The 57000-nt window shown below is 63.3% G+C and carries 52 protein-coding genes (1 of these 52 only partly in view); 24 read left to right on the top strand and 28 right to left on the bottom strand.

Annotation, left to right across the window (positions count from 1 at the left end; all coding sequences use genetic code 11):
- Positions 1-901, top strand: partial view of a M20 aminoacylase family protein gene (locus tag NKH90_RS26210; protein WP_352821868.1) — the 3' portion only. Its footprint begins 281 nt before the window's first position; the window shows 901 of its 1182 coding nt (coding positions 282-1182); its start codon lies off the left edge, out of view; it ends in the stop codon at positions 899-901.
- Between the two features lie 123 nt (positions 902-1024).
- Here the strand turns inward: NKH90_RS26210 and NKH90_RS26205 are convergent, their stop codons facing one another.
- From NKH90_RS26205 to NKH90_RS26185, 5 genes are all read right to left on the bottom strand, one after another.
- A complete protein-coding gene (locus tag NKH90_RS26205; RefSeq protein WP_352821865.1) occupies positions 1025-1933 on the bottom strand; it encodes a hypothetical protein in 909 nt (302 codons plus the stop codon).
- On the bottom strand, positions 1887-2573 hold the full coding sequence (locus tag NKH90_RS26200; RefSeq protein ID WP_352821863.1) for a hypothetical protein: 687 nt from the start codon (positions 2571-2573) through the stop codon (positions 1887-1889). Before NKH90_RS26200 ends, NKH90_RS26205 begins: the two co-directional genes overlap by 47 nt.
- Positions 2574-2731: 158 nt before the next feature.
- On the bottom strand, positions 2732-4714 hold the full coding sequence (locus NKH90_RS26195) for an ABC transporter permease (protein WP_352821861.1): 1983 nt from the start codon (positions 4712-4714) through the stop codon (positions 2732-2734).
- Positions 4711-5790, bottom strand: a complete 1080-nt coding sequence (locus tag NKH90_RS26190) for a quaternary amine ABC transporter ATP-binding protein (protein ID WP_352821858.1) — start codon at positions 5788-5790, stop codon at positions 4711-4713. Before NKH90_RS26190 ends, NKH90_RS26195 begins: the two co-directional genes overlap by 4 nt.
- A 74-nt stretch (positions 5791-5864) precedes the next feature.
- Positions 5865-6836, bottom strand: coding sequence for an ABC transporter substrate-binding protein (locus tag NKH90_RS26185; RefSeq protein ID WP_352821855.1), 972 nt, complete (start codon positions 6834-6836; stop codon positions 5865-5867).
- A gap of 471 nt (positions 6837-7307) precedes the next feature.
- On the opposite strand from NKH90_RS26185, the gene NKH90_RS26180 reads away from it, so the two are divergent.
- Positions 7308-8390, top strand: a complete 1083-nt coding sequence (locus tag NKH90_RS26180; RefSeq protein WP_352821853.1) for a D-alanine--D-alanine ligase family protein — start codon at positions 7308-7310, stop codon at positions 8388-8390.
- 52 nt (positions 8391-8442) lie between these two features.
- On the opposite strand, the gene NKH90_RS26175 is transcribed toward NKH90_RS26180, so the two are convergent.
- The 5 genes from NKH90_RS26175 to NKH90_RS26155 form a co-directional block, all read right to left on the bottom strand.
- On the bottom strand, positions 8443-9228 hold the full coding sequence (locus tag NKH90_RS26175) for an SDR family oxidoreductase (protein ID WP_352821851.1): 786 nt from the start codon (positions 9226-9228) through the stop codon (positions 8443-8445).
- Between the two features lie 8 nt (positions 9229-9236).
- On the bottom strand, positions 9237-10001 hold the full coding sequence (locus NKH90_RS26170; protein ID WP_352821849.1) for an SDR family oxidoreductase: 765 nt from the start codon (positions 9999-10001) through the stop codon (positions 9237-9239).
- Between the two features lie 124 nt (positions 10002-10125).
- Positions 10126-11634 (bottom strand): sugar ABC transporter ATP-binding protein, encoded by a 1509-nt coding sequence (locus tag NKH90_RS26165; protein WP_352821846.1) that lies wholly within the window; start codon positions 11632-11634, stop codon positions 10126-10128.
- Positions 11635-11667: 33 nt separating this feature from the next.
- Positions 11668-12606 carry a sugar ABC transporter substrate-binding protein gene (locus NKH90_RS26160; protein WP_023674026.1) on the bottom strand — a complete coding sequence of 313 codons (939 nt, stop codon included), beginning with the start codon at positions 12604-12606 and terminating at the stop codon, positions 11668-11670.
- Positions 12607-12756: 150 nt separating this feature from the next.
- Positions 12757-13740, bottom strand: coding sequence for an ABC transporter permease (locus tag NKH90_RS26155; RefSeq protein ID WP_502895673.1), 984 nt, complete (start codon positions 13738-13740; stop codon positions 12757-12759).
- A 308-nt stretch (positions 13741-14048) separates the two neighbouring features.
- Here NKH90_RS26155 and NKH90_RS26150 point away from each other — a divergent pair, with 308 nt between their 5' ends.
- Positions 14049-15011: a sugar-binding transcriptional regulator gene (locus NKH90_RS26150; RefSeq protein WP_352821844.1), complete on the top strand. Its 963-nt coding sequence runs from the start codon at positions 14049-14051 to the stop codon at positions 15009-15011.
- On the opposite strand, the gene NKH90_RS26145 is transcribed toward NKH90_RS26150, so the two are convergent.
- The 7 genes from NKH90_RS26145 to NKH90_RS26115 form a co-directional block, all read right to left on the bottom strand.
- Positions 15008-16501, bottom strand: coding sequence for a xylulokinase (locus NKH90_RS26145; RefSeq protein WP_352821841.1), 1494 nt, complete (start codon positions 16499-16501; stop codon positions 15008-15010). The genes NKH90_RS26150 and NKH90_RS26145 overlap by 4 nt on opposite strands.
- Positions 16502-16521: 20 nt before the next feature.
- On the bottom strand, positions 16522-17844 hold the full coding sequence (locus NKH90_RS26140; RefSeq protein WP_352569398.1) for an NAD(P)H-dependent oxidoreductase: 1323 nt from the start codon (positions 17842-17844) through the stop codon (positions 16522-16524).
- Positions 17845-18058: 214 nt separating this feature from the next.
- Complete coding sequence (locus NKH90_RS26135) at positions 18059-19165, bottom strand: mandelate racemase/muconate lactonizing enzyme family protein (RefSeq protein ID WP_352821837.1); 1107 nt, start codon at positions 19163-19165, stop codon at positions 18059-18061.
- 50 nt (positions 19166-19215) lie between these two features.
- The gene (locus NKH90_RS26130; RefSeq protein WP_352821834.1) at positions 19216-19941 is read right to left on the bottom strand and encodes a GntR family transcriptional regulator; all 726 of its coding nucleotides are present in this window, start codon (positions 19939-19941) and stop codon (positions 19216-19218) included.
- A 295-nt stretch (positions 19942-20236) separates the two neighbouring features.
- On the bottom strand, positions 20237-21391 hold the full coding sequence (locus NKH90_RS26125; protein WP_352821832.1) for an efflux RND transporter periplasmic adaptor subunit: 1155 nt from the start codon (positions 21389-21391) through the stop codon (positions 20237-20239).
- A gap of 16 nt (positions 21392-21407) precedes the next feature.
- Complete coding sequence (locus NKH90_RS26120) at positions 21408-24587, bottom strand: efflux RND transporter permease subunit (protein ID WP_352768855.1); 3180 nt, start codon at positions 24585-24587, stop codon at positions 21408-21410.
- Complete coding sequence (locus NKH90_RS26115) at positions 24581-24856, bottom strand: hypothetical protein (RefSeq protein WP_352489531.1); 276 nt, start codon at positions 24854-24856, stop codon at positions 24581-24583. The genes NKH90_RS26120 and NKH90_RS26115 overlap by 7 nt, the downstream gene beginning before the upstream one ends.
- A 253-nt stretch (positions 24857-25109) precedes the next feature.
- Between NKH90_RS26115 and NKH90_RS26110 the strand changes: the two genes are divergently transcribed.
- The gene (locus NKH90_RS26110) at positions 25110-25691 is read left to right on the top strand and encodes a TetR/AcrR family transcriptional regulator (RefSeq protein WP_031211029.1); all 582 of its coding nucleotides are present in this window, start codon (positions 25110-25112) and stop codon (positions 25689-25691) included.
- A 525-nt stretch (positions 25692-26216) separates the two neighbouring features.
- Here NKH90_RS26110 and NKH90_RS26105 read toward each other — a convergent pair.
- From NKH90_RS26105 to NKH90_RS26080, 6 genes are all read right to left on the bottom strand, one after another.
- The gene (locus NKH90_RS26105; protein WP_352821829.1) at positions 26217-27239 is read right to left on the bottom strand and encodes a LacI family DNA-binding transcriptional regulator; all 1023 of its coding nucleotides are present in this window, start codon (positions 27237-27239) and stop codon (positions 26217-26219) included.
- Positions 27240-27298: 59 nt separating this feature from the next.
- Complete coding sequence (locus NKH90_RS26100) at positions 27299-28093, bottom strand: ATP-binding cassette domain-containing protein (protein ID WP_023674040.1); 795 nt, start codon at positions 28091-28093, stop codon at positions 27299-27301.
- A gap of 3 nt (positions 28094-28096) precedes the next feature.
- Complete coding sequence (locus NKH90_RS26095) at positions 28097-29083, bottom strand: ABC transporter permease (protein ID WP_352821826.1); 987 nt, start codon at positions 29081-29083, stop codon at positions 28097-28099.
- Positions 29084-29190: 107 nt separating this feature from the next.
- Positions 29191-30123, bottom strand: a complete 933-nt coding sequence (locus NKH90_RS26090) for a substrate-binding domain-containing protein (RefSeq protein WP_352473388.1) — start codon at positions 30121-30123, stop codon at positions 29191-29193.
- A gap of 250 nt (positions 30124-30373) precedes the next feature.
- Positions 30374-31168, bottom strand: a complete 795-nt coding sequence (locus NKH90_RS26085; protein WP_352821824.1) for an SDR family oxidoreductase — start codon at positions 31166-31168, stop codon at positions 30374-30376.
- A 78-nt stretch (positions 31169-31246) separates the two neighbouring features.
- Positions 31247-32404 carry a fumarylacetoacetate hydrolase family protein gene (locus tag NKH90_RS26080; protein ID WP_352821822.1) on the bottom strand — a complete coding sequence of 386 codons (1158 nt, stop codon included), beginning with the start codon at positions 32402-32404 and terminating at the stop codon, positions 31247-31249.
- Between the two features lie 225 nt (positions 32405-32629).
- Between NKH90_RS26080 and NKH90_RS26075 the strand changes: the two genes are divergently transcribed.
- The 8 genes from NKH90_RS26075 (at position 32630) to NKH90_RS26040 (ending at position 40816) form a co-directional block, all read left to right on the top strand.
- Complete coding sequence (locus tag NKH90_RS26075) at positions 32630-33913, top strand: NAD(P)/FAD-dependent oxidoreductase (RefSeq protein WP_502898878.1); 1284 nt, start codon at positions 32630-32632, stop codon at positions 33911-33913.
- 84 nt (positions 33914-33997) lie between these two features.
- Positions 33998-34885 carry an ABC transporter permease gene (locus tag NKH90_RS26070; RefSeq protein WP_352821817.1) on the top strand — a complete coding sequence of 296 codons (888 nt, stop codon included), beginning with the start codon at positions 33998-34000 and terminating at the stop codon, positions 34883-34885.
- On the top strand, positions 34882-35760 hold the full coding sequence (locus NKH90_RS26065) for an ABC transporter permease (RefSeq protein WP_352821815.1): 879 nt from the start codon (positions 34882-34884) through the stop codon (positions 35758-35760). Before NKH90_RS26070 ends, NKH90_RS26065 begins: the two co-directional genes overlap by 4 nt.
- Positions 35745-36815: an ABC transporter substrate-binding protein gene (locus NKH90_RS26060; protein WP_352768837.1), complete on the top strand. Its 1071-nt coding sequence runs from the start codon at positions 35745-35747 to the stop codon at positions 36813-36815. Before NKH90_RS26065 ends, NKH90_RS26060 begins: the two co-directional genes overlap by 16 nt.
- Before the next feature lie 204 nt (positions 36816-37019).
- Entirely contained in the window at positions 37020-37628 is a 609-nt protein-coding gene (locus NKH90_RS26055) for a cupin domain-containing protein (protein ID WP_023674050.1), read from the top strand.
- Positions 37618-38703, top strand: a complete 1086-nt coding sequence (locus NKH90_RS26050) for an ABC transporter ATP-binding protein (RefSeq protein ID WP_352502010.1) — start codon at positions 37618-37620, stop codon at positions 38701-38703. Before NKH90_RS26055 ends, NKH90_RS26050 begins: the two co-directional genes overlap by 11 nt.
- Before the next feature lie 34 nt (positions 38704-38737).
- Positions 38738-40165 carry an aldehyde dehydrogenase family protein gene (locus tag NKH90_RS26045; protein WP_352821812.1) on the top strand — a complete coding sequence of 476 codons (1428 nt, stop codon included), beginning with the start codon at positions 38738-38740 and terminating at the stop codon, positions 40163-40165.
- Between the two features lie 297 nt (positions 40166-40462).
- The gene (locus NKH90_RS26040) at positions 40463-40816 is read left to right on the top strand and encodes an ArsC family reductase (protein WP_352821810.1); all 354 of its coding nucleotides are present in this window, start codon (positions 40463-40465) and stop codon (positions 40814-40816) included.
- 321 nt (positions 40817-41137) lie between these two features.
- On the opposite strand, the gene NKH90_RS26035 is transcribed toward NKH90_RS26040, so the two are convergent.
- The 3 genes from NKH90_RS26035 to NKH90_RS26025 form a co-directional block, all read right to left on the bottom strand.
- Positions 41138-41494 carry a DUF488 domain-containing protein gene (locus NKH90_RS26035; protein ID WP_352821807.1) on the bottom strand — a complete coding sequence of 119 codons (357 nt, stop codon included), beginning with the start codon at positions 41492-41494 and terminating at the stop codon, positions 41138-41140.
- A gap of 57 nt (positions 41495-41551) precedes the next feature.
- Positions 41552-42808: an aminopeptidase gene (locus tag NKH90_RS26030; protein WP_352821804.1), complete on the bottom strand. Its 1257-nt coding sequence runs from the start codon at positions 42806-42808 to the stop codon at positions 41552-41554.
- A 79-nt stretch (positions 42809-42887) separates the two neighbouring features.
- Positions 42888-43802: a LysR substrate-binding domain-containing protein gene (locus NKH90_RS26025; protein WP_352821802.1), complete on the bottom strand. Its 915-nt coding sequence runs from the start codon at positions 43800-43802 to the stop codon at positions 42888-42890.
- A 97-nt stretch (positions 43803-43899) separates the two neighbouring features.
- On the opposite strand from NKH90_RS26025, the gene NKH90_RS26020 reads away from it, so the two are divergent.
- From NKH90_RS26020 to sbmA, 3 genes are all read left to right on the top strand, one after another.
- Positions 43900-44109 (top strand): hypothetical protein, encoded by a 210-nt coding sequence (locus tag NKH90_RS26020; RefSeq protein ID WP_352473371.1) that lies wholly within the window; start codon positions 43900-43902, stop codon positions 44107-44109.
- Between the two features lie 113 nt (positions 44110-44222).
- On the top strand, positions 44223-45377 hold the full coding sequence (locus NKH90_RS26015; protein ID WP_352821801.1) for a YbfB/YjiJ family MFS transporter: 1155 nt from the start codon (positions 44223-44225) through the stop codon (positions 45375-45377).
- 116 nt (positions 45378-45493) lie between these two features.
- Positions 45494-46771, top strand: a complete 1278-nt coding sequence (sbmA, locus tag NKH90_RS26010) for a peptide antibiotic transporter SbmA (RefSeq protein ID WP_352473368.1) — start codon at positions 45494-45496, stop codon at positions 46769-46771.
- Positions 46772-46798: 27 nt separating this feature from the next.
- Here the strand turns inward: sbmA and NKH90_RS26005 are convergent, their stop codons facing one another.
- Positions 46799-47791 (bottom strand): polysaccharide deacetylase family protein, encoded by a 993-nt coding sequence (locus NKH90_RS26005; RefSeq protein WP_352821886.1) that lies wholly within the window; start codon positions 47789-47791, stop codon positions 46799-46801.
- 204 nt (positions 47792-47995) lie between these two features.
- On the opposite strand from NKH90_RS26005, the gene NKH90_RS26000 reads away from it, so the two are divergent.
- Together NKH90_RS26000 and der are read left to right on the top strand one after the other, a co-directional pair.
- Entirely contained in the window at positions 47996-48661 is a 666-nt protein-coding gene (locus NKH90_RS26000; protein WP_023674063.1) for a tetratricopeptide repeat protein, read from the top strand.
- A 6-nt stretch (positions 48662-48667) separates the two neighbouring features.
- On the top strand, positions 48668-50101 hold the full coding sequence (der, locus tag NKH90_RS25995; RefSeq protein ID WP_352682787.1) for a ribosome biogenesis GTPase Der: 1434 nt from the start codon (positions 48668-48670) through the stop codon (positions 50099-50101).
- Positions 50102-50111: 10 nt separating this feature from the next.
- Here der and NKH90_RS25990 read toward each other — a convergent pair whose 3' ends face one another.
- A complete protein-coding gene (locus tag NKH90_RS25990; protein ID WP_352821798.1) occupies positions 50112-51029 on the bottom strand; it encodes a LysR substrate-binding domain-containing protein in 918 nt (305 codons plus the stop codon).
- Between the two features lie 120 nt (positions 51030-51149).
- On the opposite strand from NKH90_RS25990, the gene NKH90_RS25985 reads away from it, so the two are divergent.
- The 7 genes from NKH90_RS25985 to NKH90_RS25955 all read left to right on the top strand — a co-directional run bounded on the left by NKH90_RS25985 (position 51150) and on the right by NKH90_RS25955 (position 56695).
- Positions 51150-52469 (top strand): MFS transporter, encoded by a 1320-nt coding sequence (locus tag NKH90_RS25985; protein WP_352821796.1) that lies wholly within the window; start codon positions 51150-51152, stop codon positions 52467-52469.
- 107 nt (positions 52470-52576) lie between these two features.
- Positions 52577-53761 (top strand): cell wall hydrolase, encoded by a 1185-nt coding sequence (locus NKH90_RS25980; protein ID WP_352821794.1) that lies wholly within the window; start codon positions 52577-52579, stop codon positions 53759-53761.
- A 255-nt stretch (positions 53762-54016) separates the two neighbouring features.
- Positions 54017-54415, top strand: a complete 399-nt coding sequence (locus tag NKH90_RS25975; protein WP_352473359.1) for an AtpZ/AtpI family protein — start codon at positions 54017-54019, stop codon at positions 54413-54415.
- A 70-nt stretch (positions 54416-54485) separates the two neighbouring features.
- On the top strand, positions 54486-55244 hold the full coding sequence (locus tag NKH90_RS25970; RefSeq protein WP_352501993.1) for a F0F1 ATP synthase subunit A: 759 nt from the start codon (positions 54486-54488) through the stop codon (positions 55242-55244).
- Between the two features lie 67 nt (positions 55245-55311).
- A complete protein-coding gene (locus NKH90_RS25965; RefSeq protein WP_006206606.1) occupies positions 55312-55536 on the top strand; it encodes a F0F1 ATP synthase subunit C in 225 nt (74 codons plus the stop codon).
- Between the two features lie 81 nt (positions 55537-55617).
- A complete protein-coding gene (locus NKH90_RS25960) occupies positions 55618-56193 on the top strand; it encodes a F0F1 ATP synthase subunit B (RefSeq protein ID WP_352821791.1) in 576 nt (191 codons plus the stop codon).
- A 10-nt stretch (positions 56194-56203) separates the two neighbouring features.
- Positions 56204-56695 (top strand): F0F1 ATP synthase subunit B, encoded by a 492-nt coding sequence (locus NKH90_RS25955; protein WP_023674071.1) that lies wholly within the window; start codon positions 56204-56206, stop codon positions 56693-56695.
- The last annotated feature ends 305 nt before the right edge of the window (positions 56696-57000 follow it).

Genomic DNA, 57000 nt, shown 5'->3' with positions numbered 1-57000 from the left:
CCCTTATGGCAGCCAGGCCAGCGGCAAGATGCACGCCTGCGGTCATGACGGCCACACCACGATGCTGCTCGGCGCCGCCGAATACCTGGCGCGCACACGGCATTTCAACGGCACGGTGAACCTCATCTTCCAGCCGGCCGAGGAAGCCGGCAAGGGAAGCGGGGCGCAGGCGATGATCGCCGACGGCCTGTTCGAGCGCTTTCCCTGCGATGCGATATTCGGGCTGCACAACCACCCGGGCGCGCCGACGGGTTCGTTCCTGATGCGCGCCGGGCCGCTGATGGCGGCGAGCGATACCGTCACCATCAGGATCGCCGGGCGTGGCGGCCACGCCTCGCGTCCGCACCTGACGGTCGACCCGATCGTCGCTGCCGCCAACATCGTCATGACCCTGCAGACGGTTGTGTCGCGCAACGTCAACCCGATCGAGACCGCTGTCGTCACCGTCGGCACGATTCACGGAGGCACGGCCTCCAACGTCATTCCGGAACACGCCGAAATCACGTTGAGCGTCCGCTCCTTCTCGGCCGAGATCCGCGACACGCTCGAGCAGCGTATTCGCAATATCGCAGCACTTGTGGCGCAGGCGCATGGCGCAACGGTCGAGATCGATTACGAGCGCGGCTACCCGGTGGTGGTCAATTCCGAGCGCGAGACGTCCTTTGCGACAGACATCGCTGTCGAACTCGTCGGTCAGGACAAGGTGTCCGTCTGCCCGTTGATCCCCGGCAGCGAAGACTTTTCTTATTTCCTCGAACACAAACCCGGTTGCTTTCTGCGCCTCGGAAACGGCGAGGATTCAGCCATCCTGCACAGCTCGAAATATGATTTCAACGACGGCAATCTGACCGTCGGCGCAGCGCTCTGGGCTCGTTTGACCGAGAGATTCCTGGCCGCCTGATCCATGACTGCGGCTTGGATTGTCGATCGGCCGGTCGAGCATTATTGGGGCGACCGGCCGCGCGACGATGCTCAACGAATTCTCACGCATTCCCCCTCTTCGAATGCGATAAGAGCTTCGCTTTCAGACAAACAAAAAGTCACCCGTCGTCAGCGGGCTTGTAAAGTTTGCGAGAGTAACTTGATCGAGTCCTGCGGTAATGATGGTGTCGGTTCCACTTTGCGCAATTGTGAGATCATCGAACGATTGCACGCCCTCCACGCCACTAAATACAATGGTGTCGTCTTGGGTCTGGCTGAAATCGTAGATGGTGTTTTGGGTTCCGACCGTCATTGAAACATCGTCCTTGAATATGAATTGATCTCTGCCGCCCTGAGCCAGTTCGCTCAGTTGCCCGTCACCCCACATGTCGTTGATGACGGTGCAGCCGGGTGCCGCGGTCCCGGCGTACAGGGTATCGTTTCCGCCCCTGGCCGAACCGGACATCTGCAGAGCGTCGCCGCACAGGAAATTACGGACCTGGCCGCTTCCGCTGTTGAGGCCACCGGTAAGAATATCGTTGCCGCCCGCGGCGGACCCGGACATAGCGAATGTGTCGCCATACAACTCGCTTTGAACATCAGGACCAGAGCTCTTATTGCCGCCGGTTAGGATATCATTGCCGCCCACAGCATTGCCGGCCATCGCGCCAGCGTCGCCATAGGCGAAATTATGGGTGCCTTGCAGCACGGCCACGTCATCGCCCCCGCTAGCAGAGTCGGACATGATGCCGGCCGCGTCACCATAGAAACTTATCACGAACCCACCCACGCTCGTGAAGGTGTCGTCGCCGCCCTTAGCAAAGTCGGACATATGTAGGCTCGCGTCGCCAAAGAAGGTTTTGGTCTGAATCGTGCCACCAAAGTCTGTGTAATGGTCGTCGCCACCCTGAGCATGGCCAGACATGCTGCGACCGGCATCACCGTAGAAAATAGTGTTGGCGTCACTAGCGCCATTGAAAGTGTCGTTGCCGCCCTTGCTGTAGTCCGACATATCGCCGCTGGTGTCCCCGTAGAAAGCGTTGCTGGAGTCGCTCCTGGCCGTGAAACGGTCGTCGCCACCTTGAGCATGGCCAGACATGTTGTTCCCGGCGTCGCCAAAGAAAATGTTGACGGCCACGCTGGTGCGGCTCGAAGGTGTCATTGCCACCCTTGCTGTGGTCGGACATATCGACGCCGGCGTCACCGTAGAAAGTGTTGAAGGAGTTGGGAAAGGCCGTGAAACGGTCGTCGCCGCCCTGAGCATGGCCGATCATGTTGCCGCCGGCGTCGCCGAAGAAAATGTTGCTGGCTTGCGCGGCGCCCGTGAAAGTGTCGTTGCCGCCCTTGCTGTGGTCCGACATATCGTCGCCCGCGTCACCGTAAGCAGTGGTGGTGGAGGAGCTCGACACCGTGAAGGTGTCGTCACCGCCCCGAGCAAAATTGAACAAGCTCCGAGCCGCGTCGCCGTAGAAGGTGTAAGTCGACGGTGCGGTTTCCGTAAAGGTGTCGTTGCCGCCTCTTGAGAAATCGAGCAGGCTGCCGCCAGCGTCGCCGGTCAAGATATTCGTATTCGGATCGCCTGTGAGGGCGTCATCGATACCCCACTGATGATCTGCTAGATCACTGGTAGTAAAGGGAACGCGTGTAGACATTATCCGCTCTCCTGTTGAGCCTACCCGTCCCATAACAGCCGTACGATGTGAGGCAAAAACGAGCAATAATCCCGAATGGCTATGTCTTTAGACGTAGGGATCGGTGCCTCGTTAACGGCGCGCTTGGCGGCAGCTTCCTGAGGCCGTCCTATTCCGGACTATCCCAGCCTTGCCCGAGCCTTCGCCGTCCAGGCGTTGAACAGCCGGTCTGCGACAATGCCGATGAAGGCGATGGCCAGGCCGGCGACGATGCCGCGGCCGGAATCGGCCTTGGACAGGGCGATGAACACCTCCTGGCCGAGATCGCGCGTGCCGACCATGGCGCAGATGATGATCATCGCCAGCGCCATCAGGATGGTCTGGTTGACGCCGAGCATGATCTCGGGCAACGCCAGCGGCAGCTGCACGCGAAAGAAGGTCTGGCGCCTGGTGCAGCCCGAAACCTTCGCCGCCTCGATCAGCGCCGGCGGCACCTGCCGAATGCCGTGATTGGTGTAGCGGATCGCCGGCACCACGGCGAAGGCGACGGTGGCGATCATCGCGGTGACGTCGCCGACCCTGAACAGCATCACCACCGGAATGATGAAGCAGAACGACGGCAGCACCTGCAGCGTGTCGATGACCGGCGTGACGGTCTTTTCGAAGCGGTCGCTGCGCGATGCCATCAGCCCGATCGGGATGCCGATCAGGCAGGCGATAAAGGCTGAGATTCCGCACAAATAGACCGTCGCCATGGTCTTTTCCCAAAGTCCGGTGACGGCGCAGAACGCTGTCAAAGCCGCGACCAGGGCGGCGAGGCGCAAGCCGCCGAGCTGGTAGCCGGCAAGGCCGAGGAGACACACCGCGCCCAGCCACGGAAAACCCTCGCAGAAGGCACGCACCGGGTTCAGCACGTTGAGGATAAGCGCCACGCGGAACGCTTCGATAGTGTCGAAGAAGTTGATGGTGATCCAGTTCACCGCCGCCTTCCACAAAGGCGCGGTGGTGAAGGTGATCGCTTTCGGCACCGCGGCGAACGCCGGCACGAACAGGCCGAGCAGCGTGGCGACGGCGAGGATGGCAACAGCCAGCGTCAGATTGGGATAGCGCCGCCAGAAACTGGTGCTGGCCTGGTGGCGGACATTGCCCTTGGCGTGATTGTGCGCGATCGCCTGGCTCAGCCGGTCGAGTGCAATTGCCAGTGCGACGATGGCGAGGCCAGCTTCCATCGCCTCGCCGACCTTGAGCGCGCGCAACGCCAAAAGCACGTCATAGCCGAGCCCACCGGCACCGATCATCGAGGCGATGATCACCATATTGAGCGCCAGCATGATGACCTGGTTGACGCCGACCATCAATGTCGGCCGCGCCGACGGCAACAGCACCCGCCACAGCTTCTGCCGTGCCGTGCAGCCGGCCATCTCGCTGAAATCGTCGATCTCCGACGGCACCCGCGACAGGCCGAGCATCGTCGCCCGCACCATTGGCGGCGTCGCGAAAATTGCCGTCGCGATCATTGCCGAGACCGGGCTGTTGCCGAACAGAAGCAGCATCGGGATCAGATAGGCGAAGGTCGGGATCGTCTGCATCAGATCGAGGGCAGGGGAGATCAACAACCTCTCCGCCCAAGGCTTGCGCCATGCCCAGATGCCGGCGAACAGCCCGGTGACAATGCAAAACGGCACGGCGATCGAGATCAAGCCCAGCGTCAGCATGGCGCTGGTCCACTGCCCGAACAGCGCGATGTAGAGAAAACAGCCGCCGGCCAGCGCACCCAGCTTCCAGCCGCCGGCGGCGCGTCCGGCAAGGTAGGCGGCAGCGCAGACGCCGACCCAGGACAGGCGCGGCAAGACGATCATATCCGCGCCATGGCCGATCTTGAAATTCTTGGCCAGAAGACCGAGCGCGAAATCGAGCGGCACGCCAAGCACCGCGGTGATCGAACGGGTCAGCCAGGAGAAGTTCGACTTCACCCAGTTCATCAGCGCACCGACCCAGTCAGCGACAGGAACGATCGCGCCGGCCGGGTAATTGACCGCCCAGGGCAGGCTTTCCTGCAGCAGGAAGACAATAAGCACGGCGGCGAGCGCACAGGCCCAGATCGCCAGCCAGGTTTGAACCGGCCGGGGCCTCGCTGCGCTGGCGCTTGCCGTGACGGTCATCCGCCGGCCCCACGACGCTCGATGCCGGCGAGAAGATCGATCACCGCCTGCGGCGTGACTTCGCCGATCGGCTTGCCGGTGCCGTTGACCACCGCGAAGGACTTGCCGGCAGAGACGATATCTGCCGAAAAACTTGATATCTTGGCATCCGGCGCGACCGTGCCGCCGTACTCGGCGCCGTCGCAGGCGCGCATCAGGCGGCGCGCCGAGATCACCTTGGCGCGATCGACATCGCGGGTGAATTCGGCGACATAGTCGGTCGCCGGGTTGACCACCAGCTCTTCCGGCGTGCCGATCTGGATGACCTCGCCGTCCTTCATGATGGCGATCCGGTCGGCCAGCCGGATGGCCTCGTCGAAATCATGGGTGATGAAGACGATGGTCTTGTGCAGCATGGTCTGCAGCCGCATCAGCTCGTCCTGCATCTCACGGCGGATCAGCGGATCGAGAGCCGAGAACGGCTCGTCGAGGAACCAGATTTCCGGCTTCGTGGCGAGGCTGCGGGCGATGCCGACACGCTGCTGCTGTCCGCCGGAAAGCTCGCGCGGATAGAAATGCTCGCGGCCGCGCAAGCCAACCAGCTCGATGACTTCACGGGCCCGCTTCTCGCGCGTCGGCCGGTCCTGCCCCTGGATGCCCAAGGGAAAGGCGATGTTCTCCAGTACGTTGAGATGCGGCAGCAAGGCAAAATTCTGGAACACCATGCCCATGCGGTGGCGTCGCAGCTCGATCAGCGCGGCATCGGAAATCTTGAGCAGGTCCTTGCCTTCAAACTCGACCTTGCCGTGGGTCGGCTCGATCAGCCGCGACATGCAGCGCACCAGCGTCGATTTGCCGGACCCCGAAAGTCCCATGATGATGAAGATCTCGCCTTGGCGGATTTCGAGATCGACGGCGCGCACCGCGCCAACCAGTCCGGCAGCGGCGATGTCCGCCAGGCTGGCCTTGCCGTCGCGCCGGCGGATGAAATTGGCCGCGTCCGCCCCGAACAGCTTCCAGACATTGCGACAGGCAAGCTTTATCGGGCGGGCATCCTTGCCCGTTGCTTTCACCGCCTGTTCAATCGTATCGCTCATGCAATCGTCCTTCTGGAATAGGGGATCGAGACCCGGCCCTGAGTGGCCGGGTCGTCGCGTTTCCAGTCAGACGGTCACTCGGCCCAGGCTTTCCAGTCGGCTTCGTGGGCGGCGATCCAGGCGGCGGCGACGTCTTCCGGCGTCTTGCCTTCGAGATCGATCTCGCCGCTCATCTTGTTGAGCTCGTCGGTGTCGACCGTGTAGTTTTTCGCGACCTTGTAGGCGACCGGCCATTTGTCCTTCATGCCGCCCCAGGAATATTTCCAGATCTCGCCATGCGGCTTGCCGCAGTCATATTTCGCGTCGGGGTTCACACCCCATTTCGGGTCGGTGTAGCACTCTGTCGTATAGTCGGGGAATTCGACCCATTCGCCCTTGTATTTGGCCGGCGCCCAATGCGGCGAATAGATCCACAGCATGATCGGCGCCTTGCGCTGATAGGCCGAGTCCAGTTCGGCGAACATCGCCGCATCGGTGCCGGCATGGATGACGGTGAAGGGCAGTTTCAGCGCCTCGACGCGTTCGTCGTCAAAACCTTCCCATGTCACCGGGCCGCCGAGATAACGCCCCTTTGGCGCGGTTTCGGCGGTCGAGAACGCCTCGGCGCATTTCGGGTCTTTCAGCGCTTCCCAGTTCGGCAGGCCGGGGCATTTCTCTTTCATATATTCGGGAAACCACCATTCTTCCTTGGCCTTTGGTCCGAGCTTGCCGAGGCGTTCGGTCTGGCCCGTCGCGTCCGAGGCCTTCATCGCCTCGCCGGCCGTCGTGTCCCAGAATTCCAGGCCGACATCGATGTCGCCATTGGTCAGGCCGGTGGTCAGGCTGGAGAGATAGTCGGCGGTCGGATACTCGACGGTATAGCCGAGCTTTTCGAGGATGCCGCCGAGGATCTTGGCGTTCAGATTGACGCTGGTCCAATCGAACAGCGCGATCTTGATCGGGTCGTTGGATTCCGGCGCCGCCGCATAGGCCGAAGATGTCAGTGCGGCTGCGGCAAGTGTTAAGGCTCCCATTGAGAAATTCGAAATCATGCTCCGAAGTGACATGCTTGTTCTCCTGTCAAGCTCTGGTGGAAATTATCGTTAGTTCCCTTCTTGCGTCTTTTTTTGATTGTGTTGGAAAAGCTGGTCGTTGCGCAAGGCCGTAGGCGCCACAATGCTGCCGAAGCGGATGCCGGCGCAAAACGGGGGTGGTGCCCAAATTGGTGAAGATGTGGCGGGGACCGGCCGCGTCATGACTGCCGAAGGATTGCTGCCAAAGCAGTCATCCACGGATCGATCGCCGGTCTTGAGGGGCAAACCATCAAAGTCCCATGATCTCGGCTGTTGGCTCCGCAACTCGCCCAGAGCCACTTTCATGAGATGAAATTATATATACCAACGGTCATGTCGCGCAACGAATAACGCCGGTGCCAATTTCACGGCCCGTCTTTTTACATGGACCCGCAGATCGGTTCGAAAAAAGCCAAGGTTGCGGGTCATCCCGTATGCGAGCCGCAAGGACAGGATACCGATACAATGCAGCAGACCTCCTCCTTGAACAGACTGCGCATCGCCGTGCTCTTTGGCGGACGTTCCGCCGAGCATGACGTTTCGGTGCTTTCAGCAACCAATGTCATGCGTGCGCTGCTGCCCGCCAAATACGATGCGGTCCCAATCTTCGTCACGCGCGAAGGACAGTGGCTGCTGAGCAGCTTCCAGGATGGTACGCTCGCAAAGCCTGCGGGCGGTTTGGAAGTTTGCCTGGTTCCGGGCGGGCACGGACGGATGATGGCGATCCCGGCCGACGGCACGCCCTATGATCTGCCGAAGATCGACATCCTGTTTCCTGTCCTGCACGGCCCTCATGGCGAAGACGGCTCGGTACAGGGGGTGGCCGAGGTGGCTCGGGTGCCGCTCGCCGGCTGCGGCATCCTGGGTTCGGCAACCGCGCTGGACAAGGACATCGCCAAACGGCTCCTGGAAGCGGCGGGGCTGCCAATCGCGCGCTCAGTGACGATCCATAAAGGTGCGGCGCCCGCCCTCGCTGCACTGGAAAGCGAACTCGGCCTGCCGTTCTTCATCAAACCGGCGCGTCAGGGATCGTCTGTCGGCGTCGGAAAAGTCCATGCCAGCCAGGAATTCGATGGAGCGCTTGCTGAAGCCTTCCGGCACGATTGCAAGCTGTTGGCCGAGGAATTCATTCGTGGGCGCGAGATCGAATATAGCGTGTTGGAGGACCCGGCAGGCGACCTGTTCGTCTCGCGGCCAGGCGAGATCGTGCCGGCCGAAAGCCATGATTTCTATAGCTACGATGCCAAATACATCGACGAGAACGGCGCGGCGCTAAGAGTGCCGGCCGATCTGCCGCCGGAGGTCGAGGCAGCCATGCGGGACGTGGCCGCAAGGGCTTTCAGAGCCGTCGGCTGTGACGGGATGGCCCGCATCGACTTCTTTCTGACGCCGGACATGCAGTTCCTGGTCAATGAAATCAACACCATCCCCGGCTTCACCGACATCAGCATGTATTCCAAGGCAATGGCGGCAAGCGGCGTCAGCTATTCCGAAATCATCGACCGGCTCGTGGAACATGGATTGGCTCGGGCGGGCCGAGCAGCCTGAACGCAGCGAAGCGGCATTCATATCCGGTCGATGGTACGTCGGCCCGCGCCGCTCACGACATGATCAGGCCGCCATCGACATTGATGGTCTGGCCGGTGATGTAGGCCGCATCGTCGCTGGCGAGAAAGCTGACCAGGCCGGAGACGTCCTCGCCGCTGCCGGCGCGGCCCATCGGGATGTTCTTCACCCATTCGGCCATCAACTCGCCGGGCTTGTACTCGCCCATCAACTTTCCCCATGCGGCGTCGTTATAGGCCCACATATCGGTGTCGATGATGCCGGGGCAGATCGCGTTGACGGTGATCTTCTCCTTCGCCACTTCCTTGGCCAGGCTCTGGGTGACGCCGACGACGCCGAATTTCGAGGCCGCATAATGCGGCGTGTAGATAAAGCCCTGCCGCGCCTGGCCGGATGCGGTGTTGATCAGCCGGCCGCCATCGCCATGCTTGCGGATGCGCGCGATCGCCTCCTGGCAGCACAGGAACACGCCCTTGGTGTTGACCGCCATCACCTTGTCCCATTCGGCCTCGGTCATCGCCTCGATCCTGGCGATGGTGATGACACCGGCATTCTGCACGGAGATGTCGATGCGGCCGAATTGTTGCTCGGCCAGGTCATAAAGGGCGACGACCTCGTCTTTTTTGGTCACGTCCATGCGCAGCGATGCGACCCTGGCGCCCGCAGCCTTGAGATCGGCGGCGACCTCGTCGACGCGCGCGTCGATGGCGCTGACGACGACCGCGGCACCTTCCGCCGCGAAGCGCCTGGCCATTGCCGCGCCAATGCCGCCGCTGGCGCCGGTGATGACCGCCGTTTTTCCCAGGAATCGCTTCTGCATCTTTTCTCCTACCAGCAGACGAAGCCGCCATCGACGATCAGGTCGATGCCGGTGACGAAACTCGCGGCGCGGCTGGCCAGGAACACGGTCGGGCCGACCATCTCTTCCGGCGCCGCCATGCGGCCCATCGGCGTGTCGCGCTCAAAGATCCTGACCTGGTCGGCGACCTCCGGCCGCTTGTTCATCGGCGTCAGCGTGTAACCGGGGCTGACGACATTGACGCGCAGGCCGCGATCGGCCCATTCCATGGCGAGGCTCTTCGACATGTGGATCACCGCGGCCTTCGACGAATTGTAATGCGCCTGGGTCAGGCCGCGATTGACGATCGAGCCCGACATCGACGCGATGTTGATGATCGAGCCCTTGCGCCGCGTCAGCATGGCGCGGGCCTCGGCCTGGCAGGACAGAAACACGCCGCTGACATTGACGTCATAGAGCTTCTGCCATTTTTCCAGCGACAGCGTCTCTGCCGGCTCAGCTCCGGCGACGCCGGCATTGTTGACGGCGACGGTCAACGCGCCGAGTTCCATCTCCGTACGCTCGATCGCGGCCGCGAGATCGGTCTCTGAAGTCACTGTGCCGTTCAGCACCAGCGCCTTGCGGCCGAGTGCCGTGATCCGGTGCGCGGTCTCCTCCAGCCCGCCTTTCGAGGCGTGGCCGAAGCAGGCTATGTCGGCGCCGGCTTCGGCCAGCCCAATGGCGATTGCCTGCCCGAGGCCGCTGCCGGCGCCTGTCACAAGTGCCACGTCACCATGAAGGTCGAATAATTTCATCGTCGGTCCCTCTGCTCCAACCGCCGTCCTCCGGAATAAAGGGGCGCCAACTCTGTTGCTGGCGCCCCGCGCGGTCTGGTGCCCGGGAGGATACCACCTGCTGCGCTTTGTTTCGATGGGCGTCCTAGCTCGTGGCGAGTTCCATCACGGCGATATTGCTTGCTTCGCTGCGGTCGAGAATGCCGCGTTGCCGGCCGCGGCTCAGCACCAGCACGCGATGTGACAGGCCGAGCACTTCCTCGAGGTCGGAGCTCACCACCACCACCGCCATGCCGGAGCGGGCAAGGTCGGCGATGACATCATAGATCGCGGCGCGTGCACCGACGTCGATGCCGCGCGTCGGCTCGTCCAGGATGAATACCTTGGGCGGGCGCGACACCCATTTGGCGATGATCACTTTCTGCTGGTTGCCGCCGGAGAGCTTGCTGACCGCCTGGTTCGGCCGGCCCTTGACGCCGAGCCGGCGAATGCCGGCCTCGGCGAATTTCTGCACCGCCTTCGGGAACACCCAGCCATTCGGCGCGACATGGTCGAAATTGCCGATCGCCAGGTTCTCGCCGATAGTCTGGTCGAGCACCACGCCCTGCGCCTTGCGGTCTTCCGGTACCAGGACGACGCCGGCCTTGATCGCCGCCGCCGGGCCATTGAGATGCACCGGCTTGCCGGCGACGCGCACCGATCCCGATGAGATCGGATCGGCACCGGCGATCGCCCGCACCAGCTCCGTGCGTCCGGCGCCGATCAGCCCGGCAATGCCGAGGATTTCGCCGGCCCGCACTGAAAAGCTGACATTTTGAAAGCTGCGTTCCGGCGAGGACAGGTTCTCGACCTCGAGCAGCGTCTCGTTGCCCGGCGCCGATACCGTAGGGAACATCCGCTCGACACTGCGGCCGACCATTTGCTCGACGACAGTGCGCACCGGAATGTCGGCGCGCTCGTGCCGGGCGACGATGCGCCCGTCGCGCATCACCACCACGCGATCGGCGATCTGGGCGATCTCGTCCAGCCGGTGGCTGATATAGATGAAGGACATGCCTTCCGCCTTGAGCTTGCGGATCTGCTGGAACAGGAGCTCCGTTTCCTCGCCGCCAAGGGCTGCCGTTGGTTCGTCGAAGATCAGCAGCTCGGCATTGAGCGTCAGCGCCTTGGCGATCTCGACCTGCTGCTGGGCGGCGATACGCAGCGTGCGCACCTTGCGCTCGGGCGAGACATCGAGGCCGAGGCGCTTCAACTGGGCCGATGCCCGTGCATTCATTGCCGCGCGGTCGATGCGGCCGCCACGCATCGGCAGGCGCCCGACATAGACGTTTTCGGCGACCGACAGATCGGGCAAGAGCTTCAGCTCCTGGTGGATCATGCCGATGCCGGCGTCGATCGCCGCGGCAGGATTGGCGGGGGAATAAGGGTTCCCCCGCCAGGTGATGGTGCCGGCATCGGGTTTGGTCGACCCGGCGATGATGTTCGAGACGGTGGACTTGCCGGCGCCGTTTTCGCCAAGCAGCGCCACGACCTCGCCCGGCCGCACCTCGAAGCTCGCATCGGCCAGGACCTGCACCGGCCCGTAGCTTTTGCAGAGGCCGCTGACGACGAGCCCGTTATGGGAGCTGTGCGTGTGGCGAGGATCGGTGGACATCGTTGCGCTCGTCGATTGCCGGACTGGTCTCAATCAGGGATGCTTGGCGATGAACTGCTCGACATTGTCCTTGGTGGTCAGCGTCGCATCCTGCAGCTGTTCGGCGGGAATGGTCTCGCCGGCCACCAGCTTGATTGCTGCGTCGACGGCGAGCCGGCCCATGCCCTGGGTTTGCTGCGTCGCGGTCACGTCGAAGACGCCGTCCTTCAGTGCCTTGAGCGCCGCCACATCGCCGTCGAAGCCGGCAACCCAGACCTTATGGCCGGGATTGGCGACCTTGACCGCCTGCGCCGCACCGAGCGCCAGCGCATCGGCCTGGCCGATGACGATCGACACGTCGGGGTGCGACTGCAACAGATCCTGCGTCAGCTTGAAGCCTTCGTCCTGGTGCCAGCCTTCGCTCCACAATTCGCCGACCACCTTAATGTCGGGATAGCCCTTTAACGCTTCGCCACAGCCCTTCGAGCGATCGACCTCGGGCGTCGTACCCTTCTGGCCGTGGATGATGATCAACTCGCCCTTGCCGCCGGCCTGCTTGGCGATGTAGTCGCAAACCGCCTTGGCCGATGCCACGCTGTTGGTTGCGATGAAAGTATCGCCGGGCGCGCCATCGGCGTTGCGGTCGACATTGACGACCGGGATGCCGGCAGCCTTGGCGGTCTTGGTCGGCACGGTGGCGGCGGTGGCGCCGGCTGGAATATAGATCAGCGCATCGATGTTCTGCGTGATCAGGTCCTGCACCTGGCTGACCTGGGTCGCCGAATCGCCCTTGGCGTCGACGGTAACGACCTCGATGCCCTTTTCCTTGCCGTAGGCTTCGACGGACTGCTTGATCTGGTTGAAGAAGTCGGCCTGCAGATTGGCGACGGCGAGGCCGAGCTTTTTGGCCTCCTTGGCCGAGGCCATGTCGGACAGGCCAAGCAGCGGGATGACGGCCGCGGCGGCAAGCAGCAATGAACGTTTGGTCAGCATGTTTATTCCTCCGTTGATGTTCAATCTGTCCTGCCCGCGCATCGCGGCGCCCCTTGGCCGAACAACTCCCAGTTTCGGATCACCGATCCGTTTTCGCCCGAGTATCGGGGCGAATCTCATTGAGCCCAATTCTTCATTGTGCCCCATTCTTCATTGTGCTCGGCGCCGCCACGTGTCGGTGGCCACCGCCAGCGCGATCACCACGCCGATAACCACTTGCTGGATGAAGGGCGAGACACCGAGCAGGTTCAGCCCGTTGCGCAGCACGCCGATGATGAGGACGCCGATGGCTGTGCCGCCGATCGAACCGACGCCGCCCGACAGGCTGGCGCCGCCGATCACCACCGCCGCGATGGTGTCGAGTTCGTAGCCAAGGCCGGAGCTCGGTTGGACGGAATCGAGCCGGGCGGCAAGCACGATGCCTGCGAGACCGGCCAGCACGGCGCAGATCGCATAGACCCAGTTTGTCAGCGATTTGACTGGTATGCCGGACAGCCGGGCGACTTCGGCGCTGCCGCCGATTGCGTACAGGCTACGGCCGGTAGCGCGATAATTCAGGAAGATCGCGAAAATGACGGCAAGCACGATCATCAGCCCCACGGTGACCGAGAGGAAGCCGAAATGGCGGATGATCGACAGGCTGGTGAACCAGTCGGGAAAGCCGACGATCTGCGAGCCGTCGGTGATCATGTTGGCGAGGCCGCGCGCCACCGACATCATCGCCAACGTGGCGATGAAGGGCGGCAGCTTGGTGACCGTCACCAGCAGGCCCGAAACCAGCCCGCAAAGACCGGCGACGACGAGGGCCGCGGCGATGCCGGCGGGCAGGCCGAGATTGAGATAGTCCGGATGGGCGACGAAGCCCATCACCATGGAAGCCAGCGCCAGCACCGAGCCGACGGACAGGTCGATGCCGCCGATCAGGATGACCAGCGTCATGCCGATCGCCATGATGCCGAGCACGGTGACCTGGTCGAGCACGTTGAGGATGTTGCGGATGGTCAGGAACGTGTCGGTGGTCAGCGAGAGCGCCAGGCACAGCAGAGCCAGCCCGATCAGCGGACCCATGGTTCCGGCAAAGACAGCCGAAAACCTTGCGCCCGCCGTAGCCTGCGCGCCAGAGCCTGCCTTCAACTCGCCTGCCTTCAAATTGCTTGCGTCGTTGCTCACAGCCACTTTGTCTCCTCCACAGCAATCCGGCGCTGCATCACCGGGCCACTTTGTTCACCAGGCCCCTCCCTGTGAACAATTTATCTTTAACATGCAATTTTGTTCAGCTAAACTGTTCGTCGGAAAATTGTCAAGGCCTGCCGCTTCATTCGACGACGGGTTTGCGCTGTCCGCCGGTTTGCCTTACGCAAGGTCTCCGAAATCTTGGGCATTTCGAAGTCGCCGGATTGGAATATCATGAGCAGAGCCGGCGGCTGCGGCAAGGCAAACAGATGACGATCGTTGAGAACGAAAAAGCCTCGCGCTTCCCCGACGCCGAACTCAAGGCCCGCGCCGCCTGGCACTATTACGTCGAGGGTCTTACACAGGAGCGGATTTCCGAAATTCTCGGCGTCGGCCGCATCAAGGTGCATCGCATTCTCTCCGCCGCCCGCGAAGAGGGTGTCGTCCAGTTTCGCATCCGCGACAGCGTCGTCGAATGCGTGATTTTGGAGGAAAGCCTCAAGCAGCGGTTCGGGCTCAGCCAGGCTGTTGTCGTGCCGTCGGCGGCCGACCGAAGCAACGCGCCGCTGATGATCGGCCACGCCGCCGCCGCCTACCTGGCCGACCATGTGAATGCCGGCGATGTCATCGCACTGGGCTGGGGGCGGACACTGAAATTTGCCATCAATGAATTGCCGCGGCGGCCCATCGCCAGGACGACGGTGGTTTCGATGCTTGGCGGCCTCACCCATGCCCAGCCGCTTAACCCGACAGAAAGCGCCTGGGATTTCGCCGAAAAGATCGGTGCGGAGTGCTTCCTGCTGCCGGTGCCGGTCTATGCCGACAGGCCGGAGCAGCGCGACGCTTTCATGAGCCAGCGCAGCGTTCAGGACGTCGTCTTCCGTGCACGCCGGGCAAACATCGCCGTGCTCAGCGTCGGCTCGTTTTCCAACGACAGCCCGATCGCCAATTACGGCTTCATCAAGCCAAGCGAACTCGAGGAATTGCAGGCGGCCGGTGCCGTCGGCGATATTCTGTGTCATTTCATCGACGCCGAGGGCCGCCCGGTCGACCACGAGGTCAACCGCCGCGTCTGCGCCTATCCGCTGCAGGATCTGTCGGATATCCCGAGCATCATCCTGGTGTCGGGAGGCAGCGAGAAGGTAGCGGTAATGCGGGCTGCGCTCGCCAACATCAAGGTATCGGTTCTGATCACCGACGAAGACGCGGCCAAGGGCCTGCTCAACCGCTAGATTTCGCCGAGAGCGCTAAGGCGGGTGTGGATGTCGCGCGTCGCCTGATAAAGGTCGCGGTAGATTTCCTTGCGGCTGCGATAGGCGGCGACAAGCCCGTCGACCGGATCGACATGCCTGGTGGGAGCGGCAGCCATTGCCTCTGCTGCGGCTTCCGGCGAGGCAAACCAGCCGACAGCCGCTGCCGCCAGCATGGCAGCGCCGAGTGCGGCGGCTTCGTTGACCGGCGAAACCGAGAGCGGCCGCTCGAGCACGCTTGCCATGATCTGCATGAGCAGCGCGCAATTGGTGCCGCCGCCGGCGGCAATCATCGCGGCCGGTCCGCCGGCCTGGGCTTCCATGGCCTCGGTGGCGACGGCCTGCTCGAAGGCGATGCCTTCCAGGACAGCGCGGAAGAGATGCTCCGGCCGGTGATCCAGCGACAGGCCGACAATGGCGCCGCGCGCCGCACCGTCCCAATACGGGCTCATGACGCCGGCCCAATAGGGCATGATGAGCAGGCCCTCGCTGCCCGCGGCAACATCCAGCGCCACTTTCTCCAGCGCTGCCGCCGAGGGCGAACCGGTGGTTCGCACGATCCAGTCGACCAGCTGCATGCCCGAGCGCAGCACGGTCTCCAGCATGAAACCGGAGCCGGTCGGCGAAACCAGCGTGCGAAACGCGTCCGAGGTTTTCACCTTGCCGGAATAGCAGCCGCTGACCACGCCGGAGCCGAGCGAGAGATAGCTCTTGTCCTCGCCGTAGACGCCCATGCCGAGGCCCATCGCCTGGCCGTCCCCAGCGCCGGCAACGACCGGCGTGCCGGCCCTCAGGCCGGTCAGCTGCGCTATGCTTGCGGAAAGACTGCCGCAGACCACGCCTGGCGCGACCAGCTCGGGCAATTGCTCCATCTGCAGTCCGGCGGCCGCAACGAGGCGGGGATGCCAGGTACCTTTCTCGACGTCGAGCAGCCCGAGCGGATCCGCACTTGCGGTGCTGGTGACCAATCGCCCGGTCAGCCGCTGGACGAAGAAACCGTGCACGTCGACCAGTGCCGCTGCCTGGCGAAGCACTTGCGGCTGGTGCTCGGCAAGCCAGGCAATGGCGTAGAGCGCCGGCGTCGGGTCCGGCGGCTTGCCGCTCCAGTCGCGGATCGCCTCGCGGCCGAGTTCGGCCGAAAGCCTGATAACCTGCGGCCGGGCGCGTTCGTCGAGCCACAGGATCGCCGGCATGAGTGCTTTGCCGGCGCTGTCCACCAGCGTGAAGGTCTCTCGCTGGTGAGCGATGCAGATCGCCGCCACCCGCGTAGTGCCGACCGCCTCGGTGACCTGCTTCAATGCGCCAAGCAGCGCCGTCCACCATTGTTCGGCCTCCTGCTCGAAATGGCGGGGCTTCGGATTTGAAAGCGGATAGGTCTCGCGCGCCTGGAACAGCTCCTCGCCGGCGCGGGTGAAGGCAATCGCCTTCACGGCCGTGGTCGAGGCGTCGATCCCGATTACGACATCGTCCATCAGGCGGAGATCCGGCGGGGTCAGGCTGCGTTTGTAACGAACCGTCCGTCCGACTGGTCGAGACGGCGGCGGATCTGGGTTATCACCATCGAATCGTCGGGTACACAATTTTCATAGGTCAGGAAGTCGCCGGTCTTGAGCGGCTTGACCACCTTGGCGCGTTCGGCAAGGCCGAGCGGCAGGGCGCCACGGGCGCGCGCATCCCCCCAGGTCATGGCGAAGCCGCGATAGTCGTTCTCGCCGATCATGCCGAGCGACTGGCCAACGCCAAGATCGCTCTTGGCGACCGCGACCGCCTCGGCCACAGGATGGTCGAGCGGCTCCATGTCGGCCCGCTTGTAGACCACGGCGCGCGCCGCCGACAGCGGCACTTCCAGGCTGGTCAGATGATAGGGCCGGAAGATCGTGAAATAGGGGCCCTTGCCGACCTTGAGGTCGATCATGCGCTCCAGCACACGCGGATGCCGGGTCTCGATGATGCAGAACACGCCGGGCGCCACACCCTTGCCGATCGAGTAATCGACCACGCCCTTGCGATGCAGCACGCCGCCATCCTCGCGCGGGCAAAGCACGCTGGCCAACTCCTCCAGCGTCGCGGTCGGGCCGTGCATGCCCGGCACATCGGGCACCAGGCCGGTCGCATTGGCGATCGCCACCATCTCGATCGCCGTCTTCGAGCCGTCGACGAATTCGACCAGCATGCGCGCATTCATGTTGCGCTCGGCCGCCTCCTTCTCGTAGTCGGCCGGCATGGCGTCGATCTTCAGCGGATTGTTCTTGCCCTTGCCGGCGGCGATGATGTTGAAGCCGAGGCTCTTGGCAAAGCCGATGATCTCCAGCGTGCAGGCCGGCTCGTCGCCGGCCGCACCGGTATATACGACGCCAGCCTTACGCGCTTCGTCCTTGAGGAAACGGCCAATGGTGATGTCGGCCTCGACATTGAGCATGACGATGTGCTTGCCGTTCTTCATCACTTCGAGCGCAAACAACGTGCCGATATTGGGATTGCCCGTCGCGTCGATGATGACGTCGATCCGGCCGGCCGCCGCCAGCGCATGCAAATCTTCGGTCACCGCGATCTTGCCGGCCTCGATGGCGCGGTCGATCGCGGCCGCATTGCCGGCCTGGACGATGTCGGAACGGTCATGGCCAGCGAGCAGCGCCGCGTCGATCGCTGCCTGCGGCCTGACTTCGGAAATAGCGCCGATCCGCATGCCCGGCATCAGCGCGACCTGGACGACGATGTCGGTGCCCATCTGCCCGGCGCCGGCAAGCCCGATGGTGATCGGCCCCTGCTGTTCAGCGCGCTGCAGAAGTTCCGCTGCAAATTGCGGATGGGACATGTCGCTTCCTCCAGTTCCTGACGCGCCGCAGCGTCCAAATCAACGTTTTGAACATTTCTATTTGCAAATGAAAAATATTTCAACCGGCAATTGGGCATTGTCGTTCTGCAATCGGCCGAAGACGATTGGATGAGCGGTCAATCCACACGGCCGTGCCTCCGCAGTCAGAAGGACGCGGCATATTCAGCTTGATTGAGTGCAGCCTTATTGCAGCTCAGCTGCCGATTTCGAAGAAGGGCGCACCAAGCAGGCCGGGAACGACATCGATGCCGAGGCCCGGCCCATCCGGAATGCCCATACGGCTTCCCGAAACCGGCGGCATGTTGGATGCGGTGCGCACCGTCACCCATTCGTGAAAGGCGATGGCGTGCAGCCGGCGCTCCTCCGGCGTCGACAGCGACAGATGCGCCATAGCCGATGTGTCGATCTCGGCGCCGCCAGTGTCCTCGACCGTGATCATGAAGCCGAGGTCGACGGCAAGGTCGCGGATCTGGCGCGTTTTGGTGACGCCGCCGAGGCGTGAGATCTTCAGCGTCAGCCCGTCGGCCGCGCCCTTGCGATGGATATCGAGCATATCATCAAGCGAGGCGACGGATTCATCGAGCACCATCGGCTTGTCGAGCGAGCGGCGCACCGACAGGCATTCGTCGATCGTCGTGCAGGGCTGCTCGAACGTGTAGTCGATGGTGCGCGTCGCATCCACGAACTGGCGCGCCTGGTAAGGCGTCCAGCCGGCATTGGCGTCGCAGAAGATGACGGTGCCCTTCGGCACCGCGGCGGCAACGGCCGTGACGCGTTCGATGTCGTCATGGACGTTGCCGCCGACCTTGACCTGCAGCCGATGAAAGCCGTCCTTGACGATGCGCTTGGCGAGTGCGGCCATCGCGTCGACCGTGCCGTGGGTGACGACTTTGTAGAGTTCGGCCGTCACGCTCTCGCGTCCGCCGAGCAGGGTGACCAGCGGCACGTCGGCGGCGCGCGCCGCAAGATCCGAGCACGCCATGTCGAGCGTCGACTTGATGTAGGGATGGCCCTTGAACACCGTGTCCATCAGCCTGTTGATACTGGCAAGCCCGCGTGGGTCATGGCCAATGAGATGCGGCGCGATCTCGACGACACCGGCGCGAGTACCCGCAGCGAAGGCAGGCGAATAGAAATTGCCAAGCGGCGCCATCTCGCCCCAGCCGGTGAGGCCGCTGTCGGCGGTGACGGCGACGATCACCGCGTCGAACGCATCGGCGACACGCCCCTTGGACATACGGTAAGGCCCGTCAACGAAAGGCTGTACGACATGGTAGGCCTTGATGGTTTTGATCTGCACGTTTTCTGTCCGTTGTCTGTGTTCCGGGATGTCCGTCAAATTTGTCGGGCTCAGCCGCCTTTAGGTCGGCCGGCACGATCGGCGCCGGCGCCCTTTGAGCCGCGCTGTTCCAGCCCGCGCGCATAGGCGAGCAATGCCTCGAAATCGAAATCGATGTGCTCCTTGGCATGGCGCTGGGCAGCGGGCATGTCGGTGCCTTTGAGCAGCCGTACATAGGTCTCGTGAGCATCTTCGGCAGGCACCGGCTCGTTGCGCGCCCGCTGGTGCAACGCGAAATACATCTGCAGCCGGCTGGTCAGCCGTTGCCACGTTTCAAGCAGCACCGAATTGTCGGCCCATTCGTGGATCAGGCCATGCAGTTGCAGCGCTGTTTCGATCTGCCGCGTCGTGTCCAGTTCGCGCGTCGCCTGCTTCACCGCCGCATGACGCCGGTCGAGTTCGTCGAAGAAGCGCTGGTCGCGAAGCGGCCAGGTCCGCGCGATGGCGAACTCGTCGAGCACCTTGTTGAGCGAATAGGCGTCGTCGATGTCCTTGGCGGTGACGTCGATGACAAAGGTTCCGGCGTAGGGAATGCTGGTCAGGATGCCTTCCTGCACCAGCTCGCGCATCGCCTCGCGCAGCGGCGCGCGGCTCACCCGCATCTGCTCGGAAATCCTGAGTTCGTTGAGCTTCTGTCCAGGTTCCAGCTGGCCGGTCAGGATCGCCCGCCGGAGCAGCCCTACGATCTCGGCCCTGCGTGTCGTATCCGCGATCGGACTGAAATCCAGCTTTGCCATTCGGCTGCTCCAGGGAACCGAAATCAAGACAAGCAGATTGTCGACAATCTAACAAGAGGCGGGTTGTGGATTTCTTGACTTCCGCTTGGCCGGCTGGCTTGCGGCGCCGGCAAGGCCGTCAGGCCGCACGGCCGCAAAGACCGACCCGTTCTTCATCGCTGAACATCACACCGGCTTCTCGAAGCCGGCGTACGTTGCGTTTTCCCCAAGGAGTTGCGTAGAACGAAACATAGCAAAAACGGCGCCCTTGGCGTGGGAGCCGAGGGCGCCGCGGAACCGGACCTGATGGGGGTTATCAGGTGGCCGGTTTCTCGGGCAGCGGCGAGACCGGCATTCCCGGGCCGATCTTCTGCAGATTGCCGGTAATCACCCGGTCGCCTTCGGCCACACCGCTCAAGATGGCGACCTGATCGCCATTGGTCGGTCCGAGCGAAACGATACGCTGGTCGACCGTGTTGTCCTTGCCGACGACATAGAGGTATTTGCCGAGCTGGCCTGAGCCGAGTGCCGTCTGCGGTACCATCAGCGCATCGGGCTGCTCTTTGACGTGCAGCCGGACGCGGACATATTGGCCGGGCAGCAGCGTGAACTTGCCGTTGCCGATCGTCGCCCGTGCCGTGATGGTGCCGGTCGAGCGATCGATCGTGTTGTCTATGAAGGTAAGATCGCCCTTCTGGCGCGGTTCCGTTTCACCGGGAAGCAGGACGTCGACACTGATCGGTCCCGCGGCCCGGGCTTCCTCGATCTGTGTCAGGTCCGTTTCGCTCGGATTGAAGGTGACGTAGATCGGATCGAGCTGCACCAGCGAATTGAGCACCGTGCCGGCAACGCTGACCAGCGTTCCAACGGAAGCCTGGCTGCGTCCGATGCGTCCCGCGAACGGGGCACGGATTTCGGTATAGCTCAAATTGAGCTCGGCGGTCCGCAAGGCGGCCTGGTTCACGGCGAGCGAGGCCTGAGCCTCACGCAAGGTGCTGGTGCGCTGGTCGAACACGTCCTTGGCGAGATAGCCGCTCTTGGCGAGTTCGCTGCCGCGCCCGAGATTGGAGCGCGCATAGTCGAGTGTTGCCGTGTCGCGCTGGATAAGCGCCTTCGCCTGCTCGAGGGTAGCCTGAAAATCCTCCGGGGCGATCTTGTAGAGAAGGTCGCCCTTCGCCACGTCGCTGCCGTCGGTGGCGACCTGCTCCTGCAGATAACCCGGCACGCGCGCCTGCAGCGTGATGCTGCGGATCGGCTCAACCCGGGCGGCGTAGTCGAGATAGATCGGGATCGTCTTCTTGACGACGCTCACCACCGGCACCGGCATGACAAAGGCTTCCGCCTTGGGTGTCGCCGCCCCGGCTGTGCCCGCGTTGAGGCTGAGGCTGCCCATGTCGAGCAGGTGAACGCTCGCCACCGAAATCGCCCCAAGGGCGACGGCCGTTCCCAGCGCGATTTTCCATTTACGCATGATCAATTCTCCAGTCCTATTCGGCCGCTTCGGCCAATGGCTCGAAGGCGGGTTCGGCAGTTGGTTGTTCGGTCGCTTCGGAAACCGGTTCGCTCTCGCTGCGGCGCTCGCGCAGCTGCTCGATCACCGCATAGAAGACCGGCACGAACACCAGCGACAGGATCGTCGCCGCGACCATGCCGCCAAAGACGGTGGTGCCGATCGACTGCCGGCTTGCGGCACCTGCACCTGTAGCGAACATCAGCGGCAGCACGCCGAGGATGAAGGCGAAGGCGGTCATCAGGATCGGTCGCAGCCGAAGCCGCGCCGCTTCCATCGCGGCGTCGACGATGCTGAGGCCTTCTTCGCGCCGGCGCCGGGCAAACTCGACGATCAGAATCGCGTTCTTGGCCGCCAGTCCGATCAGCATGACGAAGCCGATCTGCGAATAGACATCGATCTGCATGCCACGCAGCCACAGCACGACGAACGCACCGAACAGTGCGAGCGGCACCGCCAGCAGCACCATGAACGGCATCGCCCAGCTCTCATATTGCGCGGCGAGGATCAGGAAGACGAAGACGATCGCGAGACCAAAGACCACGGATGCGATCGATCCCGCCTTGAGCTCCTGATAGGTGATGCCGGTCCATTCGTAGCCGAAATCTCTCGGCAACGCCGTGGCAGCGGCACGTTCCATCGCCGCCACCGCCTGGCCGGACGAAAAGCCGGGCGCGGCGCCGCCATTGATCAGGGCCGACGCATTGTTGTTGTAATGCGGCACGGTCTCGGGGCCGACGATCGGCACAAGCTTGCCCAGCGTGCTCAGCGGCACCATCCCACCCGAGGCATTGCGGACATAGAGCCGCGAAATGTCGGCCGGACCGGCGCGAGAGTCCTTGTCGGCCTGGATCGTCACCCGGAAGGTGCGGCCGAACAGGTTGAAATCGTTCACATAGAGCGAGCCGAGATAGATCTGCAGCGTATTGAACACGTCCGGCAGGTTGAGCCCGAGCAGCTTCGCCTTGGCACGATCGAGATCGTAGTTGAACTGCGGCGTCGAGGTCGAGAACGACGAGAACAATTGCTGCGGGTTGAGCTCGGGCTGCTTGCGCGCCTCGGCAATCACGGCTTGCGTCGCATCGTTGAGCGCCACGCTGCCGCGGCCGGTCAGGTCCTCGACCTGGAACTCGAAGCCACCGGTGGTGCCGATGCCCGGGATCGACGGCGGGTCGAAACTCAGCGCAAAAGCCTCCGGAATTTGCAGCAGCTTGTTGCGCACATCGGCGACGAGCTTCGAGGCGCTCTGGTCGGGGCCGCGTTCGTCCCATGGCTTCAGGATGGCGAATTCGACCGCCGAGTTCGACTGCGCGGCGCTGGTCAGGAAGTTCAAGCCGCTGATCGAGCCGACGATGTCGACGCCGGGCGTGTTCTGCAGGATGTCGCGTGCCTTTTGCGCCACCGCGTCGGTGCGTTCCAGCGAGGCCCCGTCGGGGAGCTGGATGACGACGAAGAAATAGCCCTGGTCCTCGACCGGAAGGAAGGTCGAGGGCAGGCGCTGCCAGACGAAATAGGTCGCGACAAGTCCGGCTGCGAATACGCCGAGCATGATCCAGCGCAGGCGGATGAGAATGCGTACGCCATTCGCATAGGCATGCGCCAGCCGTTCGAAGCCCATGTTGAACCAGCGGAACAGCACGAATTGTGTTTCCGGCCGGTGGCGCAGGAAGGCGGCGCTGAGCGACGGGGTAAGCGTCAGCGAGACGAAGGCCGAGATGCCGAAGGAGATCGCCACCGTCAGGGCGAACTGGTTGTAGAGCCGGCCGGACACGCCGGGAATGAAGGCGACCGGCACGAACACGGCCATCAGCACGGCGGTCGTGGCGATGATTGGGCCGGTGACCTCTGCCATCGCCGTACGCGTGGCAGCCAGCGGTTTGAGGCCGGCCTCAAGTTGGCGTTCGACATTCTCGACCACGACGATGGCGTCGTCGACGACGAGGCCGATCGCCAGCACCATGCCGAGCAGGCTGAGCATGTTCAGTGAGAAGCCAAGCATATGCATGACGGCCAGCGTCGCCACCAGCGACACCGGAATTGCGATCGTCGGGATGATCGTGGTGCGCCAGCTTTGCAGGAAGATGAACACCACGGCGACGACCAGGACCAGCGCCTCGCCGAGCGTGATCAGCACGTCGTGCATCGAGGCCGAAACGAAACGTGTCGTATCGTAATGCATGGCGTAGCTGACGCCCTTCGGGAAACGGGCCGACAGCTCCTGCATCTTGTCCTTGACGCGCTGCTGCAGATCGAGCGCGTTGGAGCCCGGCATCTGGTAAACCGCGAGCACCACCGTCGGGTCCTTGCCGAAGAACGCCGACGACGAATATTGCAGCGCGCCGAGCTCGATGCGCGCAACGTCGCGCAGCCTGACCAGCGAGCCGTTGGCGGTATTGGCCCGCACGACGATATCGCCGAACTCCTTGGGATCGCTCAGCCTGCCGATGGCGTTGACCTGCATCTCGAAGGCAGTGCCGGCCGGAGCCGGCGATTGCCCGATCTTGCCGGCCGCCACCTGGACGTTCTGCTCGGCGACGGCGTTCTGCACGTCGACGGCAGTAATGCCGAGATTGGCTAGCTTGTCGGGGTCGAGCCAGATGCGCATCGAATAGCGCCGCTCACCGAAGATCTGCACGTCGCCGACGCCGGGCAGGCGCTTCAGCGGATCGACCACCTGCAAGTAGGCGAGATTGCTCAGCGCGACCGGGTTGACGGAACCGTCCGGCGAGGTGAGGTCGACGATCAGGACGAAGTTCGGGTTCTGCTTCTTGATCGTCACGCCGCCCTGATTGACGATGGCCGGCAACGAGGAAGCCGCCTGCGAAACGCGGTTCTGGACGTCGACGGCCGCCGTGCTCAGATCGTAGCCGACGTCGAAGGTGATGGTGATCGTCGAGGAGCCGTCATTGGAGCTCGACGACGACATATAGGTCATCCCCTGGACGCCGTTGATCTGCTGTTCGAGCGGCGTCGTCACCGTGTCGGCGACGACCTGCGCGCTGGCGCCCGGGTAATGGGCGCTGACCACGACCTGGGGCGGCGTGATGTCGGGAAACTGCGAGACGGGCAGGAGGAAATAACAGATCGCTCCGGCGAGCACCATGATGATGGCGATCGCCGACGCAAAGATCGGACGATGAATGAAGAAGTTTACCATGAGATGCAAGCCTCGCCCGATGCTCTGGCCCGGCCAAACGCCCTGGCCACCCTGGACAGCCGCCGGCTGCGCGTTGAGCCGGAATCTTCGAGAAAGCCGAAATCTTCCACAAGGCGGCGCGGCGCATTGCGGCGCTCGGCCTGCTCATCCGCCAGCGCACGCAGCATCGCCTCGAACGACCGCGGGTCGACGCGGTCGGCCTTCATCAGCATGCGGATCATCGGATCCCTCACGACTTCATCGATCGTCAGATCATTGCGCTGCGACATCGAAGCGGCTCCTGGTTTTTGGCGATCCGCGGCAAGCCCCGGATCGGGTGTTTTCTTGCTCGCCGGCCGAGGCCGTAAGGTGCGGTTCGTCCCCTTGCCGATCGGGGCGGGGCTGGTGGCCGGCACTTGCGAGTTTGACATGATGCAATGCGGGTGTTACAGGTAAGTAACATCTCTAACGTTACAGACCGGTAACACCCTAGTCAAGAGGTGCACCGAGGGAATTTCGGGAAACGCAATCACGGAGGTTTTGATGACAGACGGTGTTGTGGAGCGTGTTCGCCCCCGGGACAGGATCCTGGAGACGGCACGGGACATGTTTCACAAGCATGGCATTCGCGGCGTCGGCATCGACGCCATCACCGAGGCCGCCGGCACCAACAAGATGACGCTCTACCGGCATTTCGAGTCCAAGGACGACCTGATCATCGAATGTCTGCGGGCGACCGCCTGCAGCGCCAACGCGATGTGGGAAAAGTTCGAGGCCGAGAATCCGGGCGACAAGCTGGCGCAGCTGCATGCCTGGGTCCGGATGGCGGCCGATTGCCTGATGTCGGACCGTCGCGGTTGCGACATGGCCAACGCCGCCATCGAGCTGAGCGAGGCCGATCATCCGGCAAGGCAAGTGATCAAGGAACTCAAGGAAGCGCAGCGCGAGCGGCTGGTCTCGCTGTGTCGCGATGCCGGCATCGGACAGGCCGAGCTTCTTGCGGACACGCTGTCGCTGTTGCTCGAGGGCGCCCGCGTCAGCCTGCAAAGCGTCGGCGCCGAGGGCCCGAGCGCGCAGTTCGTCCGCATGGCGGAAGGCCTGATCACGTCTTTCAGGGCAAGATAATCTCGCAAGCGGTGAAACGATACGTGGCGTTTCGATTGCGGGCCGCGCCGCCCATCGCGATGTGCCATCTCGCGTCTCCCTTGCCGGTCCTCCGCAGCAGCATTGCCTGCGCGGCGTTGTTTGCTGGTCGAAGGGCAGGATAGGGCCGCCGGCGAACCGGTGAGAGTGACAAGTGTGACAGGATTCCGCCCGATAAGCCGCGGCGGTCGCAGCGAAGCTCACCGATCCGCGGATCAGCGGTGCCAGTCACGATCCCAGCATCGCCCGCCATCCCGGAGCTGGAACAAAAAAAGCCCGCTGCCGGGAGGAGGTGGCAGCGGGCTCGATTTCGAATACGGCACGGGAGGAGGTGTACCGCACTCAGCGTCGGCATCGCATCTGGGAGGAGTAGATGGCCGACACCTGCGAAACTATCGATTGCCCAATGATTCGGCAACCACAAAAGTTGCATAGGTGATGTGCAGATTTGCGGTATCAACCGAATTTTAACGATCCACTGGCCCGAGCCATCGCCGTCGCACGACATCACTGCACCGGGACATTTTCCTTGAAGATCAGGCGCGGCTCGATGAATTTCCGCGTCAGATAGGGCGCCGACGAGGCGATCGAGCCGAGAAGGCGAATGACCGACTGTTCGGCGATCAGCCGCGCATTCTGGTCGATGACGACGTCGAGCAGATCGTCGACCAGATAGCCGCGCGTCTCGCGCGTCAGATCATGGCAGATGAACACCGGCTTCGTCTGCGGCCTGACTTCGAGCAATGCTTTTGCCACGCCCGAGCGCCCGGCGCCGATACAGTAGATGCCGAGCAGCTCCGGCTCGCTGTGCAGCGCCTTCATGGTCGCGGTATAACTGGCCTCCGGCTCATCGTTGATCTCAACGGCGCTTGTGACCGTCAGATTGGGGAACTCCTCGCCGAGCACGGAGCGAAAGCCCATCTCGCGTTCCTCATGGCCGCGGTAGGAGCGTGAGCCGACGACCATCGCCAGATGGCCCTGGCGGCCGCCGAGGAACCGTCCCATCAGCAGCGCCGCGGTGCGGCCGGCCACCCGGTTGTCGATGCCGACATAGGCCGAGCGGGGCGCGCCCGGAACATCGGACACAAGTGTGACCAGGCGGATGCCGGCCTCGACGATCTCGCGCAAGATGTTGCGCGTTCTCGGGTGATCGACGGCAATGACGCCGACACCGTTCGCCTTGAGCGAGAGGTTTTCGACGGCCGCCTGCAAGGCACTCGGCGAGATGCCGGCGAGCTTGTGGATGCGGCAGGAGGCGACCAGCGGCAGGCGCGCCGCATAATCCTCGATGTGCCTGGCCAGATCGGTCATGAAGGCATTGCTGCCGATCGGCAGGAAGAATTCGAGATGCGCCGGCCGCGAGGGCAACGCGACCTGGTCGACGACTGGCAGATAGCCGAGCTGCTTGGCGGCCTCCATCACGCGCTGCCGGTTGGCGGCACTGGCCCCCGGCCGGTTGTTGAGCACGCGGTCGACCGTCGCGGTCGACAGGCCGCAGCTCCTGGCAATATCCGAAACAGTGGCTTTCATGTCGCAACCATGTGGCGATGCGATCCAGTGCCTCGACGATCAGGCGGACCCCCGGCTGCTCAGCCGGGCCGTTGCGTGCCCTCGACCAGCGCGTCATGGATCTCCTTGTCCGACATGCCGGTGATGACGCGTTCGACTTCGGCGACGCTGGTCTTCTTCGGGTCAATATCGTCGGCGACCACCTTACCGCGGCGCATGACGACGATGCGGTCGACCACCTGGAAGACATGATGGATGTTGTGGGCGATGAAGATGCACGAATGGCCGGAATCGCGGGCGCTGCGCACGAAGCTCAGCACGCCTTGCGTTTCGGCGACGCCGAGATTGTTGGTCGGCTCGTCGAGGATGATGAGGTCGCTGTCGAAATGCATGGCGCGCGCAATCGCCACCGCCTGCCGCTCGCCACCGGAGAGCGAGCCGATCGGCGTCGTCGGCGGGATGTTCTTCGAGATGCCGACCTGCTTGAGCAGGTCGCGGGCAACCACGTTCATTGCCTCCTGGTCCATCCGATTGAGGAAGCGCGGCGGCTTGATCGGCTCGCGCCCGAGAAACAGGTTGCGGGCGATCGACAGCTGCGTCACCAGCGCCGAATCCTGGTAGATCGTCTCGATGCCATGCGCGATGGCGTCGCTGGTACTGCGCAAATTCACCTTCTTGCCGCGGATGAAGATGTCGCCGCTGGTCAGCGGGACCGCGCCCGACAGCACCTTGATCAGCGTCGACTTGCCGGCGCCGTTGTCGCCGAGCAGGCCGACGATCTCCCTTTCGTTGACATGGAAATTGGCATCAACCAGCGCCTGCACGCGGCCATAGGACTTGCGGATATTTTCCATTCGGACAAGCGGTTCGGCCATGGTTCAAGTCCCTGCCTGATGCCGGCGTTCCAGCCATGAATGGAGCGCCATCATGCCGAGGATGATGGCGCCGATGAAAATATTATAGGCAAGGCCCGGCACACCGATCAGCACGATGCCGTTGCGCATCACGCGCAGGATCAGGATACCGAGCACCGTGCCGATGATTGTGCCGCGCCCGCCTGTCAGCGCCGTGCCGCCGATCACCACCATGGCGATGACTTCGAGCTCGTAGCCGGTGCCACTGTTGGGGTTGGCCGCCGAGGTGCGCAGCGAGGAGATGACGCCGGCAAGCGAGGCCAGGATCGACGACAGGATGAACAGGCCGATCTTGACACCGCTGACATTGACGCCGCGCGCCCTTGCAGCACTCGGGTTGCCGCCGGCTGCCTGGATCCAGTTGCCTGTCCGGCTCTGCGTCAGCACGTAACCGAGCGCGATTGCGGCGGCGATGAACCAGAACAGCGACATGTAGATACGGAACGGCCCGATGAAGAAATCGCCGACCAGCGCTTCCGCCAGCCAGCTGCCCTCGGCGCTCCAGGTCCGCTGCGGAAACCCGTTGGTGACGAACAAAGCGGTGCCGCGCACCACCAGCAGCATGCCCAGCGTCACCAGGAAGGACGGGATCTTGAGCTGCGTCACGAACCAGCCATTGACCAGTCCAATGAACGCAGCGATCACCAGCGCAATGACGAAGGCGGCTTCCAGCGAGGCGACGCCGCTGTTGAACAACGTCCACATCAGGACCGGCGAGAAACCGAACACCGAGCCGACCGAGAGATCGAATTCGCCTGATGTCATCAACAGCGTCATCGCCAGCGCGATCAGCCCGAGCTCGACCGTGAAGGCCAGCGTGTTCGAGATGTTTTGCGGCGACAGGAAGTCGTGGTTGATGCCCCAGAATACGGCGATCTCGACGACGAGCAGCACAAACGGCCCGAACTCGGGCCGCGCGATCGAGCGTTGGATAAGAGAACGATTTTCCACCTTGGACCCGCGATAGGATTGGATTTGGCCGCGACCGCAACCGGCTTCGGCGGAATGCTGAGACGGTCACGGCCGCAGAAGCGGCCGTGACCAACTCGATCGCGGATTTATTTGCCGGACAGGATCTTGTCGTAGACTGCCGCGGTGTCCTTCTCGTAGAGCGCGCCGGTGATCACGTCGAAGCCGGGCGGAATACCGCTCGCCGCCATGTTGGCGAGCGAGAGCGCGACGTAGCTGGTCGCCTGCGGATCCTGCCACTGCGCGGCATTGACGTAGCCGTTCAGCACTTCCTGGGTGGTGTCGAGCGAGTTACCCCAGCCGACGACCGGGATTTCGCCCGGCTTGACGCCGACCTGGTCGAACACCCGCTTGATCGAACCGGTGACAAGGTCGCCGAGGCCGATAACCGCCTTGACCTTGGCCCTGTTGGCAGTGAGGTAATCGACCATGCGGTTGATCACTTCGGCCTGGTCGAGCGTCGCTTCGGTGATTTCGTAGGTGATGCCGAGCGGCTCGAACACGCTCTTGATGCCTTCCTCTTCCTGGACGCCATAGGTGGCGCCGGGAATCTCGACCGGCATCCAGACGAAGTCGCCCTTCTTCACAAGGCCCTTGTCGACCAGATACTGCGCCCAATGTTTGCCGAAGGTGACGTTGTCGCCGCCGACATAGGCGTTGAAGTCCGCCTTCGGGTCGGGCGTGTTGAAGTTGATGATCGGGATGTTCGCCGCCCGCGCTTCCTTGGCGATCTCGACAAGGCTGCCCGGATCAGGGCTGGTCGTGGTGATGCCGTCGGCCTTGGCGGAAATCGCGGCGCGAACAGCCTCCTGCTGCGACGCCACGTCGCCATTGTGGAACGACGTATTGACGGTGTTGCCGGTGTCCGCCGCCCATTGCTTGGCGCCGGCAAGGAAGTAGGTCCAGACCGGATCGGCCGGGCCGCCATGCGAAATCCAGTAGAACGTCTTGGCCTGTGCCGCGGCCGGAATGGCCAGCGCCACCACCAAGCCAAGTACAAGCAGTCTTAGCCTCGTCAGCATTTGATTTCCTCCCATTTGAACCGAACTCCTCCTCCGACGACGATCGCGGCCAAAAACCGTGCGCGGCCAAAGCCGTGATCGCATTTACCAGCGTCGACCTGGGCGCATTAGAGCATTCCCTTTTTTGATCGATGGCAAGCCTCGATTGCCAATGGACGTTGGCGCAAGGCACCGCGCCATCAGCAATCCCATCAGATTGCATCAGTTTGGCTGGTATTTTCCAGGCGGCCGACGATCGGCCTTGCGACCGTCATGCAATCCCGCGCGGCGGCGCGCCGAGCACGTGTTGCTCTAGGTCGATAAGCGTCCCGGTCATCAGCCCGGAGGCGTCGCTGAGCAGGAACAGCGTTAGCTGGGCGACTTCGTCCATGGTCAGCAATCGACCAAGCGGCAGGCCGGCGGCGGCAATCTTTGCCCAGTTTTCGCCCTTGCCCAGCGTGCGCGCCTGCATCTCTTGTTCGGCCGGCGTCGCTACCCAGCCCATGTTGATGCCGTTGACGCGGATGCGATCGGAAAGATGCGCGTTGGCAATGTTTCTGGTCAGCGTCGAAAGCGCGCCCTTGGTTGCGGAATAGATGGCAAGGTCCGGCGCACCGCAATGCGCATTCACCGACAGTATGTTGACGATGGCCCCCGCCGCCCGCCGTGTCTTCATGTCGGCTACGGCCGCCTGCATGAGGAAGAACGGCGCGCGCGCATTGACGGAAAACAACCTGTCCCAGTCGTCGATTGTGCCAGTTTCCAGCGAGGCCCGGTCGGTGAGGGCCGCGGCGTTCACCAGACAATCGATGCGGCCAAGTCTTTTGATCGCTTCCGCCATGACAGCTGCAGGCGCGGCCGGATCTCCAAGGTCGGCCTGGATGAAGACGACGGGCCGGCTTGGTCGTGAAAGCTCTTCGGCGATGCGTCTGCCACGCTCGGCATTGCGGCCGACAATGGCGATCCCTTCGCCGCCGTCGGCTGAGGCCAGCCGGGCGATGGTCTCGCCAAGCCCTTGCGTTCCGCCGGTAACGACAAGGGTCTTGCCCTCAAGAGCGACGATCAATGGACTCTCCCGAATGCCGACGAGCAGGTAATTTCCAATCAGAGAATTCTAGAATCTATCGGATGTTAGGCTGGGGGACTAGATGAGGTCGGCCCTGGCGAGGTCGCGCATCAGGTGGCTGGCACCGTAAGTCCAGTGCGGACAGTCGGGCGACAACCGCACCCGGTTGACCAAGGCGCCGAACTTCTCCGACGAGATGGTGACGATGTCGCCGACCTTGTGGGTAAAGCCCTTGCCTGTTTCGCCGCGATCCTTCGACGGCACGAACATGGTGCCGAGATAGAGCGCCAGCCCGTCGGGGTATTGGTGATGCGGCCCCATGGCGGCGGCGACCAACTCTTCCGGCGAGCGGCTGATCTCGGCCATCGAACTGGCACCCTCCAGCGAGAACCCATCCTCGCCTTCGACCTTCAGGCGTACGATCGCCTGCTTCACGTCGCCAATGGAAAACGTCTCATCGAACAGCCGGATAAAGGGGCCAAGTGCTGCCGAAGCGTTGTTGTCCTTGGCTTTGCCGAGCAGCAGCGCCGAGCGCCCCTCGACGTCGCGCAGATTGACGTCGTTGCCGATCGTCGCCCCGACAATCCTGCCGCTGCTGGCGGCAATCATGGCGATCTCCGGCTCCGGATTGTTCCATGTCGAAACCGGATGCAGGCCGACATCGGCGCCGAAGCCGACCGAGGCCATCGGCTGGCACTTGGTGAAGATCTCGGCATCGGGGCCGATGCCGACTTCCAGATATTGCGACCAGGCGCCGCGCGCAATCAGCTTGGCCTTGATCTCCATCGCTTCCGGCGAGCCGGGCTTGAGCTTCGACAGATCGTGGCCGATCAGCCCGGCGATGTCGGCGCGAATGGCGTCGGCCTTTTCCGCCGAACCGCGCGCCTGCTCCTCGATCACCCGTTCGAGCAGGCTGACGACAAAGGTGACGCCAGACGCTTTGATCGCCTGCAGGTCGACGGGGGACAGCAGGTACGGTTTCCCCGGATCGCGCGCTGTCTCGAAACTGCTGGCGGCAATGGCATCGAGCGGGCCGATCGGCCGCCCCTTGGCCGAGCGGACGTGCCCCGCCGGATCCGGCAATTCGCAAACGTCGCGCACGGTCGGCGCCACATTTGACGTGATGTCGAAGACCGTGCCGTCACGCACCGTAACCACCAGCGGATGGGAAGCAGCGCTCGCCCGGGCGCGGCCCACGAAGAGGCCTTCGGCGGGCAAATGTGTGGCGTTCGTCATGGCTTACATTTCCTGTTGTCTTGTCCTTCGGCCGCGGCACTTTCAACAAATTCCCGCCAAAGGTCTATCCCGCTTGCAGGGCGAGCTTTGTCAATTCTTTCAAGCGGTCTTCGCATCGCCGGACCTTGATCGAGCCTGACGTGCGCCAACGGCGACGGAAAACGCTCTTTCAAAATAATGAAACCGTCGCTAGGGTTTTCACCTACTGAAATCTCCAGGTGACGCTTGCCCGTACGGTTTTCCGATCCAATCTGGCAGAAGCCGCGGACAGCCACCGCGTTCCAGTCGCTTTTTCCCGCCGGCCAATGCGTGGATGTCGTTATCGTCGGCGGCGGTATCATGGGGCTGTCGACAGCCTTGCACGCTGCCCGGTTCGGCCTTGCTGTCCAGGTGCTGGAGGCCGGCGAAATTGGCAATGGCGCATCCGGCCTGAACGGCGGTCAGGTCATTCCCGGCCTGAAATACGATCCGGATTGGCTGCTGGAGCATTTTGGTCTCGAACGCGGCGAAGCGCTCGTCAACTTTGCCGCCTCGACCGCTGACACCGTCTTCGAATTGATCCGCGACGAAAGACTGGCGGTGCCGTTCGTCCGCAATGGCTGGATCCAGGCCGCGCATACCGAGACCGCGCTGAAAGCGGCGGCGAACCGGGATCGGCAGTGGCGCGCCCGCGGCGCTGATGTCCGGCTGCTGAGCGGGACCGAGATCGCAACGATGACCGGCGCGCAAGGCTATCTCGGCGGCTGGCTCGATCGCCGCGCCGGTGTCATCGATCCGCTCGCCTACACGTCGGAACTGGCGCGCGTCGCTGCAGCGGCGGGCGTGAAGATCGCCGAACGCCAGAACGTGATGCAGATCAGCAAGGATGCCGGCATTTGGCACGTTTCTACGGAAAGCGGCGCCGAACTCAATGCCAAGGCGGTCGTTCTGGCGACCAACGCCTATACCGGCGACCTGCTCCCCGGCCTCGCCGAGACGATCGTCCCGCTGCATTCCTTCCAGATCGCGACAGCGCCGCTATCGTCCAATCTCGCGGCGGCTATCCTGCCGGAAGGGCAGGCAGTGTCGGATTCGCGCCGCATCCTCGTCTATTATCGCAAGAGTGCCGACGGCCGTCTGGTGCTCGGCGGGCGCGGCCGCATGGCTTTGCCGAACGGCCCGGCCGACTGGGCGCATCTGGAGCGCGCGCTGCTGCGGCTTTATCCGGCGCTGTCAGACATTGCCATTGAAAAGCGGTGGTTCGGCCGGGTGGCAATGACGCCGGACCATCTCCCGCATATCCACGAGCCAGAGAAGGGTCTGCTGGCGGTCGTCGGTTGCCAGGGCCGCGGCATCGGCCTGATGACCGCGCTTGGCGAGCGCATCGCCTCCTACCTGTCGAGCGGCGACACCAGGCAATTGCCGTTCCCGGTCTCGCCGATCCGGCCGATTCCGTTTCATGCGTTTCGGCAGGTCGGCGTCGCCGCGACCATCGCCTGGTACCGGATGCTGGACGCGTTCGAACGCTGACGTTCATGCCCAAGCGTGAAACAGCTTGACAGCTTCACGAATATGAAAAAAGCTTGGTCGATTTCAAGTTATGATGGGCAGTCGATGTCGACCCTCGCCGCAACGCAGCCGCTGCCGGAAACCCGGTCTTCGCCGGGTTTTCGCTTCGCCATGCTGCTGCCCGGCGGGTTGGTCACCTTCTTGCTGATCCTTTTCGCCCTCGGCCTCGTGCTTTTCCTCGCCTTCCGCGGCAATGACGGCTCGCTGCTGGGCGCTGGTTTCACCCTTGCGAATTTCGTCACCGTGGCAACCGATCCGCTGTACCGGACGGTGACGCTGCGCTCGCTGGGCATCGCCGGCCTGGTGACGCTGGCAACCGTCGTCACCGCCTATCCTGTCGCCTACTATCTGGCCTTTCACAGCGGGCGGCGGCGTGGGCTGCTGCTGTTCCTGCTGACCCTGCCGTTCTGGACCAGCTATCTGCTGCGCGTCTTCGCCTGGAAAATCGTGCTTGCCTATAATGGCGTGCTCAACTCGGCGTTGATCGAAAGCGGCATCTGGTCGGAGCCGACATTGGCCTTCCTTAATACGCCGGCGGCGGTCGTCGTCACGCTTGCCCACGCTTATGCCCCGTTCGCCATCCTGCCCATCTATGTGGCGCTGGACACCATCCCGAAATCGTTGCTCGAGGCCGCTTCCGATCTCGGCGCAAAACCATTCACCAGTTTCCGCCGCATCGTGCTGCCCAATTCGATGCCGGGCGTGCTGGCGGCCGCTCTCGTCGTCTTCGTGCCGACCGTCGGCGATTATGTGACGCCGGCGCTGGTCGGCGGCCCTGCCAGTACAATGATCGGCACACTGATCCAGGCCGAGTTCGGCAAGGCCAATGACTGGCCGTTCGGCGCCGCACTCGCCGTCGCCGTCATGCTTGTCATTCTCGCCGTGGTGCTGGTGGTGCGCTTCGCCGACCGGCGATACGGCAGCCGCACATGAACACGGCGCGTGTCGATGCAAAACAGGGCGGCGGCTGGCTGGGTGTCTATGTCCTTGCCTATCTGGTGTTCCTGTATTTGCCGATACTGCTGATCCCGCTGTTTTCCTTCAACAATTCGGTCCAGGCGGCATTTCCGCTGCAAGGCTTCACGCTTGAGTGGTACGGCACACTTTACGGCAATTCGGCGCTGTCCGGTGCGCTTGCCACCAGCCTCGTCATCGGCGCCATTGCCGCCACCGGCGCAACACTCTGCGGCATTACCGTGTCCTACATGGACCTCTACGGTCGCTCGCCGCTGGCCGCCACGATCAGTGCCATTGCGCGGCTGCCGATCCTGATCCCCGGCGTCATCGTCGGCATCTCGCTGTTGATCCTGGTCAATCTCGCCGGTTTCGGGCCGTCGCGCATTGCCATTGTGCTCGGCCATGTATTGGTGGCGCTGCCGACGACGGTGGTGGTCATGCGCAGCCGCTTCGCCGCCATCCCGAAGACCATCCGTGAGGCAGCGCTCGACCTCGGCGCCTCGGACTGGGCGACCTTCAGACGGGTGATGCTGCCGCTCAGCCTGCCCGCCATTATTTCGGCGTTCATGCTGGCCTTCCTGACCTCGTTCGACGAGTTCATCGTCGCCTTCTTCCTTGCCGGCACCGAGCCGACGCTGCCGCTTTATATCTGGAGCCAGCTGCGCTTCCCGAAATCGCTGCCGACCGTCATGGCGCTCGGCACGGCGATCCTGGCCGTGTCGTTCGTCATCGCCGCACTCGCCGAAATCCTGCGCCATCGCGGGCTTGCCGCCACCCGGCGGCCAGCGCCCGCCAGCCTGTCAAAACCAGAAGAAACCGAAAGAGGAGAACTGCAATGGCATTCGACCTGAAATCGATAACGGCAAAGACAACGAAAACCGGACTGGCTGCTTTCGCGCTGGCGCTTGCGTCGACTGTCGCCTTTGCCGGCGACAAGCTGCAATATTTCACCTGGTCGGGCTATGAACTGCCCGACTTCAACAAGAGCTTCCTCGCCGCGCACCCCGATGGTGTCGAAGCCTCGATGTTCGGCGACGACGATGACGCCTTCACCAAGGTCAAGGCCGGCTTCCGCCCCGATGTCGCGCACCCTTGCTATGACAAGGTGGCGCGCTGGAACAAGGAAGGCCTGCTGCAGCCGATCGACACCAAGCGCATCAAGAACTGGGATTCGATCTTCCCGGTCTTCAAGAACCTGCCCGACCTGCAGGCCGGCGACGGCAAGGTCTGGATGGTGCCGTGGGACTGGGGCAATACCTCGATCCTCTACCGCACCGATCTGGTGAAGAACCCGCAAGCCAGCTGGAACCTGCTCTGGGACAAGCAATATGCCGGGCGCATGGCGACCATCGATGCCGTCCACGACACACCGGTGGTGGCGGCCCTTCTGGCCGGCGTCAATCCATTCGACATGACACCGGAACAGATGGACAAGGTGGCGGAAAAACTGCGCGAGCAGCGCCCGCTGCTCTCGAACTATACCACCGACATGACCTCGGTCGAACAGGCACTGGCGAGCGGGCAGCTGGTCGCGGCCATGACCTGGAACGCCTCGGCCACCTCGCTGAAGAAGCAGGGCGTGCCTGTCGAGTTCATGAAGCCGAAGGAAGGCATGCTGACCTGGGCCTGCGGTTTCGTCATGCTCAAGGACGCCAAGAACGTCGACCTAGCCTATGACTTCATCAACAGCCGGCTGGAAACGGATTCCGGAAAGTATCTGATCCAGGCCTACGGCTATGGCAGCTCGACCAGCTCGGCTTTCGCCGCTGTGCCGAAGGAGGAGTTGGAGAAACTGCAGCTGCCTTCCGATCCCGAGGTGATGCTGAAGACCACGATCTTCACCGGACCGATGAAGCAGAATGACGAACTCGCCAAGATGTTCGAGAAGGTCAAGGCAGGCGGCTGAGTTCGCTCTTCCTTCTCCCCTTGTGGGAGAAGGTGGATTGGCGCGCAGCGCCAAGACGGTTGAGGGGTGTTGGAAGGAATGAGGCGTTGGTGTTTTCTGGAACACCCCTCATCCGACCGAGCTTCGCTCGGCCACCTTCTCCCACAAGGGGAGAAGGGAAGACCACGCGGCGCCGGCCAAAAATACTGTAACAAGGACGAACGAATGGACATGCTGGACGAAGCGGCTGAGAAGCCGAAGGACGACGCCGACGTCAGGGTCGGCCGGCGCGTGCGGGCGCTCAGGCTGGAGCGCAATCTCTCGCTGGCCGAACTTGCCGCCAAAGCCGGTGTCTCGATAGGTGCGCTAAGCCAGATCGAGCGCGGCATGTCGTCATTGCGGGTCCGCGTGATCTGGCCGCTTGCGGCCGCCCTCGATATAGAGCCGTCGGCGCTGATCGCCGACGGCAATGATGTCGGCAACGATCTTTATTGCGTGCGCGCCAACAGCCGGCGTCAGATCCCGGTCAAGTCGGAAGGCATCGCCAAGGCGCTGCTGTCGCCGCCGGCCGCCACGCTGACCGGCATGCTGGTGACCGTGGAAGCCGGTGGCGGCACCGCCGAAGCCTATGCTCATGCCGGCCATGAATTCGGCTTCGTCCTGTCCGGCGAGGTCGAGCTGGTGGTCGATTCGACCAGATACGGGCTGAAGGCCGGAGACAGCTTCGCCTTCAAGAGCACGTTGCTGCATGCCTTCCGCAATCCGGGCAGCGAGCGCTGCCAGATCCTGTGGGTCAACACGACCAAACCGTCCGAGGTTCGCGATGGCGCCTGATCCGCTCGTCCGGCTGGACAAGGTCTCCAAGATTTTCCCCGGCGGCATCATCGGGCTCGACGCCGTCGATCTCGATATTTCGCGCGGCGAGTTCCTGACCCTGCTCGGACCGTCCGGCTGCGGCAAGACCACCAGCCTGCGGGTCATCGCCGGATTCGAGAGCCCGTCGAACGGCAAGGTCCTGCTCGAAGGCCGCGACATCACGGCGCTCAGGCCCTTCGACCGTCCTGTCAATACCGTGTTCCAGGACTACGCGCTGTTCCCACACATGAACGTTGCCGAAAATGTCGGCTTCGGCCTGTCGCTGCGCAAGCTCTCCGGTGCCGAACAGGCAAAGCGCGTCGGCGCAGCGCTCGACATGGTCGGCCTTGCCGAGAAGCTCGGCGCCCGCGTGTCCGAATTGTCGGGTGGCCAGCGCCAGCGCGTCGCGCTTGCCCGCGCCATCGTCTGCGAGCCGCGTGTGCTGCTGCTCGACGAGCCGCTGTCGGCGCTCGACGCGCATCTGCGCGAGCAGATGCAGGTCGAACTGAAGCGGCTGCAGTCGCGGCTTGGCACCACTTTCGTCATGGTCACGCACGACCAGACCGAGGCGCTGTCGATCTCAGACCGCATTGTCGTGATGAACAAGGGCCGCATAGAGCAGATTGCGCCGCCGGCGACCCTTTACGACCGCCCCGCCACCAAATTCGTCGCCAGCTTCATCGGCACCATGAATCTTCTGCAGTCGCGCTTTGTCGGCCGTGACGGCGAGCGCTTGCGGTTCATCGCCGGCGCTCTGCCGCTGGAAGCGATTTCGGATAAAGGCGAGCTGCCTGGCGAGGGCACGGTGCGCACCATTGGCGTGCGTCCGGAGGACCTTTTGGCCACGACCGAGGCGGCGGCCGGTACTGCACCGGTGCGGGTGAACAGCATCGTCTTTCACGGCCGCACCTTGCGCCTTCATGCAGAGTTGGGGCAGGGGACACAGGTGGTGATCGACGCGCCGCGCCGGACAGAGGGTTTTCAATTCAGCGTCGGCGACGTGGCGCATATCAGCCTGCGCCGTGGTGCCAACTGCCCTATGCTGCCTAGCTAGTCTCACTCATTTCCAGAAAACCGGAGCACGACCCATGAGCAATCATCTCAATTTTTTCATCGGCGGCAAATGGGTCGGCCCGGTGGTTCCGGCAACGCTGGATGTGATCGATCCGTCCACTGAAGAGGCCTACACCAAAATCTCGGTCGGCTCGAAAGCCGATGTCGACAAGGCCGTGGCTGCAGCCAAGGCGGCATTCCCGGCCTTTTCGCAAACGACCAAGGCCGAGCGCCTGAAGCTGCTGAAGCGTATCCTCGACGTCTACAATGAGCGCTACGAGGACATCGCCCAGGCGGTCAGCCAGGAAATGGGCGCGCCGATCAGGTGGGCGCGCGAGGCGCAGGCCTGGGCGGGCAGGGCGCACATGGAAGCTACCATCAAGGCGCTGGAGGATTACGAATTCAGCGAGAAGCGCGGCACCACCATGGTGGTCAAGGAGCCGATCGGCGTCTGCGCGCTGATTACACCGTGGAACTGGCCGCTCAACCAGATAGTCTGCAAGGTGGCGCCGGCCATCGCCGCCGGCTGCACCGTCGTTTTAAAGCCTTCCGAAATCGCGCCGATCAGCGGCATCATCTTTTCCGAGGTGATGGACGCCGCCGGCACGCCGAAGGGCGTCTACAATATGGTGAATGGCACTGGTCCGGATGTCGGCCAGGTCATGGCTGGCCATCCCGACGTCGACATGGTCTCGTTCACCGGGTCGACCCGGGCCGGCATCATTGTCGCCAAGACGGCGGCCGAGACGGTCAAGCGCGTGGCGCAGGAGCTCGGCGGCAAATCGGCCAACATCGTGCTGCCCGACGCTGACTTCGAGACGGCTGTGCGCAAGGGTGTCAACGCCTGCTTCGGCAATAGCGGCCAGTCCTGCGATGCGCCGACCCGCATGCTGGTGCCGGCCGGCCGTCACGACGAGGCGCTGACGATCGCCAGAAAGGCCGCCGAACGGCACAAGGTCGGCGACCCGCGCTCGGAGGAGACCAAGCTCGGGCCGGTGGTCAGCAACGTCCAGTTCGACAAGATCCAGCGGTTGATCGAGGCAGGTATCGCCGAGGGTGCGACGCTGGTCACCGGCGGCCCCGGCCGGCCGGAACACCTCAACCGTGGCTATTATGTGCGACCGACCGTTTTCGGCCACGTCAGGCCTGGCATGACCATCGAGAAGGAGGAGATTTTCGGGCCGGTCCTGTCGGTCATCTCCTACGATGACGATGATGATGCGGTGAAGATCGCCAACGACACCGTCTATGGCCTGGCTGCCTATGTGCAGTCCGGGGATATCGACCACGCCCGCAAGATTGCCAGCCGACTACGCGCCGGGCAGGTCTCGATCAACTATCCGGAATGGGACACGTTCGCGCCCTTCGGCGGCTACAAGCAGTCCGGCAACGGCCGCGAATACGCCGACTGGGCCATCCACGACTTCCTCGAGATCAAGGGCATCATCGGCTACGGCGCCTGAGCGTTCAACATTGGCATTACGCCAACCGTCAAGTTTGTTGCGAGCGTTGGTGCCTCGGCACCGGCGTTCGGTTGAACGGCCACGACGGCTCCGTGGCCGCAATGTGAGTGCGAAGCAGGGTCGCCTCAGATCGTCTTGAGATAGCCGGCCAACTGATCCGCCACCGTGCCCCAGCCGTCGTGAAAGCCCATCTCCTCGTGGCAAGCGTGAAAATCGCCGACGGCCGGCGAGGCCGCTGGAAAAGTCAGAGGCGCGGTTTTACGGTGCCGCTAGAATCGACCGGTCCGAGGATCCGTTTTGACGATCACCATGTACGGCATTACCAATTGCGATACGGTCAAGAAGGCGCGTTCCTGGCTGGCGAGCCATGATGTTGCCTATCGCTTTCACGACTACAGGGCAGACGGGCTTGAAGCGGATCGGCTGAACGGCTGGTCAGGCAAGGTCGGCTGGGAAATCCTGCTCAACAAGGCGAGCACAACGTTCCGTGAACTGTCGGAGGAGGACAGACTGGGCTTGGACGAGAACAAGGCCAAGGCGCTTATGCTGGCCAAACCGACGATGATCAAGCGTCCGGTGCTGGAACTTGGCGACAGGGTTCTCGTTGGCTTCAAGCCTGATGTTTATCAGCAGGCGGTGAGTGGGAAATAGAACCGACCCGCCATGATCCGTCGCGCGCCCCTCTGTCCTGCCGGACATCTCCCCCACAAGGGTGGAGATTGGCAGCTTAGGCGCTCCGCTCGCCACTGCGACCTTGGAGATTGGCGAAAGCCGGCGACATCCGATCTCCCCCCTGTTTGGACCGGAGACATCGCGCTCGTGTCCTCGAATGGCATCCGGAACCTCCCGGCGCAAAGCGCGCCAAACTGTTCGCGATGTCCTCGCACACCTGTTCGCGATGTCTCCGGTCCAAACACTCCCAAGTGGGGGAGATGGCCGGCAGGCCAGAGGGGGGCTGTCCCGCCGGCGTGACTAATTGATCCCACGTAAATAGCTCGCCAGTGCCACCGCATTGTTGTGCGCCTCGTCATGGGCGCCGTAGAGCAGCGTCACCTTGCCTTCACGGAGCAAGGCACGTAGTTCCGCCACCGCCTCGCCGTTCCGGTCGAGCTCATCGCGGTATCGCCGCTGGAACTCCGCAAAGCGCGCCGGCTCATGGCCGAACCATTTGCGCAACCCATTGCTTGGCGCGATGTCCTTTAGCCATAACGTCAGCGCCGCGTCCTCTTTGCGGACGCCGCGAGGCCATATGCGGTCGACGAGCACCCGCTGCCCGTCATCGGGCGCCGGCGGCTCATAGATGCGCTTTACCGCGAGCTCCATTGCCAATTCCGCATGGGCCAGCAGGCGCCGCTGCTTGCTGCCCTTCGTTTAGAGATCCCGGGCCTAAACCCACTCGCCCTTGCGCATCACCGGCACGCGGCTGCCGTCCTTATGGACGCCGTCTATGTCGATCTTGTCCGAGCCGATCATCCAGTCGATGTGGATGAAACTCTTGTTGCCGCCGCGCGCCGCGATCTCGTCCTGGCCGAGCGAGGCGCCGTCGACGAAGCACTTCGAATAGCACTGGCCGAGCGCGATGTGGCAGGCGGCGTTCTCGTCGAACAGCGTGTTGAAAAACAGCAGCCCGCTCTTGGCGATCGGCGAGGAATGCGGCACCAGCGCCACCTCGCCGAGACGGCGCGAGCCTTCGTCGGTGTCGAGCACCTTCTGCAGCACATCCTCGCCCTTCGTGGCCTTGGCCTCGACAATGCGGCCCGCCTCGAAACGCACCGCAATGCCGTCGATCAGGGTACCCTGATAGGACAGCGGCTTGGTGCTGGTGACATGGCCTTCGACTCGCCTTGCATGCGGCGTGGTGAAAACCTCTTCGGTCGGGATGTTGGGGTTGCAGGTGATGCCGTTCTTGGCGGTCGAGGCGCCGCCCATCCACTCGTGGCCGTCGGCCAGCCCGACGGTCAGGTCGGTACCGGGGCCGGTGAAATGCAGCGCGTGGAAATTGTGGCCGTTCAGCCATTCGGTGCGGCTCTTCAACGCCGCATTGTGCGCCGTCCAATTGCCGATCGGGTCTTCGACATCCACCCGCGAGGCGGCAAAGATAGCGTCGGCGAGCTTGGCCACGGCGACGTCGTCGGCGTCGTCCGGGAATACCTGCTTGGCCCAGGCCTGATCGGGATAGGCGACGATGTTCCAGTTGATGTCGAAGCCGGTGATCTTCTCCAGCGCCGGCTGGTAGGCCATCGAATTCGCCTTGTTGGCACGCGCCACCTTTGCCGGGTCCTGAGAAGAAAGCAGCGACGGATCCTCGCCGCGCACGGCGAGCCTCGCCGCATTGTTGGCGAAGGCTTTTGCCATGCCTTCGTAGAGCCAGCCGGCGGCGCGGTCGAAGCCGGCATCGGCGCCGTAGCGGAAGCGCGCGAGCGTGATCTCGTCGTCGTTGAAGATCGGCGTCACTAGGCCGGCACCTGCCTTGTAGGCGTGCTCGACGATCCGCCGCGTCAAAGGCAGCGCGGCGATAGACGAGGTCAGCACCAGATCCTGACCCGGCTGCAATTGCAGCCCGACCTTGACGGCGACCTCCGCCAGCCTGTCGAGCTTCACCGGGTCGATGCTTGCGGAAACGCCGCGCGAATGTGTGGTCATGATCCTGCCTGCCGTGATTGGGACTGTGTCTTACATAGACCGGCGCTGCCGACCTTTCCACCGTGATGTGCTGGCAGGCTCAGCTGGCGCTCTCGAGCGATCTGAACTGCGCCATCGTCGCCTCGATCTCTTCGCGGATCCAGGTCTTGAAATCCCTGACCTTGCGGCTTTCGCTCTTGCTGGCCGAGGTCACCAGCCAATAGCCGAGCCCGCTCTGGGCGCGTATGCCGAACGGCGCAACGAGACGGCCGTCGGCCAGCGCGTCGGCGGCCAGCAACTGCCAGCCGAGCATGACGCCGTGACCGGCAATCGCCGATTCCAGGCACAGCATCGGATCTGTGAAGCGCGCGCCTTTCATGAAGGTGACCGGCTCCACCCCGGCGGCTTCGAACCAGCTCTCCCAACTGATCATCGACCTTTCGTCGGTGATCGCACAGGTCAAAGCAAGGTCTTCGATCGATTTCAGCTTCCTGGCGATCACCGGTGCACAGACCGGAAACACCTCCTGCGCCAGCAGCAATTCGGCCCGCCCGCCCGGCCATTTGCCGTCGCCGAGCCGAATGGCGACGTCGATGTCCGAACGATCGAGATCGGCAAGCCGCACCGAGGCATCGATGCGCAGGAGCACGTTCGGATGGCGGGCAAAATGCCGTGACAGCCGCGGCAGCAGCCATTTCGAGGCGAAAGCCGGCGCCACCGAAACCACCAGCGTGCACTCCGAGCTTTCATCGGCAAGCGCCACCGCCTGTGCGAGTTCGCGGAAGCCTGCGCTGAGCCGCGCGCTAAAGACGGTGCCGAATTCGGTCGCCACCAGGCCAGCTGGCGTTCGTTCGAACAGCGCCCGGCCGAGCTGCTTTTCTGTCCGGTTGATCTGCTGGCTGACGGCGCTGACCGAGACGTTGAGCTCGCCGGCCGCCGCCGCGAGCGAGCCCAGGCGGGCAACGGTTTCCACAGCGCGCAAGCCGTTGAGATGGACGCGGTTCAGAGTAGCCATACAGTTTTTCTAAACTGGAGCGGCGGAAATCTCAATTGCCAGACGCTAACGAACGGCGGATTCTAAGTGGGTTACGCAGAGTGAGGAGGCAAATCCGATGAAGATTTTATCATGGCTCGGCGCCTTTTCCCCGATCGGAACGCAGCCGCACCGGCATGACAGCGAGGCCATCAATTGGGTGACCGATCCGCTGTCGCATCCGGTGCTCGACACCATGTCGGAGCGCGAACTCGCCGACATGCCGTTCAGGCTGACCGCGCGTCGTACCCGCTTCGAGACGGCCCCGCCAAGGACCTGCTGCGGCTGAACAAGGACTTGCTGGCACTTCAGGTGAGCCGGCCGCCGACGCGGCTGCGCAGCCCTTCTGGCCCAATAAAAGGCGGATTGTCTCGCCGGCAGGCGCACCTATGGTGCACCGCGATGAACATCGCTTCGCCCTTGCGCCTGGCAATCGCCGGCATGATCGCCCTGGCCGTCGCCATGGGCATCGGCCGTTTCGTCTATACGCCGATCCTGCCCGGCATGATGGAAGAGCTCGGCCTGTCGCCGGCCGATGCCGGCTGGATCGCATCGGCCAATTATCTCGGCTACCTCGTCGGCGCGCTTGCCGCCACCGGCGGCTGGGCGCAAGGCCGCGAGCGCCAGCTGATGCTGGCCGGCCTTGCCGCCACCGCGATCCTCGCCGGCCTGATGGGCCTGAGCGGCACCATGCCCGGCTTTCTCCTCATCCGCTTTCTTGCCGGCCTGGCCAGCGCCTTCGTGCTGGTCTTCATGACCAGCATCGTTTTCGGTCATCTCGCCGCGGCCGGGCGAAACGACCTGCAGGCGCTGTATTTCGGCGGTGTCGGCCTCGGCATCGCGGCATCCTCGGCGCTGTTGGCGCTCCTCGTCACCGAACATGCCGGCTGGGCGGCGGGCTGGCTGTGGTCGGCGGTGATTTCGGCCTGCGGCTTTGCCGCCGTCGCCTTGCTGGCCGGCGGCACCTCGGCCGCGAACAGCACCACCGGGAGCGAGCCGGCACTGCCGAAAGACCGGTCGCTGGTGAAGGTCATTGTCGCCTACGGCCTGTTCGGCTTCGGCTACATCGTCACGGCAACGTTCCTGGTCGCCATCGTCCGCCAGGGCGGCGGCGGCCGCGTCTTCGAGGCCGTGGTCTGGATGGTCACCGGCCTTGCCGGTTTCCCCTCGGTCTGGCTGTGGCAGAAGCTTACGGCCAGGATCGGGCTCTATGCCACCTACGCACTGGGGTGCCTGGTCGAGGTGGTCGGCGTCAGCGCCAGTGTCGTCATGGGCGGGCGCACCGGGCCGCTGCTCGGCGGCCTTCTTGTCGGCGGCACCTTCATAGCCATCACCGCGCTTGGCCTGCAGGCCGGCAGGCAGCTTGCTCCGCAAGCACCACGCCGGATGCTGGCGGTGATGACGGCCGCCTTCGGCCTCGGCCAGATCATCGGCCCGATCGTCGCCGGGCTGCTTGCGCAGGCCTCGGGCAACTTTTTCCTTGCCTCGATCGTGGCCGCCGCCGTCCTGCTCGCTTCCGGCGCGATCGCCTGGTCGGCTGCGCCAAAATCGCCATGATTATGGTCTTGCTCGGTTGCGGGCATCGGGCACGGGCATTTTCTTTCCCACTAATGTGTGACTTTATGCCCGCTGACCAACGCCGCTGATTTGCGCCGACCGAGGATTTCGCCACAGTGTTCGTATCGTTTTTTCCGCAGCCGAAGCTCTTTTTCACCTCGGCCGCCGTCTGGAGTGCGGTCATGGTGGCCGTGTGGTTTCTCGGCGGCGACCAGCTAGGCGCTTTGGTCGGATTTCCCCTCCCTGCAGCGGACGCGGCGCCGATCATTGGCGTTTCCGTTTTCTGGTCGCCTCCGTTCCTTTGGTTCTACATCTATTTTACACTTGGTGTGCTGCTCTTTTACGCCTTCTGGCATTGGTATTCCCCGCACCCGTGGGACCGCTGGTCGATCCTTGGCAGCTCGCTGATCTTGTTCACGACCTATTTTCAGGTTCAGGTGAGTGTAGCGATCAATGCCTGGTACGGGCCGTTCTGGGATCTGATCCAGGGCATTGTGAGCAAAAGTGTGAAGGCGACAGAGTATGATGTTTATGCGCAGTTAATAACTTTCCTCGGCATCGCTCTGGTGGCTGTTACTGTTTACGTTCTGACAAATTTCTTTGTAAGCCATTGGGTGTTTCGCTGGCGGACAGCGATGAACGACTACTACATGTCCTATTGGCCTAGGGTGCGGAGCATCGAGGGAGCTTCCCAGCGCGTGCAGGAAGACACGATGCGCTTTTCAAAGATCATGGAAGATCTTGGGACCAGCTTTATTGATTCGATAATGACTTTGATCGCCTTCATGCCGATTTTGCTTGCCTACTCAAAGCACATTACGGCATTGCCTTTCATCGGTCAGGTGCCGCAGCCGTTGGTTTTGGCTGCGATCTTCTGGGCGATGTTTGGGACGGTATGCATTGCCACCGCCGGCATAAAGCTGCCCGGCTTGCAGTTTCGCAACCAGCGCGTCGAAGCCGCTTACCGCAAGGAACTTGTTTATGGTGAGGACGATCAGTCCCGAGCGCAGCCGCCGACCGTTTCCGAATTGTTCGGAAATGTGCGCCAGAACTACTTCCGGCTCTATTTCCACTACGTCTATTTCAATGTGGTCCGCTATCTCTACTTGCAACTAAATACCATATTCCCTCTTTTTTTGATGACTCCTTCGTTGGTCGCCGGAACCTTGACGTTGGGTCTCGTCAACCAAGTCAATTCCGCGTTCAGCCAAGTGACCAGCTCGTTCCAATATCTTGTTAATTCCTGGTCAACGATCGTTGAGCTCTTGTCAGTCCACAAGCGGCTGCGAGCGTTCGAAGCCACGATCAAGGGCGAGCCGCTGCCGGCGATCGACCAGCACTATCTGGAACGTGAGCAAGCCGGGCTGCGTCCTGAGGACCAGCCGGCAAGCTAAGACTGGCGGGCGGCGATCACTTGCGGCTCAGCCGCCCACCGCCGCCTGCCTTTCGCCTCGCCGCGAAACATAATCGCGAAAGCTGATGCACTCGACGTCCGCTTTGACGCAGACCTCGCCGGCAAAGCGTTCCAGCGCGTTCCAGTAGGCGCCGTCATTCATCAGCGTGAAATGGAAGCCGAGCTCCAGCGGAATGCGCTTGCCCCGGTATTGCGCATCGAAGGCGGCGCGGAACGCGTGATAGGTCCGCTCAGTGAACTCCTCCGCCATGCTCGGCCGCTCGAAGCCGCCGGAATGTCTGACATAGAGATTGTAATCCATGGCGATCACCCGCCTTGAGCTCGGCCCTTCCGGGATCTGCGGCAGCGAAAAGCGCGTGATGCCGCTGACGGTCGGTGGCTCGACCGGCCCACGCGAGACGCCGCTTGCGTCGAGCAGGAAACCGGCCGCGGGCAGCGCCTCGTAGAGCGCCTTGTTTGCCGACAGGTAGGGCGCGCGAAACCCGACCACCGATTTGCGGGCGAAATCGCGCCAGCCCGTTGGTTCGGGTGCGATGCCGTTGATCGAATAGGCGTTTTCGAGAATATGCTTGAACGAGCCGAACTCGCTTAGCCAGTCGGCTTTGCTCCAGTCCTTGCCGTCGAAATGGCCGCAGCCATGGCTGCCGATATCGTGGCCTTCCGAGGCGGCAAGATTGATCTGCTCGAGCCGGTCGGCGACTTCCTGTTTGGAGGCGGCAAAGCCGATGTTCGATTTGCCTTCTGTCTTGCCGGGCGCGGTATATTGCTTGCGTGTCTCGGGCGACAGCAGGAACACGCAGGAGACAAAATAGGTGAAATGCGCACCTGTGCGTGCGGCCAGCGCCCGGCTGCGCTGCCACTGCGAAATGTCGCGGGCGCTGTCGAATGAGATGATGACGATCTGTTTCGGCTTTGCCGGCGCCGTCGGCGGGTCGGCAAAAGCTGTGCCGGTAGCAAGCGCGGCAATGGAAAACGCAATAACGCGGGACAAACGGGGCAAAGGCATCTGACTTGATTAGGGAATGTAGAAGCACCGCCTACCGGTGAAATATGGCACGGGTGCGATCGACCTGTGCGGCCGCCGTTGGCGGTGACTGCCTCGTGAATAGGCGATTTTCCTGCCGAACCCCTTCCATGCCGGCAAAATTTCGCTAAAACGCGGGCTCATCAACCGCCCCGGCCGGGGCATGAATGGTTTTGATCCATGTCGGACGACAGTTTTATCCGCGAAGTCAACGAAGAGATTCGTCGCGACCAGGCGCATGCGCTGTGGGACCGTTTCGGTCCCGCCTTGCTCGTGCTGGCCGTGCTGGTCGTGCTCGGCACTGCCGCTGTCGTCGGCTACCGCTATTGGGACGAGACCCGCGCCAACCGCTCGGGCGATGCCTTCTCGCAGGCGCTGAAGCTCGCCAATGACGGCAAGAACGACGAGGCGCTTGCCGCTCTGGAGGCGTTGGAGAAGGACGGCTACGGCGCCTATCCGCTGCTCGCCCGCATGCGCGCGGCAACCGTCAAGGCGGACAAGGGCGACGTCGACGCCGCCGTCAAGGATTTCGACGAGGTCGCCGCCGACACCAAGATCCCCTCCGGCATTCGCGACATGGCTCGTCTCAGGGCAGCGCTGCTTCTGGTCGACCACGGCTCTTTCGCCGATGTCTCCAGCCGCGTCGAGGCGCTCACCGCCGACACCAACACGCTGCGCCATACGGCGCGCGAGGCGCTTGGCCTTGCCGCCTGGAAGGAAGGCAAGGCGGCGGATGCATTGAAGCTGTTCGACCAGATCGCCGCGGATGATGGCGCCCCGCGCAACACGCGCGAGCGGGCGACTTTGATGTCCGAGCTGATCCGCGGCTCGGGCGGCGTGTCGTGATAGTCCATGACCTTCAAAGTCGCCATCATCGGCCGGCCTAACGTCGGCAAATCGACCCTTTTCAATCGGCTGGTGGGAAGGAAGCTGGCGCTTGTCGACGATACGCCCGGCGTCACCCGCGATCGCCGCGTCCATGCCGCAAAACTCTACGATCTGCATTTCGACGTTATCGACACCGCCGGCTTCGAGGATGCGGCGGCCTCGACGCTGCCCGGCCGCATGCGCGCCCAGACCGAGATCGCCATCCGCGAAGCCGACCTGATCTTTTTCACGATCGATGCCAAGTCCGGGCTGATGCCCGACGACAAGACCTTCGCCGAGATCGTGCGCAAGTCCGGCAAGCCGGTTGTCGTCGTCGCCAACAAGGCCGAGGCGCGCGGCGCCCAGGGCGGCATGCTGGAGGCCTGGGAGCTCGGCCTTGGCGAACCGATCCCGGTCTCGGCCGAACACGGCCAGGGCCTGCCCGATTTGCGCGACGCGGTGATCGCGGCACTGGGCGAGGCGCGCGCCTTCGGCGAGGACGAAGAGGCCGGCGAGGATGAGGTCGCCGCCAGCGAGGTGCTGATCGGCGAGGACATCACCGACCCGGACGCCGAGCCGAGCTATGACGACACCAAGCCGATGCGCATCGCCGTCGTCGGCCGCCCCAACGCCGGCAAGTCGACGCTGATCAACGCACTAATCGGCGAGGAGCGGCTGTTGACCGGCCCTGAGGCCGGCATCACTCGCGATTCCATCTCGGTCGACTGGGACTGGCATGGCCGCCGCTTAAAATTGTTCGACACCGCCGGCATGCGCCGCAAGGCCAGGATCCACGAAAAGCTCGAAGTGATGTCGGTGCAGGACGGCTTGCGCGCCATCCGCTTTGCCGAAATCGTCATCATCGTGCTCGACGCCACCATTCCCTTCGAGAAGCAGGATCTGCAGATCGCCGATCTGATCATCCGCGAGGGCCGTGCCCCGGTGATCGCCTTCAACAAATGGGATCTTGTCGACCATCCCCAGGAGCTGCTGGCCGAGCTGCGCGAAAAAACCGAGCGGCTGCTGCCGCAGGCGCGCGGCATGCAGGCGGTGCCGGTGTCGGCCGAGACCGGGCGTGGCCTCGACAAGCTGATGGATGCCGTCATCCGGACGCATCGAGTTTGGAACAGCCGTGTGTCGACCGGCAAGCTCAACCGCTGGCTGGAAGGCATCCTGGCGCATCATCCGCCGCCCGCTGTCGCCGGGCGTCGGCTGAAGATCAAATATGTCACGCAGGCCAAGACGCGGCCGCCGGGCTTCGTCGTCTCCTGCTCACGGCCGGATGCGATGCCGCAATCCTACGTCCGCTATCTCTCGAACAGCCTGCGCGAGGCTTTCGACATGCCCGGCGTGCCGATCCGCATCGCCTTGCGCACCTCGGACAATCCTTTCGCCGGCAAGGCAAAGAAGCGCCACTGAACCTCTGCCTTTACGCTACGTTGCGCAGAACGGGCGCCGGTTGCGTCTGCGGCAAGGCTTCCAACGCTGCCTGCAGCAGGATGTCGCCAAGCCGCGCTGCCACGGGGTCGGGCTCGGCCTCCTTGCGATGCAGGAACAGCGCCATCTTGGGCAAGGCGGGCAGCCCGGCGATCTCCGGCGTCATCGCCCTGACGCTGGCCGGCAGGCCGATATCGGTGCGGATCGTCAGTCCGAGCCCGGCGGCGACGGCTGCCCAGATGCCGCCAAGGCTCGGGCTGGAGAAGGCCATCCGCCATGCCAGGCCGGCGCGGTCGAGCGTTTCGGTCGCCACGCTGCGCAGCAGGCACGGCGCTTCGAGCGCCACCAGCGGCAACGCCTCGCCATCGCGCAGGCTGGTCTCGATCTGTTTTGCCGGGCCGATCCAGCGCATCTGGACGTCGGCGAGATGCCGGCTGTAGGGCAGCGTCGCGCCATTGTGCCAGGCAAGCGCGATATCGAGGCTGCCCGAAATGACCCGTTCGGCAAGCTCATGGCTGCGTGCGATCCTGGCCTCGATCTTGACCTTGGGATGGGCGCGGGCGAAGCGCCCGAGCACCTCCGGCAGCACCGCCTCGCCGAAATCCTCCTGTAGCCCAAGCCGCACCCAACCCTCCAGCTCGACATCGTGGATGGCGGAGGCGGCCTCGTCATTGAGCTCGATCAGCCGCCTCGCGTAGCCGAGCATGGTCTCGCCCGCGTCCGTCAGCGCCAGGCCACGTCCAGATTTGCGGAAGATCGGCGTCGCCGCCTGCTCCTCCAGCCTCTTCAATTGCGCACTGATTGCCGAGGTCGAGCGGCCGAGCCGGTCGGCGGCCTTGGCGAAGCTGCCCAGCTCCATGCCGGTAACGAAGCTGCGCAGAACGTCGAGATCGAATGTCACGCGTCGCATGCCAATAATCCTGATATTCGGGACATTACGTCAAAAACTTCCTGATATTCAGTACGAAGCTATGGCGGTAGAGAGAGCGCGTCAAGACCGAATGCAGCCGACCCATGCAGGAGCTGAACCATGTCCGCTGTCGCCACACGAGCAGAATGCAAACCGCTTCGCCCGGCCGCCGTTGCCGCCCCGTCAGAAGCGGCGGCACTTCGAGCCAGTCATCGCTGGAAGGTGCTGGGCATCGGCGTCGCCGCCAATGCCTGCTTCTCCGCGACCTTCTCCGGCATTCCGGCCACGGCGGTGTTCCTGCGCTCGGGCTATCATCTCTCCAATGGCGAGCTCGGCCTGGCGCTTGGTCTTCTCGGCCTGGGTGTGGCGCTGAGCGAATTGCCGTGGGGGCTGCTGACCGATCGCTGGGGCGACCGCCGCGTGCTGCTGACGGGGCTCGGCGCAACCGCGGTCTGGCTGCTTGTCATGGCCGCGCTGGTCGTGCCGTCATCGGCCCATATTCCCGGCATCGCGCTTCTCGCCGCTGCCCTGCTGGTCACCGGATTGCTCGGCGGCAGCGTCAACGGCTCCAGCGGCCGCGCCATCATGGCCTGGTTCGGCGAAGGCGAGCGCGGCTTTGCCATGTGCATCAGGCAGACGGCGGTGCCGCTTGGCGGCGGGCTTGGCGCGCTGGTGCTGCCGTCGCTCGCTTCAGCCCATGGCTTCACGGCAGTCTTCGGACTTCTGGCGGCTGCCTCCGCGGTCTCGACCTCGCTCGCCTGGCGCTGGCTGCATCAGCCGCCGGCGCATGACGACGCCCGTTCGAGCAGCGCGGCAAAGCCTGCCGGCCCGGCGCCGCTGCGCAACCCGGCCGTCTGGCGCATCGCGACAGCCATTGGCCTGCTTTGCTTTCCGCAGGTGGCGGTGCTCACCTTTGCTTCCGTGTTCCTGCATGATTTCGCCGGCATGGGAACAGCCGTGGTCAGCGCCAGCCTGGCTGCCGTGCAGGTCGGCGCCATGGTCATGCGCGTCTGGAGCGGCCGCTACACCGACCGTCACGGCAACCGCCGGTCGTTCCTGCGTCTGTGCAGCATGCTGAGCATGGCCGCCTTCACCGTGCTTGCGGCGCTCGTCTTGTTTTCGGCCCAATTCTTGTCAGGCCAAGCGCCGATGCTGTCGCCGGCGATCGTCGCGGTGCTGGCCGTGGCCGGCATCTGCGTCTCCTCCTGGCACGGCGTTGCCTACACCGAGCTTGCAACGCTGGCCGGCGCCAGCCAGGCCGGGACGGCGCTCGGCCTCGCCAACAGTCTGGTCTTCATCGCCTTCTTCCTGGTGCCGATCGCCATTCCCGGGCTTCTCGTGCTCTGCTCGTGGGCAGGCGTCTGGCTGGGTGCGGCTATTTGCGCGCTGATCGCGTGGCCGATCTTTCTTCCGCCAACGGATAGCCGCAAAAGCGCCTGACTTCGACACGAGATGGGAAAACAACGTTCTAAGCTGTTAACGCCCCATCAAGGTTAATGCATCATTGTAGCTCTCCAGTGGGGTCCGTCGCGTTTCTGGAGAGTTCCGTGCATCGACGTGTTTTGACGCGGCTTGTCGCCGCCGCCGGTGAGAAAAAGCGTTCCTTCCTGTCTCCCCTCGTTATTGGCCTTGGCATCTGGATCGGCTTTCCAACGGTCGCTGCCTATCAGGACATGACCAGCCTCGTCTCCGGCCTGGAGGCGCCGAGCGTCCGCTGGAACGCCTATGTCGAGAAATCCGTCGCCGGCTCCGTTCACGCAGCCGAAATGCCCTTCCTCGATTCCAGCAGCACCGGCTCACTCTCCGGGTCCGGTGTCCAGTTGCCCGGCATCGGCGCCGTTTCGTTTCGCGGCAAGGGCGGCATCGCCGGCACGACGCCGGACGAGAACCGCATCACGCGTGCCGACAAGAAGGGCCGCATCATCCAGGTCTCGCCCGTCTCGCCTCCGAAGAACTTCAACGCCGGCTCGATCTTCGAGCGCACCTCTTCGCTGCTCCGCCCAAGCATGGACAGCGGCCTGAGGATGGCTTTCGCCAAGCCCGAGATCAAAGGCAAGGAAATCCAGATCGCCGCCGCCTTCCACACGCGCATCGACAAGAAGCCGGATCCCGGCGTACCGGCGATGCTTGCCGCGCTGGTCAACAATGATCATCCTGACGTGCTGGCGACCGCCTACGCCTCGTCCGCTCCCGACTATGCACAGGCGTCGCCCTTCGAGGCCTTGCTGCAGGACGAGGACCCGAACGACGGCCGCTTCATTCCGCCGCTGAGCAAGGGCGATCATTCCTGGATGCAGACGCCGCTGCCGGCGAGCGCCTTTTCCAAGCCGGAGCAGGCCTGTCTCGCCAACGGCATCTATTTCGAAGCGCGCGGCGAATCCGTGCGCGGCCAGGCCGCCGTCGCCCAGGTCATCCTCAACCGCGTCCGCAACCCCGCCTATCCGAACTCGATCTGCGGCGTCGTCTACCAGAACGACAACTGGTTCAACCGCTGCCAGTTTTCCTTCGCCTGCGACGGCAGGAAGAAGCGCATCGACAACCCCGCTGCCTACAAGACCGCCCAGGATGTCGCCATGGCCGTCACAGCCGGCAAGATCTTCATTCCGGAAGTCGGCTCGTCGACCCATTATTACGCCAACTACGTCCATCCGGGCTGGGCGCGGACGATGCAGAAAATGACCAGGATCGGCCTGCACATCTTCTACCGCACCTATGGTGGCGGCTGGAGCTGAGCGCTCGGGCAGCCCTTGCGTCTTTCGCGCAAGAGCGGCCGATCGAAGACGCATCGCCGCGGGGATTCGGCCGCAGCCCGCCAGAGACCGCGTCGGGCACGATGTCGCACCCGAGCAAGTGGCTGATTTATAACGAAAAAATACTTGAGCTTGAACGTCCGCCCGTGGCTTGACGGGCGCGGACCCTCTAACTATGTTGCCGGCGACTTTAAGAAGCGGACGGACGGTGACGGTCTGACCGGGCAGGGGGGTTGCGTGGCCGACAAGAATGGGCCAGACGGAACCGGCAAAACCGGCCGCGGCAAGCAGCATGAAGCCGACATCCGCGACGACGATCTTGAGCGCCGCCGGCGCGACCTTGAAGCATCGCTTGCGACAAGGCGGCCGGACCGGCTCGAGGGGAAAGACGACGGGAAAACGGGCAGTGTGGCCGGGTACGGCCAGGCGCTCAAGCTGTCCAGCGAGTTCATCGCCGGGATAGTGGTCGGTGCGGCTCTCGGCTGGTTTATCGATCGCGTGGCGGGGACATCGCCATGGGGTCTGATAGTCGGGCTGCTGCTGGGTTTTGTCGCCGGCGTGCTCAACGTCCTGCGTTCAGCCGGGCTTGTGTCGGAATTCGGAACGGGCGACAAACCGCGCGATCCGAAAGAATGAATTGAGGCGCCGCATACCGGCGCATTGAACAGAATGCTGAAGCCGTCTGCGGCTTTGATGGGGATTTAAAGTGGCTGCTGACAAGGTCGATCCGATCCACCAGTTCCAGATCCATCCGATCATTCCGATTCACATCGGCGGCTACGACCTGTCCTTCACCAATTCGGCTCTGTTCATGCTTGCGACGGTCGCTGTCGCATCGGCGTTTCTCTACCTCAGCACGTCGAGCCGCAGCCTGGTTCCGGGCCGCCTTCAGTCGGTCTCGGAAATGGCCTATGAATTTGTCGGCAATATGCTGAGGGACGCCGCGGGCACGCAAGGCATGAAGTTCTTCCCCTTCGTGTTCTCGCTGTTTATGTTCGTGCTTGTCGCCAACCTGCTTGGCCTGTTCCCGTATTTCTTCACCATCACCAGCCACATCATCGTCACTTTCGGCCTCGCTGCGCTGGTGATCGGAACGGTCCTCGTCTACGGCTTCACCAAGCACGGCCTTGGCTTCCTGAAGCTGTTCGTCCCGCATGGCGTGCCGGTCTACCTGCTGCCGCTGGTGGTGCTGATCGAGGTGATTTCCTTCGTCTCGCGTCCGGTCAGCCTGTCGGTTCGTCTGTTCGCCAACATGCTCGCCGGTCACATCACGCTGAAGGTGTTCTCGGGGTTTGTTGTCAGCCTGAGCGCGCTCGGCGCGGTCGGCGTGGCTGGTTCGGTTCTGCCGCTGGCGATGGCCGTGGCGCTGACGGCGCTGGAGCTGCTGGTCGCGTTCCTGCAGGCCTACGTCTTTGCGGTGCTGACCTGCATGTATCTCAACGACGCCCTGCATCCCGGGCACTGACAAGGTTTCCGGCATTGCCGCCGGATCGATTTTGCAACGGAATTTTAGATCCAAAGGAGTTGAACAAATGGACGCAGAAGCAGCAAAGTACATCGGTGCCGGCATCGCATGCCTCGGCATGGGCGGCGCGGGCATTGGCCTCGGCAACATTTTCGGCAGCTATCTGGCGGGCGCGCTGCGCAACCCGTCGGCAGCCGACGGCCAGTTCGGCCGCCTGATCTTCGGCTTCGCCGTGACCGAAGCGCTGGGTATTTTCTCGCTTCTCATCGCGCTTCTCGCTTTGTTCGGCTGAATGCTTGTTCGGCTGAACATTGGGAAGAATTGAACAGGCCGGCCGCGATCCTGCGGCGGGCCTGAATTTCGGGGATAGTCCATGTTCGTGACATCTGCCTTTGCGCAAGAGTCCGCGCCCGCCGTCGAAGGCGGCAGCGCTGGCACCGGCGTGCCTGCCGAGGCGCACGGCACGTTCCCGCCATTCAATCCGGCGACGTACCCCTCGCAGCTTCTATGGCTGGCAATCACCTTCGGGCTGTTTTATCTCTTCTTGAAACGGGTGGTGATGCCGCGCGTTGGCGGCATCATCGACGTGCGCAACGACCGCATTACCCAGGATCTCGACCATGCTGCCCGGCTGAAAAGCGAGGCCGATGCCGCCGTTGCCGCCTATGAGCAGGAATTGGCGGAAGCCAAGGGCAAGGCCAATGCGATCGGCCAGCAGGCCAACGATGCGGCCAAGGCGGAAGCCGAGGCTGCCCGCAAGACGATCGAGGCAGCGCTTGACCAGAAGCTTGGCGAGGCCGAGGCGCGTATATCTTCCATCAAGGCCAATGCCATGAAGGAAGTCGGCACGATCGCCGAGGACACCGCTTCGGCCATCGTCGAGGCGCTTGTCGGCGGCAAGGCCACCAAGGCCGAAATCGCGGCCGCGGTCAAATCCGTGGCCGGGTGAGGAGCGCATCATGGACGCCACATCTCTCGCGACGCTTTGGGCAACTGTTGCCCTCGTAATCTTCCTCGGCATCGCCATCTACATCAAGGTGCCGGGCATGATCGCCAAGGCGCTTGATGCGCGTGCCGACAAGATCAGCTCCGAGCTCGAGGAAGCGCGCCGGTTGCGCGAAGAAGCCCAGCAGCTGCTTGGCCAATACCAGCGCAAGCGCAAGGAAGCCGAGCAGGAGGCCGCGGCCATCGTCGCCGCCGCCAAGCGCGAAGCCGACATGCTTGCCGCCGAGGCGCACAAGAAGACCGAGGACTATGTCGCTCGGCGCACCGCCTTGGCCGAGCAGAAGATCGGCCAGGCCGAGCGCGAAGCGATCGGCGAAGTGCGTGCCAGCGCTGTCGACATCGCGGTCGAAGCCGCGCGGGCGCTGCTGGCCGGCAAGATCGACGCCAAGGCCGGCGCCGACCTGTTCAACGCCTCGCTGCAGGATTTGAAGTCGAAGCTGAACTGAACGGCTGCATGAACAAGTCATCGAAGCCGCCCGGGAAACCTGGCGGCTTTTTTGTTGGCGAAAGCGACTGAGCGCGTAATCTCCCCCCTTGAGGGGGAGATGTCGCCGAAGGCGACAGAGGGGGTCGGTACGTCCTGGCGCGACGCCCTATGGAACGAAAGAGAACGATAGTGTGCTGAAGGTTCTGCAAAAAGTTTTGGAGAGAGAACGGGGCTTGCTCTGAGGGGCGAGCGGCCATGGCACGGTGGTGACGTTGCGATCACCGATTCCCGTGGAAGGGGAAGTGCCATGACCAATCGAGACGT

This window comes from Mesorhizobium sp. M0898 (assembly GCF_040319695.1).
In the GTDB taxonomy this organism is placed as follows: Bacteria; Pseudomonadota; Alphaproteobacteria; order Rhizobiales; family Rhizobiaceae; genus Mesorhizobium.
This window is presented reverse-complemented; position numbering and strand designations above follow the sequence as displayed.

Excerpts from the sequence above, each read along its gene's own strand:
- NKH90_RS26150 (WP_352821844.1), top strand. The coding sequence starts at position 14,049 with ATGACGATCGTTGAGAACGAAAAAGCCTCGCGCTTCCCCGACGCCGAA.
- NKH90_RS25990 (WP_352821798.1), bottom strand. The coding sequence starts at position 51,029 with ATGCGACGCGTGACATTCGATCTCGACGTTCTGCGCAGCTTCGTTACC.
- NKH90_RS25955 (WP_023674071.1), top strand. The coding sequence starts at position 56,204 with ATGGACGCCACATCTCTCGCGACGCTTTGGGCAACTGTTGCCCTCGTA.
- NKH90_RS26180 (WP_352821853.1), top strand. The coding sequence starts at position 7,308 with ATGCAGCAGACCTCCTCCTTGAACAGACTGCGCATCGCCGTGCTCTTT.
- NKH90_RS26070 (WP_352821817.1), top strand. The coding sequence starts at position 33,998 with ATGTCGACCCTCGCCGCAACGCAGCCGCTGCCGGAAACCCGGTCTTCG.
- NKH90_RS26200 (WP_352821863.1), bottom strand. The coding sequence starts at position 2,573 with ATGTCTACACGCGTTCCCTTTACTACCAGTGATCTAGCAGATCATCAG.
- NKH90_RS26175 (WP_352821851.1), bottom strand. The coding sequence starts at position 9,228 with ATGCAGAAGCGATTCCTGGGAAAAACGGCGGTCATCACCGGCGCCAGC.
- NKH90_RS26060 (WP_352768837.1), top strand. The coding sequence starts at position 35,745 with ATGGCATTCGACCTGAAATCGATAACGGCAAAGACAACGAAAACCGGA.
- NKH90_RS25960 (WP_352821791.1), top strand. The coding sequence starts at position 55,618 with ATGTTCGTGACATCTGCCTTTGCGCAAGAGTCCGCGCCCGCCGTCGAA.
- NKH90_RS25965 (WP_006206606.1), top strand. The coding sequence starts at position 55,312 with ATGGACGCAGAAGCAGCAAAGTACATCGGTGCCGGCATCGCATGCCTC.
- NKH90_RS26055 (WP_023674050.1), top strand. The coding sequence starts at position 37,020 with ATGGACATGCTGGACGAAGCGGCTGAGAAGCCGAAGGACGACGCCGAC.
- NKH90_RS26125 (WP_352821832.1), bottom strand. The coding sequence starts at position 21,391 with ATGCGTAAATGGAAAATCGCGCTGGGAACGGCCGTCGCCCTTGGGGCG.
- NKH90_RS26080 (WP_352821822.1), bottom strand. The coding sequence starts at position 32,404 with ATGACGAACGCCACACATTTGCCCGCCGAAGGCCTCTTCGTGGGCCGC.
- NKH90_RS26000 (WP_023674063.1), top strand. The coding sequence starts at position 47,996 with ATGTCGGACGACAGTTTTATCCGCGAAGTCAACGAAGAGATTCGTCGC.
- NKH90_RS26015 (WP_352821801.1), top strand. The coding sequence starts at position 44,223 with ATGAACATCGCTTCGCCCTTGCGCCTGGCAATCGCCGGCATGATCGCC.
- NKH90_RS26195 (WP_352821861.1), bottom strand. The coding sequence starts at position 4,714 with ATGACCGTCACGGCAAGCGCCAGCGCAGCGAGGCCCCGGCCGGTTCAA.
- NKH90_RS26065 (WP_352821815.1), top strand. The coding sequence starts at position 34,882 with ATGAACACGGCGCGTGTCGATGCAAAACAGGGCGGCGGCTGGCTGGGT.
- NKH90_RS26025 (WP_352821802.1), bottom strand. The coding sequence starts at position 43,802 with ATGGCTACTCTGAACCGCGTCCATCTCAACGGCTTGCGCGCTGTGGAA.
- NKH90_RS26190 (WP_352821858.1), bottom strand. The coding sequence starts at position 5,790 with ATGAGCGATACGATTGAACAGGCGGTGAAAGCAACGGGCAAGGATGCC.
- NKH90_RS26205 (WP_352821865.1), bottom strand. The coding sequence starts at position 1,933 with ATGTCGGACTACAGCAAGGGCGGCAACGACACTTTCAATGGCGCTAGT.
- NKH90_RS26045 (WP_352821812.1), top strand. The coding sequence starts at position 38,738 with ATGAGCAATCATCTCAATTTTTTCATCGGCGGCAAATGGGTCGGCCCG.
- NKH90_RS26185 (WP_352821855.1), bottom strand. The coding sequence starts at position 6,836 with ATGTCACTTCGGAGCATGATTTCGAATTTCTCAATGGGAGCCTTAACA.
- NKH90_RS26160 (WP_023674026.1), bottom strand. The coding sequence starts at position 12,606 with ATGCTGACCAAACGTTCATTGCTGCTTGCCGCCGCGGCCGTCATCCCG.
- NKH90_RS26020 (WP_352473371.1), top strand. The coding sequence starts at position 43,900 with ATGAAGATTTTATCATGGCTCGGCGCCTTTTCCCCGATCGGAACGCAG.
- NKH90_RS26100 (WP_023674040.1), bottom strand. The coding sequence starts at position 28,093 with ATGGCCGAACCGCTTGTCCGAATGGAAAATATCCGCAAGTCCTATGGC.
- NKH90_RS26140 (WP_352569398.1), bottom strand. The coding sequence starts at position 17,844 with ATGTCCCATCCGCAATTTGCAGCGGAACTTCTGCAGCGCGCTGAACAG.
- der (WP_352682787.1), top strand. The coding sequence starts at position 48,668 with ATGACCTTCAAAGTCGCCATCATCGGCCGGCCTAACGTCGGCAAATCG.
- NKH90_RS26130 (WP_352821834.1), bottom strand. The coding sequence starts at position 19,941 with ATGGCAAAGCTGGATTTCAGTCCGATCGCGGATACGACACGCAGGGCC.
- NKH90_RS26030 (WP_352821804.1), bottom strand. The coding sequence starts at position 42,808 with ATGACCACACATTCGCGCGGCGTTTCCGCAAGCATCGACCCGGTGAAG.
- NKH90_RS26120 (WP_352768855.1), bottom strand. The coding sequence starts at position 24,587 with ATGGTAAACTTCTTCATTCATCGTCCGATCTTTGCGTCGGCGATCGCC.
- NKH90_RS26145 (WP_352821841.1), bottom strand. The coding sequence starts at position 16,501 with ATGGACGATGTCGTAATCGGGATCGACGCCTCGACCACGGCCGTGAAG.
- NKH90_RS26115 (WP_352489531.1), bottom strand. The coding sequence starts at position 24,856 with ATGTCGCAGCGCAATGATCTGACGATCGATGAAGTCGTGAGGGATCCG.
- NKH90_RS26165 (WP_352821846.1), bottom strand. The coding sequence starts at position 11,634 with ATGTCCACCGATCCTCGCCACACGCACAGCTCCCATAACGGGCTCGTC.
- NKH90_RS26170 (WP_352821849.1), bottom strand. The coding sequence starts at position 10,001 with ATGAAATTATTCGACCTTCATGGTGACGTGGCACTTGTGACAGGCGCC.
- NKH90_RS26105 (WP_352821829.1), bottom strand. The coding sequence starts at position 27,239 with ATGAAAGCCACTGTTTCGGATATTGCCAGGAGCTGCGGCCTGTCGACC.
- NKH90_RS25985 (WP_352821796.1), top strand. The coding sequence starts at position 51,150 with ATGTCCGCTGTCGCCACACGAGCAGAATGCAAACCGCTTCGCCCGGCC.
- NKH90_RS26090 (WP_352473388.1), bottom strand. The coding sequence starts at position 30,123 with ATGCTGACGAGGCTAAGACTGCTTGTACTTGGCTTGGTGGTGGCGCTG.
- NKH90_RS26110 (WP_031211029.1), top strand. The coding sequence starts at position 25,110 with ATGACAGACGGTGTTGTGGAGCGTGTTCGCCCCCGGGACAGGATCCTG.
- NKH90_RS26050 (WP_352502010.1), top strand. The coding sequence starts at position 37,618 with ATGGCGCCTGATCCGCTCGTCCGGCTGGACAAGGTCTCCAAGATTTTC.